Origin of the sequence: Thalassospira sp., assembly GCF_030690045.1 — a bacterium.
Lineage (GTDB): Bacteria > Pseudomonadota > Alphaproteobacteria > Rhodospirillales > Thalassospiraceae > Thalassospira.
Window position 1 is genome coordinate 172230 of record NZ_JAUYHK010000021.1, and the last position, 57671, is coordinate 229900.

A 57671-nucleotide genomic window follows, 5' to 3' on the forward strand; every position below is an offset into this window, starting at 1 on the left:
TTGTCGTCATCAAAAGGATTGGTGGTCAGCATTGAGTGGGTTCCGCTCTCTCGCCCGGTGGCGTTCGGAGACCCGCAACCTTTGCGGAACCCGCACGCCTCACTCGTTGATGGTGGTCGCCTCGATCAGGCGATCCATGTCGTCGCGCGAGGGCGTTGTATACCCCTTTAGGGTCTCCGGTCCAGTCCCTTTTGGTGTCGGGCCCAGAAGTTGACGATATGTTTGTTCGCGGGCATCTGCTTCTTGCTGGGTGCGGCTGATTTCTTCGGCGGTTGTGTCAAACAGGCTGTCGGGCATTGCCTGCTTTAACAAAAACGCGCCTTCTTCCAAAACCGGGGTGGTCCGGGCATCGCGGACCCATGCGGGTTGCTGCGGTGTTGGCAAAAACCATGACAGGGCCAAAAAGGCGATGGAAACCAGAACCCCGCCGCGCACCAGACCGAAAACAAAGCCCAGCGTGCTGTCGAGGCTATCCAGGCCAGAACCTTGTACTGCCTTGGCAATGCGGCCACTGATAAAGGAAAACACCAGATAGGCGATCAAAAACAGGCCAACAGCCGTCGCCAGATCGGCAATCAGTTGCGACGGGATCAGGTCGCGGATATAGGGCCGCACCACCGGATACCCATAAAGGGCGGTCATGCCCGCGCCGACCCAGCCCAGCATCGATAGGGTTTCATGAACAAAACCCCGGAAAAAGGCAAACAGACCCGACAGCAGGACAATTCCCACAATCACCAGATCAAAAACATCCCTCGCGCCCAGATCAGGCATGCCGGAGAAATCCTTCGTTTGAAAAACAGGTTAATACATGCCCTCGCGCGGGCGCACTTTATCGCGGATATCATCGCCAAATAGATTTACCAAATCCTGAAGATGGCCGATTTCAACCTGTGCCACGCCTTTGATGCTGATTTTCTTTTTGCCAGACGATCCGCTGCGCGGGATATAGGCATTGGTAAAGCCCAGCTTGGCGGCTTCTTTCAGGCGGGCCTCGGTCTGGCCAACCGGGCGGACTTCGCCAGACAGGCCGATTTCGCCCAGAATAACCGTTTCAGCCGGAACGGCGGCATCGGCCACCGCCGAAATCAGGGCCGAGGCAACGGCAAGATCGGCGGCAGGTTCACCTACCCGCAAGCCGCCCGCAACATTCAAATAAACATCAAATTGCGATAACGGTAATCCGCATCGGGCATCCAGAACGGCAAGGATCATATTCATGCGCGCCGAATCCCAACCGACCACCGCACGGCGCGGCGTGGCAAGGGCCGATTGCGCGACCAGCGCCTGAATCTCCACCAGCATCGGTCGCGTGCCTTCCAGCCCGGCAAAGACGGCGGTGCCGCTGACCGGCTGGTCGCGATCCGCCAGAAAAAGGGCGGACGGGTTGGGGACTTCCAGCAACCCGGCATCGCCCATTTCAAAAACGCCGATTTCATCGGTCGCGCCAAAACGGTTTTTAACCGCGCGCAGGATGCGGAACTGATGGCCGCGTTCGCCTTCAAAATACAGGACGGTATCGACCATATGTTCCAGAACGCGGGGGCCTGCAATTTGGCCTTCCTTGGTGACATGGCCGACCAGAATAACCGCAAAGCCCCGCCGTTTGGCCAGCCGGATCAGTTCCAGTGCACAGGCGCGCACCTGCGATACCGTGCCGGGCGCACTGTCAAGGGTATCTGCGTGCATGGTCTGGATCGAATCGATGACCACGACTTCGTGTGCACTTTGTTCCAGCGTGGTGATGATGTCGCGCAGGCTGGTGGCGGCGGCAAAATCAACATTGCATTTGGCAAGCCCCAGACGGGCGGCGCGCATACGCACCTGATCAATTGCTTCTTCTCCGGAAATATAGGCGCATTTGGTCCGCGCAGACAACGCACCCACCGCCTGAAGCAGGATGGTGGATTTGCCAATGCCGGGGTCGCCACCAACCAGAAGGGCCGATCCGGGCACCAGTCCGCCGCCACAGGCACGATCCAGTTCGGCAATGCCGGTGATGATGCGCGGGGCCTGTGCACTTTTTCCTTGCAGGCCGACGAAATCAAGTTTTTTGCCCTTGGCCCCGGTGGCAATGCCGCTGGTCGCCTTGGGGCCGGCTTCGATGCGTTCTTCGCCAAGGCTGTTCCATTCGCCACAGGCATCGCAACGACCGGTCCATTTCGGATGTTCGGCCCCGCAATTCTGACAGATAAAACGGGTCTGGGTTTTGGCCACGGGCGGCTCCGGTCAACAGGGATGGGGTATCGGTATCAGGGCGTGATCAAAGATGTTTGAGGTCCAGATCCAGCGGACCTTCGATATCGCCCGCGACAAATTGCCGCAAAAACGGATTATCGGCGCTATCGATTTCCGACACTGCCCCGTTCCAGATAATCCTGCCCTGATAGATCATGGCGATGCGATCCGCAATCTTGCGTGCACTCGCCATATCGTGGGTGATGGTGATCGCACTGGCCCCCAGATCGCGGGTGCATTTGACAATCAGGTCATTGATGATATCGCCCATGATCGGATCAAGGCCGGTGGTCGGTTCATCAAAAAACAGGATTTCGGGTTTGGTGGCAATCGCACGGGCCAGACCTACCCGTTTTTGCATCCCGCCCGACAAGGTGGCGGGGGAAAGCATGGCGATTTCGGGACCCAGTCCCACATCGGCCAGGCGCTCCATCGCAATGTCGCGGGCGGCGCGGCGCGAGATATTTTTGCCTTCGATCAGGCCAAAGGCGATATTTTCCCAGACATTCATCGAATCAAACAGGGCAGCACTTTGAAACAGCATGCCGGTTTTCGACAGTACGGTTTCGCGCAAGGAGCGGCTGGCACCAACCATTTGTTCGCCATTGACCAGAATGGACCCCTGATCGGCGTCAAGCAGGCCCAGAATACATTTGAGCGTCACTGATTTTCCCGTGCCTGACCCGCCGATGATGGCAACGGATTCCCCCGGTGCAACGTCAAGATCAATCCCCTGCAAAACTTTTTTCGGACCAAAGGATTTGTGAACATCGCGCAACGAGATTTTCGGGTTGTCGGTCATCGAATATTCCTCAACGGGTAAAGAACAGTTCGGTGACGACATAGTTGGAAATCAGAATCAGGATCGAACTGGAAACCACGGCATTTGTAGTCGCCTGTCCAACACCATGCGCCCCGCCTTTGGAATGATATCCGTGATAACAGCCCATCAATGTGATGATGAACCCAAAAACCGATGCCTTGACCAGACCCGATACGACATCCAGTACTTCAAGATATTCAAAGGTGTTTTTGATATAGGAGCCGGAATTGAAATCCAGTTTATGGACGCCGACAATATAACCGCCCAGAACCCCGATGATATCGCCGATAAACACCAGCAGCGGCAGGGTCAGCAACCCGGCCAGAACACGCGGCACCACCAGATATTTAAACGGGTTGGTGGACAGGGTAACCAGCGCATCAATCTGTTCGGTGACGCGCATGGTGCCGATTTCAGCGGCAATCGCCGCCCCGACGCGCCCCGCGACCATCAAACCGGCCAGAACCGGGCCCAGTTCGCGGGTCATCGAAATTACAACGACGGTGGCAACCGCGCTTTCAGCGGAAAACCGCGAAAAGCCCGAATAACTTTGCAGGGCCAACACCATCCCGGCAAACAGGGTGGTCATGGCGACAACCGGCAACGAGAAATAACCGATCTCGCACATCTGTTTGAAAATCAGGCGGAAATAAAAGCGCGGTGTGACACAATGCCCGACGGTTTTCACCGCGAAAACCGTGACACGGCCAACAACGGCAAAAAAGGCAAGAAACATCCGGCCAACAGGGGCGAAGATCGGCATTAAGACTGACAATCCTATGGTGACTGGCCGGATGGCCAAATCAGTTTTCTGTATAGACCCGCTGGTAACGTTGACCCAGCGAGGTCAGAATTTCATACCCGATTGACCCGGCCATTACACCGATATCATCAATCGTTGTGTCCTTGCCGATCAGGCTGATCATATCGCCCGGCGACAATTTGCCTTCGGGGATGTCGGTGACATCAATGCCAAAGGCATCCATTGACACACGACCGACCATCGGGGTTGTTACCCCGCTGATGCGCAGTTTCCCGGCATTGGACAGGGACCGTAACCAGCCATCGGCATAACCCGCAGCAATGGTTGCAATGCGTGACGGCCTTCCGGCATGCCACGAGGCACCGTAGCCAACCGACTCCCCTGTGTCAATCTGACGCAGTTGCAGAATGCGGGCTTTCAGCGTGACGACAGCGCGCATCGGGTTTTCTTTTTCCGGCGTCGGATTGCCGCCCCACAGGGCATAACCGGGGCGGCAGAATTCAAGATGATATTCCGGATTTCGGAAAATGGCTGATGAATTGCAAAATCCGCGCGGTGCCGGGGGCAGGCGGCGATAGGACTTCATGAACAGATCGAACTGGGTGCGGGTAAACGGATCATCGGGGATATCCGCACTGGCCGGGTGGGTCATGTAACCGGCTTTTTCAAATCCATACAGCAATGAACTGTTGCGATCGACCAGTTCTTCCATGTCGCGAGGCGACAGGCCAAGGCGGTTCATGCCGGTATCCAGATGGATAAAGGCCGGGGCCGGGCGTTCATATTTGCGGCACAGATTGGACCAGCGTTCGATCTGTCCCAGATCATTGAGAACCGGGATCACATCGTTTTCGATGAAAAATTCCTCATCCCCGGGCATCAGGCCATTGAGTACCGCAATCCGCCCGCCGCCGCGCAATAGCGGGAATAAATCGGCGGCTTCATTGGCCTGTGCGACGAAAAACAAACGGCAACCCTGTTTTTTCAGGACCGGAACAATCGCCTGCGCCCCAAGGCCATAGGCATCGGCCTTGACCACGGCGGCACATGTCCGGCCCTGATAATGGCGTTTGATGCGCTGATAATTTTCGGCAATCGCCTTGAGATTGATTTCAAGCTGTGCGCAATCGGCAGCACGGCCAGAGGCGGGCAGGACGCTCATTCGCAAAACCCCGTCATATTCAGTGGTCGGTTATTCGTGTTCTTCATCGATAGTCTGGTCAAGATCGCCAAACTTGGTGTAGTTGCCGTCAAAAAACAGCCTGACACTGCCCACCGGGCCATGACGCTGTTTGGCGATGATCACTTCGGCGGTGTTATAGACCAAATTCAGGCGGTCCTGCCATTGCGCGTAACGTTCGCCGAATTTATCGGTCGATTCTTCGGGCTTTTGGGCCGGTTCGCCCCGTTCGAGATAATATTGTTCGCGGTAAATGAACATCACCACGTCGGCGTCTTGCTCGATCGAGCCGGATTCACGCAAATCTGAAAGCTGTGGCCGTTTGTCATCGCGTTGTTCAACCGCACGCGACAACTGAGACAGGGCCAGAACCGGCACTTCCAGTTCCTTGGCAATTGCCTTGAGTGACCGGGTGATTTCCGAAATTTCCTGAACGCGGCCATCCCCCCGGAAATTGGTCGGCGGTGACAAAAGCTGCAAATAGTCAACGACAATCATCGCCAGCCCCTGTTGCCGTTTCAGGCGGCGGCAACGGGTGCGCAGGGTTGAAACCGGCAGGGCAGGCGTATCGTCGATGTAAAGCGGAACGGCATTGAGTTCCTGGGTGGCAGTGACAAGGCGTTCAAAATCTTCTTCGGTCAGATCGCCGCGGCGCATATTGTCGCCCGATACCTCTGCCGCCTGCGATAACAGACGGGCGGCAAGCTGTTCAGCGGCCATTTCAAGCGAGAAAACGGCAATCGCGCCCAGTTTGCCTTCCTTGGTTTCGGTGCCGCCTGCGCGATTTTGCTGGGATGCAATCGCCGCATTAAACGCCAGATTCATCGCCAGCGCGGTTTTACCCATTGATGGGCGTCCGGCCAGAATCAAAAGGTCGGATGGATGAAGGCCGCCCAGTTTGCGGTCAATGTCGCGGAGGCCCGACGTAACGCCGACGACCTTTCCGGCATTGCGAAAGGCATTTTCGGCATTTTCGACCGCTTTGGTCAGGGACGCACCAAACGACACAAAACCCGATTCCGCCGATCCGGATGTCGCCAGCGAAAACAGGCGCTGTTCGGCCTGTTCGATCTGTTGCGGGGCTTCGATATCGATATCGTGGCGATAGGCCTCGTTAACCACGTCTTCGCCGATTTCAATCAGTTCACGCCGCAGATACAGATCATAGACCAGCTTGCCGTAATCCCCGGCATTGATCACCGACACCAGATTGTTCGACAATTCCGCCAGATAACCGGGGCCGCCAATTTCGGCCAGATGTTCATCCTGCCGGAAAAATGCCGACAGGGTGACCGGGTTGGCCAGTTGCCCGCGTTCGATCAGTTTGCCGCTGGCCTCGAAAATCCGGCCATGCCGGGCATCTGCGAAATGTTCCGGGCGCAGAATGTCCGACACGCGCTCATAAGCGGCGTTGTTGTTCAGAATCGCGCCCAAAAGGGCGGCCTCCGCCTCGAAATTGTGGGGCGGGGTGCGTTCAAGCTGCAACTGGTTTTCCGTGCCGCTGTCAGACGAAAGAGGCGCAAACAGGGCGTCAAGCTGGGGATCATTCATGGGGCGGGAGCGTAGCAGTCATGGGTGGGACCTGAAAGTGGAAATCGTTGTTGCCATAGCCGGTATGTTGCAGGCGCAGGGGAACCCGCACATCCGTCCCCTGCGGATTAGCAGAATTTGGAAACAGTTCCAAAAGAAAACGGCGCATCCCGAAGGACGCGCCGTTTCGATATCGCAGACAAAGCAATACCCTGCTTACGCAGTGTATTCTTCGCCTTCGTCACCTTCTTCACCGGCAGCTTCAAAAGCTTCGTCTTCCGAAACTTCTTCGTCGGCCTGTTCGTCTTCTTCTTCAAACTCGTCAAAGCCGCCCAGAACGGTCACACCCTTGCGAAGCTGCTCGGCAGCATCGTCTTCGGTACGACCGACATTGGCAGTGATCGTAACCGAGACTTCCGGGTGCAGCGCGATGATGACATCATGCAGACCAAGGGTCTTGATCGGGGTCGACAGGCGAACCTGGGTGCGGGCAACGGTAAAGCCTGCTTCGGTAACAACAGCCGCGATGTCGCGGGCCGTGACCGAACCATAAAGCTGACCGACGTCCGATGCCTGACGCACGATGGTGACCGCAAGGTCAGCCATCTTGGCCGCAACGGCTTCGGCTTCTTTACGACGTTCAAGATTGTCAGCTTCGAGCTGCACTTTCTGTGCTTCAAAAGCTGCCAGATTTGCCTTGTTTGCACGAAGGGCCATGCCCTTGGGCAGCAAACGGTTACGGGCGTGGCCCGGCTTGACGGTGACAACATCACCCATCTGGCCGAGTTTTTCCACCCGTTCGAGCAGAATAACTTCCATCACCGATCCTCCTCATTGCCACGGGTCATCGGTTGGTTCCCCCGCAGCCTGATTAAATGTTCGACAATTCCAAGACCAGTGACCGCAACAAACGACCAACTGGACAGAACCGCGACGATATAGAATACCGTCAGTACCATATTCTTTTGCGGCCATCGGGCTGCCTGCCCATGCACCAGCGCCAGTCCCTGCAACAGGAAAGGCGCTGCCAGAACCACCGCGACGTTACGTGCCATATATGCCAGATTGCCGTCGGTAAACGCGATCGACGCCCCGGCAAGGGCAAACGCAAACATTGACCATCCGGGCAAGGCCATCGACGCCAGTTCTGGCGTCGGACGCAGGTTTTTGCCTGCGCGGACCAAAATTGCCTGGGCGATTATGGCATTGACCAGCAACATCAGAAGCCAGGACAAAGCCGCAACCGCCGGGAAGTACAACTGGAACGTGGCGATAACATTTTCGACATCAGAGGTCATCGGGACCCCCATTTCCGAATACATCGCGCCCAGGAATTGTTTGATGAATTCCTGTATGTCCAGACCTTCCGCCGATGCCCCGCCCAAAATGATCACCATCATCAGGGCAACAACAACAGCCATGGTGCCAACCACGATTCCCGGCTGAACATAATCCGGTTGCCCGGCTGCATTCATTCGGGTGACCAGCACCATGCGGGTCAATAACATCGCCGGTCCGGCAAACACGATCAGATAGACCGTGAACGGCAGCAATCCCCCAAGTAGCATCAGGGCACTGCATGCGGCGGTTGCCGCAACCAGCAGGCTTTTGGGACCGCGCCACAACCCCAGAAGGAGAAGTGGCAAGTGCCCGAAATACGAGAGCAGCAACGCCAGCGGATGGCCGGTCAATACAAGGAAAAACAGCAGCGCACTGCCCAGTCCGGCCCCGATTGACGTTAGGATATCACGTGACATGCACTACTCCAGGCCCGAGACCGCAACGGGTCTCTTGCCGACTGCCTCAGATCTGATCAGAGTAAGGCAGCAGCGCCAGAAAGCGGGCGCGTTTAATCGCTTTTGCGAGTTCACGCTGCTTTTTGGCCGAAACCGCAGTGATACGGCTCGGAACAATTTTACCGCGTTCGGAAACAAACCGCAGAAGCAGTTTGACATCTTTATAGTCGATTTTCGGCGCATCGCTGCCATCAAACGGGCAGCTTTTACGGCGACGGAAAAACAGACGACGTCCAGCCATAATATAGTCTCCTCTTTACCGGATCAATTCGGACGCGGACCGCGCGGGCCACGGGGGCCACGGCTGCCACGTTCATCGCGGTTGCGCAGAATGGCGGACTGCTCTTCTTCGAACGCGTCAACCTTGACGGTCATTTCGCGCAGAACGTCTTCGTTCAGGCGCATCTGACGCTCATATTCCGCAATCGCATCCTTGTCGGCGTCGATCTGGAAGAGAGTATAATGACCCTTGCGGTTTTTGTTGACCCGGTAAGCCAGTGCGCGCAAACCCCAATATTCGGTTTTGGCAACAGTGGCACCCAGTTCGGTAATAACCTGGACCATCTTTTCGTTCAGGGCTTCGACCTGTGCGGTCGAGAAGTCCTGACGTGCGATATACACGCTTTCGTACTTGCTCATAATTCTCCTAATCACTCCTTGTGGCTTATCTCTTCCGGCATGACCTCATGTCATGCAAGCATAGCCGGGCAACCCCGGCAAGGAGCCATGAGGCGGGCAATATACACTTTTCCCCACCCTGCGCAACCGCAAATGCCGCGACTTTCAGGCGGGTTTTCCGGAATGCTGCATGGCACGGGTAAAACATCCTGTTTGACCGTGGCGCGATGTTTGTTAGGGTCGATCCCCCCGATGATGCCGTCCGGTCTTGACACAGAACGGGCGGGCGCTATCAAGGGGACCTTAAAAAAGGATCGCGCCCGGCAACCGGGTGATGACTATCATGCAGACAAGGGTATTACATATATAATGTCACGCGCATTCGTTTTCCCCGGACAGGGGTCGCAAGCGGTTGGGATGGGCAAGGAACTGGCGGATGCCTTTCCAGTGGCCCGCGCCGTTTTTCAGGAAGTTGACGAAGCCCTTTCGCAGAATTTAAGTCAGTTGATGTTTGACGGACCGGAAAGCGAACTGACGCTGACGGCCAATGCCCAGCCCGCCCTGATGGCCGTCAGTCTGGCCGTCACCCGCGTTCTGGAATCCGAGGGGGGCTTTGCCCTGACCGATAAATGCGATCTGGTGGCGGGGCATTCGCTGGGCGAATATTCGGCACTGGCCGCGGCCGGAACTTTTGGCATTGCCGATGCCGCCCGCCTGTTGAAAACTCGCGGACAGGCAATGCAGGCTGCCGTGCCAGTGGGCATTGGCGCGATGGCCGCCCTTTTGGGGCTGAGCTTTGACGAAACGGTTGCGGTGGCAGAAGCTGCCGCCCAGGGTGATGTCTGTGCGGCGGCCAATGACAATGCCGACGGGCAGGTTGTGGTCTCCGGGCACAAGGCTGCGGTGGAACGCGCGATGGAACTGGCAAAGGAAAAGGGGGCAAAGCGTGCCATCCTGTTGCCGGTATCCGCCCCGTTCCATTGTTCTTTGATGCAGCCCGCCGCCGATGCGATGGCGGTGGCCTTGTCGCAAGTGACGATGCGTAATCCGAACAAGCCGCTGGTCGCCAATGTGACGGCCCAAAAAGTTGCCGATGCCGAAGAAATTCGCGATTTGCTGATCCAGCAGGTGTGCGGCACCGTGCGCTGGCGCGAGTCTGTCCTTTATATGAAGACGCAGGGCGTCACCGATTTGGTCGAAATCGGGGCCGGTAAGGTTCTGAGCGGCATGGTGCGCCGGATTGACAAGGATATGACCGGTAGTGCCATCAATGGTCCGGCAGATATCGAAGCCTTTCTGGCCGCGCTATAAGCGGACGACAGGGTTGATGCGAACAAGGAAAGAATGAATATGTTTGATCTTGCAGGAAAAACCGCTCTGGTCACCGGTGCTACCGGAGGCATCGGCGGCGAAATCGCCAAAATGTTAGCGCAGGCCGGTGCGCGTGTCGCCCTTTCGGGTACCCGTCAGGAACGGCTTGAAGCGATGGCGGTCGAAATTGGCGGCGATGTTGTTATTGTGCCGGGCAATCTGTCTGACCCGGCATCGGTTGATGGTCTGATCAAACAGGCCGAAGAAGCATTGGGCGGGCAGCTTGATATCCTTGTCAACAATGCCGGGATTACCCGCGACCAGTTGGCGATGCGAATGAAAGACGAAGACTGGCAGGCGGTTCTGGATGTCAATCTGACGGCGGCATTCAAACTGGCGCGCAATTGCCTGCGCGGCATGATGAAGCGTCGTCATGGCCGTATTATCAACATTACCTCGATTGTCGGTGTGACCGGGAATCCGGGGCAGGCGAATTATGCAGCGGCCAAGGCCGGGATGATTGGCTGGTCAAAATCGCTGGCGCAGGAAGTGGCGTCGCGGGGGATTACGGTTAATTGTGTTGCCCCGGGATTCATCACAACGGCGATGACCGACGAGTTGGACGAAACGCAAAAAGAGAAGCTTTTGGGCGCTATTCCGGCAGGCCGGATGGGCGAAAGTGCCGAGATCGCAGCAGCGGTTCTGTATCTTGCCAGTGACGAGGCTGCCTATGTCACCGGTCAGACCTTGCATGTGAATGGCGGAATGGCGATGATTTAACCCGTTGCGGGTTTCATGCTTTTCTGTTTAAAAGGTGCCGCAATACAGAATCATGAAACGGGCGATTGACATTGCCGGTTTCCGGTTCCCGCGGGTCCCTGTCAATAGGGGGTTCTTGAGGGCACCAGATAACGTAAAAACTGACAGAAAACCTATTGAAGGATTTTGAGCTATGAGTGATGTCGCAGATCGCGTGAAGAAGATCGTTGTCGAACACCTCGGTGTTGAGGAAGACAAGGTCACCGAAAACGCCAGCTTCATCGACGATCTGGGCGCCGATAGCCTGGACACGGTCGAACTGGTTATGGCGTTTGAAGAAGAATTCGGATGCGAAATTCCTGATGATGCTGCCGAAAAGATTCTGACCGTCAAAGACGCGATTGACTTCATCGAGAAGAACAACGGCTGATTTGTCGTTTGAATCGGGCGCCAGAGGCATCCTCGGGCGCCCGTTTCGTCTTTGCAGTAAATAACAGGATAAAGGCGTGAACGGGATGAGACGCGTAGTTGTTACCGGTCTTGGTGCCGTTACACCGCTGGCAAGCGGTGCACAGGCGACTTGGAAAAAGCTGCTGGCAAGCCAATCCGGCATCAAAAACATTGATCATTTCGATGTGTCCGATATTCCGGCTAAAATTGCGGGCATGGTTCCCGCCGGGACGGGCGAAGGGCAATTTAACGCCGAAGACTATATTTCGATCAAAGACATGAAAAAAATGGACGATTTTATCGTCTATGGTGTTGCTGCTGCGGATCAGGCGCTGGCGGATTCCGGATGGAAACCCGAAAGCGACGAAGATCAGGAAGCAACCGGTGTTATGATCGGGTCGGGGATTGGCGGTTTGCCGCGTATTTCCGAGGCAAGCGAACTGGTCAATAATGGCAATACGCGCCGGGTCAGCCCGTTTTTCATTCCGTCTTGCCTGATTAATCTGGTTTCAGGCCAGGTTTCGATCAAACATGGCCTTAAGGGTCCGAACCATGCGGTTGTCACCGCCTGTTCGACCGGTGCGCACGCCATTGGCGATGCGTCGCGCATGATCATGCTGGGCGATGCCGATGTCATGGTTGCCGGTGGGGCCGAAGCCGCTGTTTGCCGGATTGGCATGGCCGGTTTTGCTGCTGCACGGGCATTGTCGACCGGATATAACGACTCCCCGACCGAGGCATCCCGCCCGTGGGACAAGGGCCGTGACGGCTTTGTCATGGGTGAAGGAGCCGGTTGTGTGGTTCTTGAAGAATATGAACATGCCAAGGCACGGGGGGCGCGTATTTACGCCGAAGTCGTTGGTTATGGCATGTCAGGTGATGCCTATCACATTACGGCACCGACGCCCGATGGCAATGGCGGTTTCCGCGCCATGCGCAACGCATTGCGCAATGCCGGCCTGAACCCCGAAGATGTCGATTACGTCAATGCCCATGGCACATCTACGCCGTTGGGCGATGAAATCGAACTGGGTGCAGTGAAACGTCTGTTTGGCGATGCGGCCAGCAAATTGTCCATGTCGTCGACCAAATCATCGACCGGCCATCTTTTGGGGGCCGCCGGTGCGATTGAGGCGGTGTTCTCGATCATGGCGATTTATGACAATGTTGCGCCGCCGACCCTGAATTTGCGGGACCCGTCGGATGCCTGTCTTGGTATGGATTTGGTGCCGCTCGAAGCCAAACAACGTAAAATCAATGTTGCCCTGTCGAATTCGTTCGGATTTGGCGGCACCAATGCTTCGCTGGTTTTCAAAGCCGTTTGACGATGTAACCGCGGGGTAACGCCGTGAAGCGTTTTCTCCTTGTTATCGGATTTTTATGCCTCGCCGCCCTTCTCACCCTTGGTGGGGGGGCGGTGTATGTGCATTCGTCCTATACATCGCCCAGCCAGTTGGACAAAGACGTCAATCTGGTGGTGCCGCAAGGCACCGGGGTGCGCGGTATTGCCGATCTTTTTTTCCGGCAGAACATTGTTGAAGACCCGTTGATTTTTCTGATCGGGGTGCGGGTCACCGGTCTTGATCGTGCCTTGCGCGCCGGGGAATACCACTTTCCCGCCGGGGTCAGCCCGCGCGAGGCCGCCGAAATTCTGGCGACCGGCCAGACCGTCAAACGGTTTGTCACCATTCCCGAAGGCTTGCGGTCCGGCGAAATTATCGAACGACTGTCACAGATTGACGGGCTGGTCGGCGATGTTGAAATACTTCCGACCGATGGTAGTCTGTTGCCGGAAACCTATCAATTTTCGCTGGGCGATTCGCGACAATCGATTGTGGATCGCATGATTGCCGCCCACGACGCCGCAATTACGGATTTGTGGCCGCGGCGCGAAGCCGGATTGCCGTTCGACACACCCGAAGAAGCGATTATTCTGGCATCGATTGTCGAACGCGAAACCGGGGTTGCCGCCGAGAGGCCACGTGTGGCCGGGGTATTTGTCAATCGCCTGCGCATCAAAATGCGATTGCAATCCGACCCGACGGTGGCCTATGCCGTCAGCCCGGACAAACGTCTGGACCGACCCTTGTCCCGTGCTGATCTCAAATTTGACAGCCCCTATAACACCTATGTTTATGCCGGGTTACCGCCATCGCCGATCACCAATCCGGGGCGCGATGCCATTGCCGCCGTGCTGAACCCGGCCAAAACAGATGAATTTTACTTCGTCGCTGATGGTACGGGCGGTCATGCATTTGCCCGCACACTGGACGAACATAACCGCAATGTAGCGCGCTGGCGCAAATTGAACAGCGGCGACTGACGGATCATTCCGGCAGAACCCGTGGTGCGCTTGCAGCCTTGCGCGGAATGCGTTTTGCCGCCCGGTCCAGAATGCTCTGCGGCAGCAATTTCAGAAATGTCGATGCTATATTCATCTGCCACGGAAAGGCGATGATGCCCTTGTTGCGGGTCAGGCCGCGATCAATGATTTTGGCGGCTTTGTCTGCCTTCATGAAAAACGGCATCGGGAAATCATTGGCATCGGTGATGCGGCTTTGGACAAAACCGGGGCAGATGACATTGACCTTGACCCCGAACGGGGCCAGCGCACCGCGCAATCCTTCGCCATAGACGCGCACGGCGGCCTTGCTGGCGCAATAGGCCGGGGCCGATGGCAGGCCGCGATAGGATGCCTGTGACGCCATGATGGCGATTTGCCCGCGCCTGCGCAGGGTCATGCAGGCAACAGCCGGATCGATGGTATTCAGAACGCCCGCAACATTGGTGGCAAGGATATCGCGCACCTGTTCGGGGCTTTCGCCATCCTGTCCGGTTCCGGCAGAAATCCCGGCATTGGCGATGACAAGGCTGAGCGGCATGATACCGTCGCACTGGATCACGTAATCATGCAGGGTTTCGCGCTCTGTCACATCCAGTACATCGGAAAACACATTGGCACCCTTGGCCCGGCAATCATTTTCCACCTGTTTGAGGCGCGCCAGATTGCGCCCGCTCAGAAACAGGGTGGTTCCGGCGCAGGCATAATGCCGGGCCAAAGCCGCCCCGATGCCTGAACTGGCCCCGGTGATCAGAATGGCGCTATATTGCATGGACATTGGTGTGCGGGTCCCCTTGTTGGTCACATGGTATATCGTGGCCGGGAAAATGAAACATGAATAGGGCATCAATGTGAAAGCGCTGTGTTTTTTTGCGATGATGATGGCGGGCGCATTTTGTTGGCGGGCGGCGGTCAACCCGCTATAAACACCCGGCATTTAAAAAAGGACTGGATAATATCATGACCGTTTCAAGTATGACCGGCTTTGCCCGGGCCGATGGTGCCAGAGATGGCTTTGCCTGGACCTGGGAAGTCCGCAGTGTCAATGGCAAGGGACTCGATATCCGGGCCAAGCTGTATGGCGGTTATGAACGGCTGGAACCCGTGGTGCGTGATGCAGTGTCGCAGCGATTTAAACGCGGCAATATCGGGTTGGCGCTGAATGTCGTGCGGCCCGGCGAAGGTATGCGCTATCGTATTAACCGCGATTTGCTGAATGAACTGGTCTCCCTTAGCGAAACACTGGATGCCAACAGCAAGATGGATGCGGGCACCATTGCCGATTTGCTGAATGTGCGCGGGGTGCTCGAAGCCGTCGAGGAACAGGAAGATGATGACGCCCGCGAGGCACGCGAAGCCGACATTCTGGCGACCCTGTCGGTCGCCCTTGATCAGATGATTGAAAGTCGCGCACAGGAAGGCGGAAAACTTGACGTGCTGTTGACCGGCCATATTGACCAGATCGCCCAAACTGTCGCCCGTGCTGAACAGACAGAATCCGCCCGGCCCGATGCCATCCGGGCGCGGCTGCAACGTCAGGTCAGTGAATTGCTGGAAAACGGGCAATTTGATATCGAACGCCTGCATCAGGAAGCCGCCCTGTTGGCGACAAAAACCGATGTTCGCGAAGAAATCGACCGTCTGAAAGCCCATATTTCAGCGGCGCGCAGCATGATCAAACAGGGGGGGGCGATTGGCCGCAAACTCGATTTCCTGTGTCAGGAATTCAACCGCGAAGCCAATACCCTGTGTTCCAAGGCCAATGATATTGAACTGACCAATTGCGGCATGGAATTAAAGGTCAGCATCGATCAGTTGCGCGAACAGGTGCAAAATGTTGAATAACGCCGCCGAAGGAAATGTAATGATCGACGAAACCGCAAAGCGTCGCGGGGTGATGCTGGTTTTTTGTGCGCCGTCCGGGGCCGGTAAAACCACAATTACCCGGCAGTTGCTGGAAAAAGACAATCAGATTTCGCTGTCGGTTTCGGCAACGACGCGCCCGGCCCGCCCGGGCGAAGATGAAGGCGTTCATTATTTCTTCAAATCGGTTGAGGGCTTCAAGCACATGATCGCCGATGATGAATTGCTGGAATGGGCCGAGGTCTATGGCAATTATTACGGCACACCGCGCCAGCCTGTCGAAGATGCCCTGTCATCGGGGCATGATGTGCTGTTTGATATTGACTGGCAAGGGGCGCGGCAATTGCGCGAAAAGGCCGGGGATGACGTGGTGTCGATATTTGTCTTGCCACCATCATCTGCGGAACTGGAACGCCGCCTGCGGGATCGTGGACAGGACGAAGATGACGTGATCATGAAACGGATGGCCAAGGCCGGAGCGGAAATCAGCCATTGGGCGGAATTTGATTATGTCCTGATCAATGATGATCTGGACCGCTGTCTGGCATCGGTCGAACATATCATCGGGGCGGAACGCCTCAAGCGTGATCGTCAGCAACAGCTTCCGACCTTTGTCAAAAAACTGCTGACGGAATAAGCCTGTTTTGCGGTCAGGCGGATTTCAGCTGATCATATATGCGGGTCAGGGCGACGAAATCGTCAATCGATAATTCTTCGGCCCGTGCCGTTTCGACAATGCCGGTTTGCGTCAGAAGGGCGGAAACATCCACACCAAGGCTTTTCAGGCTGGCGCGCAGCATTTTGCGGCGCTGACCAAAGGCGGCCTGTGTCACCTTGCCAAGGCTTTGAAGATCGACCCCGACGGGGCGATCTGCCCGCGGGCGCAATTGCACCACGGCCGATGTCACCTTGGGCGGCGGGGTGAAGGCGCTACGATGGACTTCAAACAGGATCTGACAATCACACAGATACTGGCACAGTACCGACAGACGGCCATATGCTTTGCTTTTGGGGCGGGCAACCACCCGTTCGGCGACTTCTTTCTGGAACATCAATGTCAGGCTGCTGAAATTATCAATGTCATGCAGCCAGTTCAGCAATAATTGCGTACCGACATTATAGGGCAGATTGGCAACGATCTTGCGCGGGGCGGGGCCCAGTTTGACAACATCCACTTCCAGCGCATCGCCATCAATCACATGCAGGCAACCGGGATAATGCGCATTGATTTGCGCCAGAACCGGTTGGCAGCGTGGATCGCGTTCGATCACCGTCAGGTTTTTTGCCCCGTGATATAACAGGGCGCGGGTCAATCCACCCGGCCCCGGCCCGATTTCAATCACCGTGGCATCGTCCAGCGGGGCGGCGGCACGGGCAATACGCCCTGTCAGATTCAAGTCAAACAGGAAATTCTGGCCAAATTGCTTTTTGGCCGACAATTCATGCGTTGCGATCACATCGCGCAAGGGCGGCAGACCATCATGGGCCAAAACAGTGTCGGTTCCGGGGGAATTATCGGTCAATTGTCGGCTCTCCGGCCTGCTGGCGGTTACGGGCCATGCTGGCGGCCATGCGGATGGCCGCGATCAGGCTGTCTGGCCGGGCGATGCCCTTGCCCGCAATATTCAGGGCGGTCCCGTGATCCGGCGATGTCCGGATAAAGGGCAGGCCAAGGGTGACATTGACCCCGCCATGAAAATCAAGAGTTTTGACAGGGATCAGGGCCTGATCATGATAGGGGCACAATGCGACATCATAATGTGCCCGTGCCTCGGCATGGAACATGGTGTCGGCGGACATCGGGCCCACAACGTTCAAGCCATCCTGTTGCAACTGGCGGATCGCCGGAATCATGACGGTTTGTTCTTCATCGCCCATTGCGCCATCTTCACCGGCATGCGGGTTTAACCCGGCAATGGCGAGACGGGGGTACGATATGCCGAAATCCTGCGTCAGGGCGCGGGACGTGATATGCGCCAGCCGGATGATCAGATCAATCGTCAAGGCGTCAGGCACCCTTGAAAGGGCGATATGGATGGTCATCGGAACGACGCGCAACTGGCTGTTGGCGAGCATCATCACGGGAATCGTTCCGGGGCCTGCCAGTTCGGCCAGAAATTCGGTATGGCCGGGATGGGCGAACCCGGCCTGATAGAGCGCACTTTTCTGGATCGGATTGGTGACAACGGCGCTGGTCGCCCCCATGCGGGTCAATTCGACGGCTTTCATAATGCTGGCGATGACAATTGCCGCCGTATCAGGCGAAGCCGTTCCACAGTGAACAGAGGGGCAGGGCAGATCAAGAGGATAGATCGGTAGTGCCGTTTCAAAGACATCCGCAACATCCCCCGGATTGCTGATTTCGACAATGGGAACATCAAGTTGCAACAAATTTTCCTGATCCCGCAGGATAGCGGAGGGGGCAATAACGAAAAAAGCAGGGAGCGCTTCGGCCTTGCGTGTCAGCCACGCCTTTAAGGCCAGTTCAGGCCCAATGCCGCCCGGCTCGCCGATGGTCATCGCCAGTGGCTTGATATCGGCCATTGTTAAGCTCCTGCAAGCCGGATCAATCGGGGTCAGATACGCACATCAATAAAGGCGTTGCGGCGCAATTCCCGCAATTTACGGCGGGCCAGAATTTCAAGGCGTTCCATCATCAGGCGGTTTTCAATCAGTTCGCGCTGTGGTGCTGCTGTTTCAACCGTCCGGTTACAGATCATCACCACCAATGCACCACCTTCAACCTGTAAAACCTGCGAGATGCTACCGGCATCAAGATTGCCAACCGCATTGCGAATGACAGGTGCCAGTTCATCTGGCGAAATGCCTTTGGTCTCGCCACTCAGATCGGAACCAAGATCAACGGCGATGGCGGCCATCTGTTCGCAACTATTGACCGTCTGGCGGGCGTTTTGGAGGATACCGATTTTGGTTTGGTTTTCTTCCTGCTGCGCGTTGCCGTTCAGCGGCACAAACAACTGATAAAGATCCAGTTTGACGCTTTCAAGGGCATTAGCATCCCCCTGACGACGGTCAAGTAACTTCACGATATAATAACCGCGAATGGTGCGGATCGGGTCGCTGATCTGACCGGGTGCCATGTTATTGATGACATCTTCAAGTTCGGCGGCCATTTCACCTGATGATACCCATCCCAGTCCGCCGCCATTGGCCGCACTGGTGCTGGCGGAAAATTGACGGGCGAGACCCTCGAAACTGGCACCATTGCGCAAGGCCTGAATGACTTCGCGCGCATTATTGCGAATGCGGTCTTCTTCTTGCGGGTTATCGACAGGCAGAAGAATTTCCTGAATATTGTTACGTGGTTTGCCCTGATTGCGTTCGATCCGGGTCAGAACATCGTCAATTTCGGCATCGGAAATCTGAATTTCGCGGCGCATTGATCCCAACAGTTTCTGCCATGCGATTTGCGGTCGCATCTGGGCACGCATGGCGGCCATCGAGATATCGTTCTGCTGCAAATATTGCTCAAGCCCGCCGGACGGCAAATTGGAATTGCTTTCAACCATATCAAGGGCGCGTTGCATATCCGCATCGGTGACCTCAAAGCCACGCCGCTGTGCCTCCTGCATTTGCAATTGCTCGTCAATCAACTGACGCAACATCTGCGGGGCCATTTCCTGACTGAGCGACGGGGTCATCTTCATGTTGGACGTGGCGGCAACCAGTTTGATCCGTTCGACAAGGTCAACAATCGATATCGGTTCGTCATTGACCACGGCGGCAACACCAATTGCCCCTTGTGCCTTGACCTGTTGTGCCGAAGCCAGAAGCAGAATTGCGAGGGCCACAACGTGAAGAAACCAAAAGTTTTTGCAAAAATAACGCATTACGTCCTGCTACAGTCCGGCTGATGAGGCGACTTCGCCAAGAGTTTTGAAAACGAGACGGAACACAAATTCGTCAGATTCGCCAAGATCCTGATCCTGATAGAAGGTCCGGCGAATTCTGCCGTCAAATATGAAGCATTCATCTTCGTAAACAAAGCCAATGCCATATTCAAGGGGGTCGCCGCCTTCATCAAGATCAAAACGGCCATAACCCATACCGCTCCAATATTCCGTGAATTTGCGGCTGGCGCTGAAATAGATTTCTTCGCGGGAACCAAATTCTTCGGAACCGGCTTCTTCAGCCAGTTGAATATAGGACAGATTGAGGCGAAGAGTCTCCTGTTCTCCGACATTGGCGGAAACCTGGTTGCGAAGAGCGTTCATATCTTCATTATCAAGGCGAAACCGATAGGACAAATCCACTAATGAGCCCGGCGAAACCGTTACGCGGCCAACATAATCGGAAAGATGCTCATCAAGGCCTGATCCTTTGGCAAAGGTGTCATTTTTGGCCAGTCGGTAGCTTTGACCAAACAGGGCATTGGTATAACCGCCATTATCGCCATAAACACCCCATTCCAGACCATAGCTACCGCGCAGGCCGTCTTCGACCCGGTCAATCCCGCCATAGCGATCATGGGAAAACAGATTGATGTCGTCAAATTCAAACGACTGGGCGTCTTCATTCGGAATTTCTGCCGGGTTGCCACCATTCGGCGACCAGGCAATCATGGTTATCGGTTTGATGATGTGATGATAACTACCTTCATCGCGCACAAAGGGCATGTTCCAGTCAAACGCCACCAGGGGAACGGCACGGCCAGCATAACCGGAATAAGCATCCTGATTGTCGCGCGCCACGTCAGAGACAAGATAACTGTCGCCGCGTAGCGAAACGGTCAGTTTGGTCACATCGCCCATCGAACCAATATAAGGCAATTGCCACCCCGCCTTGGCCGAAAGGCGGTGCGAATCAGTGCCTTCGTCACGGGTCAAAGACAGGGCATCCATATCCAGCGAGGTATAGCCACCATATTTACCGGGTTCGGTCTGGCCGTGAAACTGGGCATGCGGCAGGATGATCGGCGTGGTATCGCGATCATCTCTTTCTTTGAGGCCTTGAAAATAATAACCATCAACCCGGCTGTAACTGGCCCCGCGGAAACCCTCGGTAAAAAGATTCGATGTCAGAACCGAGGGAGACCCAAATCCATAGCGCGACAGATAGGTTTTTTCAGATGCCTGTTCGGCATCAAAACCCCAGCGCCAGGTATCATCAATGTCAAACCGCCCCTTGGCATCAATATGCCCCTGCCATTCGTCATTATCGTCATTGGTGATGCTGTTAACGATATTAATTTCGCCACTATCAAGGCGTTGCCGGTATTCTGTTGCCAGAACAGGGCCTTGATCGACCGTATAAATGGGGGTCAGGGTCAGGTCTTTGCTGTTGTCTATCGCCCAGAAATAGGGCGTCTGAAAATACTGCCCGACATGGGATGTGCTGCCAAAGGATGGCGCTAAAAAGCCTGACTGGCGTTTGACCGTAGGGTCGGGATGGCTGAAATAGGGCGTGTACATCACGGGAATTCCGGCAAATTCCAGTCTTGCATCCTCATATTCGATGGTCTGCCCCTGCTGGTCATGCAGGACCCGGGCGGCGCGAATACGCCATAAGGGCGGTACTTCCGGGGCATCCTCGCACAATTTGCAGGGCGAATAAACGGCCTTGGCCAGTTCGGTGTAATTGCCACCACTGCGGCGCGCGCCGCTGCCTGCCAAACGGGTGTTTTCATCAAGCAGGATGTAAATGTCGGAAATCACGCCGTCCTTGAAATTACCACTTAATTCGACATGGTTGGCAAACATGACTTCGCCGGTGGGTTCCACCAGGCTGACATTGCCTGATGCCGTGACGACATCCTGCGCCATATTGTAGCTGACTGTATCGGCCAGCAAAATCTGGCCGTTTCGCACAATTTCGACATTGCCGCGGGCTGTAACGGTTTGCAAATCCTGATTATGCTCAACTTCATCGGCAGAAAACAGCAAGGGAACCTGATCGGGATCGGTTTCGGCGTTAACGGGTTGCGTCTGGGCATGGGAAACCCCCGGATGTCCCGTGATCAGGGCACAACCCAGAATCCCGCTTGCTGCGAGTATTTTCAGACTTCCCCCTGTCAAGTCCGCCATCCCGCTAGCCATCCTCCAGATGCAATAGGGTCGAAACACCCAGTAATGTCGATATACCCGCCGGTGCCCATGCCGACAAGGCCGGAGGCAGTCCGCCCGAAACGCCCAGCGCCGATGTGACATCGGTAAAAAAATACAGGATAAATCCGGTCGTGACACCGCCACCGATAACAAGAGAAACCCGGCGGCGTCGAGAAAATTTCAGACAAAAAGCAGCCGCGATCAAAACCATGGCACATAACAGCAGGGGGCGCGACAGCAAGCTGTGAAAATGTATGCGGTGACGTTTGGCATTAAAGCCCGCCCGTTCCAGCAGATCGATAAAAGGTTTCAGTTCCCAGAACGACATGGTTTCAGGTGAGGCAAAACTGTCCTGAATTTTGCGGGCAGTCAGGTTGGTGGGCAGGACCATCTCGGAATCGAACCTGCTTGTCTGACCCGGAACAAAGGTCCAGCTATTGTAAAAACGCCATGAACCCGGTTCAAGCACGGCCCGTTCTGCATCAATACGGCTGGTGAAATCATCAAGATTTTCAAACTGGAACACTGTGACATGGCGCAGATCAATGCGGTCACTTTGCTGGGATCGGACTTCACGGGCATAAATTACCGCCTGTCCATCCTGAGTGCCCTGTCGCAACCACAGGCCAGATGAGGATAAATTCATCACATTGATATTGCCCTGTAAATAGCGCGCCTCAAGTTTTTCAAACCGTTGCAACAGGATTGATGACAGGGGATTAAGAGCCCCGACTTGGGCGACACCCAGCAAAACAGCGCAGATCAGTGGCGGCAACATAAACTGCCACGCCGAAACCCCTGCTGCGCGTGTAACAACCAGTTCCTGATTGCCGGTCAGTTTCCAAAACGAAAACATGGATCCGAACAGAACCGCAAATGGCAGTACTTTTTCAATCATGAATGGAATGCGGGCGGTGGCCATTTGTATGACGACCGACATTGTGGCATCGGGTTTGTTGCTGGCGCGGCGTAACAACTCGACCACATCGCCAATCAAAATCAGTCCCGCCAGTAAGGCCAGAATACCAAGGATCGCAAAAAGGACATGCTTGCCGAAATACCATGTCAGGGTTGGCGAAATTCTCATGCCGTTTTCCCCGGAAGTTTGCCGATAAGGGCAGGCATATTTATTTTCGGGGCGCGCATGGTCCAATACAACCCGATCACGATCGGCAGGGTGACATTCAGATACATCATCAACACAAAATAAATGTTTTTGCTGGCAAGATTTTTGAATGAAATGCCGAGGCTTTGACTGATAATCATCAGGGCAACCGCAAACAGCAAACGTCCGGTTTGTCCGCGCCGCGAAAAACTGCCGGAAACCAGAACAGCAAGGGCGATAGAAGCAAAGCTCATAGCATAAAGCGGTGATATCAGGCGGTCATGGCCTTCGACCCGAAAGGCAGTGATATCTGATTCATAAATGTCGGGAGGCTGGCCGGTAAACAGATCAAAGACGCTACGTTCCCGCGCTTCCTGATAGCGCAGGGCCGGGTCTTCGATGCTTTGGTCGATATCTACGGCATATCGGTCAAAATACAGGATCGACATGGTGCCATCCGCAACGTTGACTTCCTGCCGGTTTCCGTCCTGCAAAACGATGCGCGGTCCCTCATCCGTGCGCAATAACGCACCATTTTTGGCCATCATGGTCACTTGCTGCGCCGGGTTGCGGCCATCATTGACCATGATGCCCAGCAATTCATTATCCTGGCCAACTTCGCGGACATAAATGGTCAGGCCATCAATGTCGGTAAAGCTGCCTTCCTGTAACAGGACAGATGAATAATCGTTTCGGATCGAAAATTGCAGTTCCTTGAATTTCTGATAACTGTAAGGCAGGTAATACAGCGTCAGAAAATATCCCGCTGCCATCGTTATTCCGGCCAGAATGATCGCGGGTTTGACCAGGGCCCACTGGCTGAGCCCGGCGGATCGCATCACAATCAGTTCGCGATCCTGAATCAGCTTGTTATAGGAAAAGACCAGCACAAAAAACAGGGCAATCGGCAGGATGATGGTCAGGAAACTGGGCAGCAACAGCGATGTCAGATTCAGGAATATGCCAATTGACAGGCCGCGATTGACGATCATTTCGACAAAACGCAGGCTTTGCGATAGCCAAATGACACTGAGAAGCCCCAGTGTCACAAAGACCATCATGATCAACTGCTGTTTCAGCATATATTTCGTCAAGCGATTCATCGGGCGGATTATAGAGAAGACGGTGAAAACAGAAACACTAAAATATGACGTTTTTTCACTGTTTTTTCTTGCCTTTCATCGCGATGACCTTGTGTTCCGCATCATGCACATGTCTGATCGCGAAACTGTGGCAAAAAAACGGCTGCACCTACGATTGCGTTTACCCAAATACCCGTTCGGGGGACGCAAAATCATCGGATGTGCTGTTGTAAATCTGCTGCGCAGCCGTTTCGGTTTCCGGCAGTATCTGACGTAAAAAAAATTTCGTACTGGCGGTTTTCTGATCGCGAAAGTTTGAGGGTTCTTCGCCGGTTGTCAGGGCATCAAGGCTACGGATCATTATCCATCCCCCCAGACAGGTTGCAAATAACCGCAAATAAGGCGATGCCACTGCCTGCATCAAAACCGGGTCTTGCGGACAGGTGTGCAGGATATGGGTCGTTGCCCCATCAAGCTGTTCCATGGCTTTTTGCACACAGGCGGCTTCATCGGGATAGGCAACGCCAAAGGCCGTGCAATCATCGGTAATTTTCAAGATCAGATGCCGGGCGGCCTTCCCACCATCGCGCAAGACTTTCCGCCCGATCAGGTCCAGCGCCTGAATGCCGTTGGTCCCCTCGTAAATCGGGGCAATGCGGGAATCGCGCAGATGCTGTGCCGCACCGGTTTCCTCTATAAAACCCATACCGCCATGAATTTGAATGCCAAGCGAGGCATTTTCAACGCCAAGGTCGGTTGACCATGACTTGACCATCGGGATCAGCAGGTCGGCCTCGGCCTGAGCTGCGTTTTGCATATCACCGTCCGGATGGTGATGGGCAAGGTCAAGCCGGGATGCGGCATAAAGGGCAAGGGCACGGGCCGCATCGGTTGAACTGCGCATCCGCATCAGCATGCGGTGAATGTCGGGATGATGCAGGATGGTGCATTCGGTCCTATTGCGCGGATCGCGGCCCTGTTTGCGGGTCTTGGCAAAATCCAGCGCCAGTTGAAAGGCGCGTTCGGAAATGGCAATGCCTTGTTGACCAACGGCAAGGCGGGCATTGTTCATCATGGTAAACATGCAGGCAAGTCCACTGCCTTCGGTTCCGACCAGATAGCCCGTCGCCCCATCCGTATCGCCAAACGATAAAACCGCCGTCGGGCTGCCATGAATGCCCAGTTTGTGTTCCAGCGAAACACAGCGCACATCATTGTGTTCACCCGGATTGCCATCCGCATTCAGCCGGAATTTGGGCACAATAAACAGTGAAATCCCGCGTGTGCCCGCCGGGGCATCAGGGGTACGGGCCAAAACCAGATGCACGATATTGTCGGTCAGGTCATGATCGCCATAGGTGATGAAAATTTTCTGCCCCCGAATGGCATAAGTACCATCTGCCTGCGGTTCGGCGCGGGTGCGGATATGTGACAGATCCGATCCGGCCTGCGGTTCGGTTAAATTCATCGTTCCGGTCCATTCACCACTGATCATGCGACGTAAAAACCGTTCTTTTTGATCGGCGCTGGCATGGCGGGCCAAAAGTTCGATGGCACCGGATGTCAACATCGGACACAGGGCAAAGGCCATATTGGCGGAATGCCACATTTCCGATACCGCCGCCCCCAATAACAAAGGCAACCCCATGCCCCCGTCATTCGGCGAGGCACAAATCCCTTGCCAGCCTCCTTCGACGAAATGTTGATAAGCGGTATGCCAGCCATCGGGGGTTTTGACGGTGCCGTCGGTTGCCAGTTTTGCCCCTTGCAGATCGCCAATGCGATTTAAAGGGGCCAGAATCTGTGACGAAAATTTTCCGGCCTCGTCCAGAATGGCGTCGGCCAGTTCGGCACTGGTTTCTCTATAAGGCGGCAATGCGGCAATGGCATCCAGCCCGATCACCTTATGGATCAGGAACCTGATATCATTGATAGGGGGTAAATAGCCGGTCATCAAAAGACGTCTCCCTGAATGGTGAGTCGCCCGCTCGGTTTGGTCCGGTTCATCCGGATCCGCGAATTATTTCATCAAGCATAATCAGGGATTAGACGAAATTCGAGTCTGTTTCTTGCGTACAGAGGCATATTTTGCATTAAGTAGAACAAAGTTGACCCATCATACTGGCGATGGCGCAGAGTGATGCCGATATGAAATCAGCCGTTTGTCCTGATCCGGGCGGCGCGTTACAGGATACCCCGTCAGGGATCAGAACGTAAAAACAAAGGAGCAAGCGGTGCTGCGGAAGGGAATATTGCCAATCATCCTCGGTGTTCTGATCGCCTTTGCCGGAACGCGGCTGGTGGCGTGCGCCGGTCCGGTATGGTCTGGCGATGACGAGCAACGCTTTATCGAGGCCTACCGCGATTATGTCGAGCCACCGGCCTCCGCCGAGCAACTGCGCCGCGCCGACAAGCTGTTTGTCGAGGTGGTTGGTATTCTGGGCGATACCTATGTCGATGATGTCGATACATCTGCTTTTGTCGATCTGGCAATTGCCCGTCTGCCGGAACTGGAATTTGAAGACAAAAGCCCGGTTGGTGTTGTTGGTGCCGCCCTTGACGACACATTGCATTCCCTTGATCCGCACAGTGCCTATATGTCGGAGGACATGTTCAAGCGGTTGCAGGAAAGCACCGAAGGCAGTTTTGCCGGGGTCGGGATTGTCATTGCCCATGATGACAGCAAACGGATTCGCATTGTTTCACCGATTGATAACACCCCGGCGGCCCGCGCCGGTTTGAAACCCGATGACCGGATCACCCATATCGACGGTTATGACATGACCGGCGAACCGATTGCCGAGGCGGTGCGGCGCATGCGCGGGCGGATCGGCGATCCGGTAACATTGACGATTGATCGCGAAAGCAACAGTTTCGATGTGACGGTCAAACGCGCCAAGATCGAAGTTCCTTCGGTGACGGCGGCGGTGATCGACAATGATCTGCCCTATATCCGGGTATCGCGGTTTGATGCCAATACGCTGGATCAAATGCGCCAGCAGCTTGACGAATTACAGGATAAAGTGGCCTCGCCGCGTGGATTGATTGTTGATTTGCGACGCAATCCGGGCGGTTTGCTGGATTCTGCGGCCGATCTTGCCGACCAGTTCCTGACGGGCGGGCTAATCGTTGCGACCGAAGGCCGGGGCGAACGCAAACTGCGCACCTATGACGCAGATCGCAGCAGTTATTTCGACGGCGTACCGATGGTGATTTTGCTGGATCGCGGATCGGCATCGGGGGCGGAATTGATGGCGGCGGCCCTGCGTGAAAACGGGCGCGGCATCATCATTGGCGAACGGTCATTTGGCAAAGGTTCGATGCAACGTATCCTGCCGCTATCAACCGGCGGTGGTGTGAAAATTACCACCGGATATTACACAACGCCGGGCAATCATATTGTTCAGGGCAATGGTGTTGTCCCCGACATCGAAATTCTGACCGAAGGGGCCGCCGAATTTGAACGCGAGGCCGAATTGCCCCATTCCCTGCCTTCCCGTCGCCGTGACCCGCGAACAACGGTGGCATCCCTTGCCGAAAGCGCCTGTCGGCAGGATATCGTGATCGAACGTCTGGACCCCTCAAGCGACCGTGCCGAACAGCTTGCCGAAGAACAGGCCGATGGTGAAGTCGCCGGGGACGGAATGCTGGAATGCGCGGTGGGATATTTCCGCGGTGGCGGACTTGCAACCTATCGCCCTCAGGTGGAACCCCTGTTGCGGGCTGGACTTTAAGGTTCTGACATGCAAAACGCGGCCCAAGTTTAGGGCCGCGTTTTGCGTTTAATCGAAAAGACAGACCAGACTCAGTCGCGGGCCAGCAGATCAATCAGGCTGGACGTATCCCAGCGATTGCCGCCCCGGCCCTGCACCTGCGCATAGAATTGATCAATCAGGGCGGTTACCGGCAGGCGGGCACCATTGCGATGCGCCTCTTCCAGACAAATGCCCAAATCCTTGCGCATCCAGTCAACGGCAAAGCCGAAATCAAACTTGCCATCGACCATGGTTTGGCCGCGATTTTCCATTTGCCAGCTTCCAGCGGCCCCCTTGGAAATCACATCCAGAACCTTGGTCATATCAAGCCCGGATTTCACGCCGAAATTCATGGCTTCGGCCAATCCTTGCACCAGTCCGGCAATGCAAATCTGGTTGACCATTTTGGTCAGTTGGCCGCTGCCGCTGGCCCCCATCAGTTTGCAGGATTTTGAAAAGGCATCGATGATCGGGGCGGCGGCCTCGAACGGGGCGGGATCGCCACCGCACATTACCGTCAATGCTCCATTTTCGGCCCCTGCCTGTCCGCCGGAAACCGGGGCATCGATGAAGGGAATGCCCTTATCGGCGGCCGCAGCATAAAGTTCACGGGCCACATCGGCTGATGCGGTGGTGTGATCGACAAGGATCGCACCCTTTGCCATCCCCGCGAGGGCACCGCTATCGCCCAGAACAACACTTCGCAAATCATCGTCATTGCCAACACAGATAAACACAAAATCGGCACCCTTGGCGGCCTCTGCCGGGGTCGGGGTGGCGGAACCGCCATGATCGGCGGCCCATTTTTGCGCCTTGGCCGCGGTGCGGTTATAAACCGTCACAGAATGTCCGGCCTTTTGCAGATGCCCGGCCATCGGATATCCCATGACGCCAAGACCGATAAATGCACATTTTGCCATTTTCTTGCTTCCCTGAACTGGTATGACCACTTGTGGATCAAGGTTAAGGCTGCGGGGTTGGCATTGTCAATCCATCCCCGCAGCTTTCCCGTCAGGTGGAAAAGACCCAAAGAATAATGACCCTATTCGTTGCTGCCCAGTTCCTGATCGACTGTATGAACCACACGTTTGTCCCAGACCAAAAGTTCATCGCGTTTGCCGGGATAGTCAAACTGAGCCAGGAAAAACCGCATGGCGTTGATTCGAGCCCGTTTCTTTTCATCAGATTTAATCACGATCCACGGGCTGTCGGCGGTGGAGGTATGAAAAAACATGTCCTGTTTGGCTTCGGTATATTCATCCCACAGATTTTGCGAGGCCAAATCAACCGGGCTGAGTTTCCATTGTTTCAGCGGGTCTTTCTGGCGCTGGTCAAACCGGCGGGCCTGTTCTTCCTTGCTGACGGAAAAATAGAATTTGGTCATGCGAATGTGCGACCGGATCAGCATGCGTTCAAATTCGGGAACGGATTGCAAAAATTCACTGACATCGAATTTGCTGCAAAATCCCATCACCCGTTCGACCATCGCCCGGTTATACCATGACCGGTCAAACAGCACGATTTCGCCCCCCGCAGGCAGATGTTCGACATAGCGCTGAAAATACCATTGGGTCAGTTCGCGGTCATTGGGTTTGCCAAGGGCAACAACTCGCGCCCCGCGAGGGTTGAGATGTTCGGTAAAGCGTTTGATGGTACCGCCCTTGCCGGCGGCATCTCGCCCCTCGAATATCGCCAGCGCCTTGATATTCTGATCCTTGACCCAATTTTGCAGTTTCAAAAGTTCAATATGCAACGGTGCAATCAATTCCAGATATTGCTGCGATTTCATTTTTTGCATCGGTTCATCGTCTGATGCCGGAAGATCGGGCGGCAATTTGGGCTTTCGCGATGATGGAACCTTTACCACAACCGGGGCGGTTTTGGCTTTGTTCTTGCGCGGAGGGCGGGGGGCTTTGGCCGGGATATCATCCATGCGATCCATCGTCAGATTTTCACTATCCAGCAACAGATGATCTCGTGTTTCACTGTCAAGTTTGCCATGCCCGGATTTGTCCGACGCACGGGTTCGGCTGCGGGCTGTTTTTTGGACCGCATGCCGCAAGGACGGGTCTTCGTTTTTCATGCCGTTTTTGGGGGTGGGGCTTTTTTGTTTCGATGCCATGCCGGTCTTTCCGTCTTGATGTTTCCAACAGGCGAACGGTGGCACAAAAGCAAAAGGGCCGGAAGGAAAAATCACGTAAAATTCACGTAAAAACCCTTATTCCGGCCCTTGGGGGCAAAAGAGCCTTAAAAACAGGCCGCAGCTTAGAACCATTTGAAAGATTTACGATATTCAGCTTCGGCGTCATAGCGGTTGATGCCGATATCGGCCAGTTGATGGGAGTTTAATCGCATCAGGGCGCGGCGTTGCGACCGCAGGGCAAGATAACGTGCAAACTCATTCGCCAGACTGTTGAGAACTGCAAGGATGCGGTGTACGACATCCGCACTGGAAACCGGCAGGATTGCCATGCCGTGCTGATCGGTCTGGCACGAGGTTGACGGGCATTGGGTCATAGCCATGATGATGCTCCTCTTAAGGCATTGATCCGTCCAGAGGACAGAAAAGTTTGATGCTGTTGGGGGCATTATCGGTCGGAATTAACAGCGTGACAAACCAGTACTTCTGAGGGTAGATATTAGTACAGCTAATGATGAGGCAAAGATGCGACTGCCCCCCTTGCAAGCCCTGCGTGCCTTTGAGGCCGCGGCGCGACATTTGAATTTTACCCGTGCTGCCGAAGAGCTGTTTGTGACCCAGGGCGCGGTCAGTCAGCAAATCCGCCAGCTTGAAGAATATCTGGGATTTCGGTTGTTTTACCGGTTACCGCGACGCCTGCAACTGACCGATGAGGGCGACCGTCTGGCGCGTGCCGCCAATGAGGGCTTTACCCGGATAGCGGGCGAAATTGAAAGCCTGCTGGCGGTCGAAGAGGCCGGGGTGGTGACGGTCAGCGTGCTGCAATCCTTTGCGGTGAAATGGCTGATCCCGCGTCTGGGTCATTTCCGCGATCAGCATCCCGATATTGATGTGCGTATTCACGCCGATGACCGGCTGGTCGATTTTCGCACCGAAGGCATTGATCTGGCGGTGCGGTTTGGCCGGGGGCGGTATCCCAATCTGTATGCCGAACTTTTGATGCGCGACGAGGTGTTTCCGGTGTGCAGTCCGGATTATCTGGCATCGGCCCCGCCCTTGCACACGCCAGAGGATATTCTTAACCATCAATTGTTGCATGATGCGACAGCGCAGGTTGAATTGCCGCGTGCGGCGGACTGGAATTTCTGGCTGGAGGGGGTCGGGGTCAATAACATTACCCTACGCCGTGGCTTGCGGTTTAATTCCGGCGATATGGTCATTCAGGCGGCCTTGATGGGGCAGGGGATCGGGATGGCGCGGACATCGTTGGCCGCACAGGACCTTAAGGCCGGATTGCTGGTGCGGCCCTTTCCGCAAAAGGTAGCGTCCAGCTATGCCTATTATATCGCCTGTCCGGAAGAAAATCTGAATCGGCCACGGGTGCAGGCCTTTGTCCGCTGGTTGAAAGAAGAAGTTACCGCAACGCTCAAGGATATCGAGGAAAACCAGCCGACATTGGCGGTGACGATTGATCCATCGAAAATCTAGGCGCGGGGTTTCTATCCACAACATTCAAGGCGATATTGGAGTTCTTCGGATATGCTGAAACTCGACCACATCACTGTTATCGCCCCAACGCTGATTGAGGGGGTGGCGCATGTTCAAAATTGCCTGAACCTCGATGTGCCTTTCGGGACACGCCACGATTACATGGGTACTCACAATCACCGGCTTCAGCTTGGAAACAACGTCTATCTTGAAATCGTGGCACTTGACCCGGATGGTATAAAGCCGGGACGGGCGCGCTGGTTTGGTTTCGATAACCCGGAAAAAATCAGATCGGACTGGAATGATGGTCGGCGCTTGCGGGGGTGGGTTGCCAGCACGGATGCTATCGATTCCGTTGTTTCAAACCGTCGTGCGATCTTTGGCGACAAGGTTTATCTTCCTGTCATCAACCCGACTTTTGATTTTGCCATTCCCAAGGATGGTTCGCTCCCCCTTGACGGTGCTGCCCCTTCTCTCATCGATCACCGGGGCGACCCGACATCTATGGCCTCAATTCCCGATCTGGGCGCGCGCCTGTGTTCGCTCACTCTCGAACATCCGGATCCTGCTGTTATCGGGAGACTGTATCGTGAACTCTCCATCGATCATCCGCCATCGATTATTCAGGGGGCTTGCGTTCGCTACAGGGCACAAATCGAAACGCCGACCGGATTGAAAGAACTGACCTGATTGTGTCCCCTAAATCAGCCCCAGTTCCCGCAATTGCACGGCCATATCATCGGGCAGGGCGTCTGTGGCGGTGCCGGTATGGGCATCGGGCGGGCATTTGTCCTGGGTCAGGTAACGCCAGCCCTGAAAGGCCCGGTGCGGGTATGTCGCCGTATCAATCACGTCACGATCCAGAATGATGCGGCAATATTTGATGCCTTCATCATCGATATAATCTTCAAGATCGGTGATCAGTTGCCGACAGCGGATCGCCCCCTTGATCACCCAGTAAATCGACCCGCCTGCCAATAATGCGTCGCGCTGTTTCGGCGTCTGACGGGTGGTGTGATAAATCCGCCCCCGGAGTCCCTCATAATGGGCCTGCCATTGGCGCAGGCTGTCCGGACTTTCGGAACCGACACTGAGTTTGAGAAGATGCAGGGGCATGGGTGCAATCAACCGGTTTAAGGATCAGGCCTTTGACCTAGCGAGGGAAGCTGTCACCGTCAAGTTTTGCATTAAAAACACAAATAAATTGTAATTATATGTATTTCACAAAAAAACTTGACCAATAGCATTCGATCCGCACATAAGAGTGCAGAAAATGCCCGAGACCAACAGGGCGTATGAGAGAGATGTGGAAGCTGAGAGAAGCGATGTCCCTGCAAATTGTCACTGCGAACCGGCTTGATGATGGATTGGTGGTGTTTATGACCGCCAATCATGGCTGGAGCGACGACATCCACCAGGCCGTATTGGCCGAAGATCAGGCGCATGCTGATGATTTGCTGGCCCGCGCCAGTACTCGTGATCAGGATATTGTCGTTGTCGGTCCCTATCTGATCGAGGTGGAAGCCAGCGAGGCAGGCATTGTGCCGACCAAATATCGTGAAGTCCTGCGCACCAAAGGCCCAAGTGTGCGACAGGATCTCGGCTATCAGGCCGGGCAGTAAGGAGGCGCCCCATGTATCGCTATGATGATTTTGACCGTCAACTGGTGCTGGAACGGACCGAACAGTTTCGTGGACAGGTGGCGCGCCGCCTGTCGGGAGAACTGACCGAAGACCAGTTCCGGCCCCTGCGCCTGATGAATGGTGTGTATCTGCAATTGCATGCCTATATGCTGCGGGTCGCGGTGCCTTATGGCACGCTGAGCGGGGCGCAATTGCGCCAGCTTGGCTATATCGCCCGCAAATATGACAAGGGGTATGGTCATTTCACCACCCGCCAGAATATCCAATATAACTGGCCGAAACTGGCAGAATTACCCGATGCGTTGCTGGACCTTGCCCGCGTTGAAATGCACGCCATTCAGACATCGGGCAATTGCATCCGCAATACCACCACCGATCAATATGCCGGTGCGGCGGCCGATGAAATCGAAGATCCGCGCCCCTATTGCGAACTGATCCGGCAATGGTCAACCTTTCATCCGGAATTCACCTATCTGCCGCGCAAATTTAAAATTGCCGTGACCGGGGCACCCAATGACCGGGCGGCGGTCAGGGTTCATGATATCGGCCTGCGCATGCATCAAAACGCGGAAGGGGAAACCGGGTTCGAGGTGATTGTCGGGGGCGGTCTGGGCCGCACGCCGTTTGTCGGCAAAACCATTCGCGATTTTATCGGCAAGAATGATCTGTTCAGTTATCTGGAGGCCACCCTGCGGGTGTATAACCGCTTTGGCCGTCGCGATAACAAATACAAGGCACGGATCAAAATCCTTGTCCATGAAATCGGGGCCGAAGAAATGGCCCGGCTGGTCGAGGAAGAATGGGCGCAGATCAAGGACGGGTCGCTGAAAGTCAGTGATGCGGAAATTGCACAATATATTGCGCAATTTGCCCCGCCGTCCTTTGAAACCTTGCCCGATGACGATGCCGAATTTGCCCGTCGCAAGGTGGAAAATCCCGGTTTTGCAGCCTGGGTGCGCTCCAATGTGGTGGCCCACAAACAGCCAGGTTATGCGATTGCCAATGTGTCGTTAAAGCCTATTGGTGGAATTCCGGGCGATGCAACCGCCGACCAGATGGAACGGGTTGCTGATCTGGCTGATCAGTACAGCTTTGGCGATGTGCGTGTCACGCACGAGCAAAATCTGGTGCTGCCGCATGTCAAAAAGGCCGATCTGTTTTCGCTGTGGGCCGAATTGTCCAATGCCGGTCTGGCGACGGCCAATCTGGGATATGTCACCGATATCATCGCCTGTCCGGGGCTGGATTATTGCGCGCTGGCAACGGCGCGGTCGATCCCGCTGTCGCAACGCATTTCCGAACGCTTTGGCGATCTGGATCGCCAGCATCACATTGGCGAACTGAAAATCAAGATTTCCGGTTGCATCAATGCCTGCGGCCATCATCATGTCGGGCATATCGGCATTCTGGGTCTGGATAAACGCGGCAAGGAATTTTACCAGATCACCCTTGGCGGCGATGCCAGCGAAAATGCCGCGATTGGCAAGATCGTCGGTGCCGGTTTTTCCGAGGCCGAGGTGGTCGATGCGATTGAAGCGATTGTAACCAGATATCTTGAAATCCGCGATGCGGGTGAACGTTTCATCGATACCTATCGCCGGGTTGGCACGGACCCGTTCAAGGAGGTGCTTTATGGCGATCGTTAAACATGACACCGTGATCGACAATGACTGGATCACGCTGGATGCCGAAGGCGATCTTCCGGCGGGGGATGTCAATATCATTGTGCCGCTGGACCGCTGGAAAGCAGAACAGGACAGCCTCAAGGGCCGCAATGGCGGGGTTGGCGTGTTGCTGGTGCCCGGCGATGCCCCCGAAGACATCGCAGCCGATCTTGACCGGCTGGCGCTGATTGCGATCCGTTTTCCGGCCTATACCGACGGGCGCGGTTATTCCTATGCCCGTGTGCTGCGCGAACGGTATGGCTTTGCTGGTGAAATCCGGGCGGTGGGTGATGTATTGCGCGATCAGATTCTGAATATGCATCGGTGCGGCTTTGACGCCTTTGACCTTAAAGACGATGCTGATACCGCCCTTGCCAAAGTGCGTGCGGCCATGGCGGAAATGACGGTTTATTATCAGCCCACGGGTGATGGCAGGGCAACGGCAGGATCGCTGCGCGAACGCCGCCGGGCCGGGCAGGTCGGCTAAAATACCATTTCCAATTGATTGGGTCGCGATTTCAGGGCGTTCCGTAAGGGACGCCCTTTTTGTTGCGCGTATTTCCAATGTCTGAAAACACGCCAAAATTTTCCTTTTTGGTCAATGCCCTTGAAAAGTGTTAAAATATAAATCGCTGAATCTTAGATTGTATCAGTGTGGGTCATATTATGATCACGATCCGGGCCCAGAATACAGACAGGGATCATCTGGCGGGATATCGGAAGACGGTGCATTCATGCAGGCAGGCAGCAATTGTGTTATCGATCAGGGTTTTGCGACCTATGATCGGCAATATCGCGATACAGCGCGCAAATATCGCAAGGCCTTGCGCAGCCTTGCCGGAAGCTTGCGCAAGCTGAGCACCTTTCGGAAAACCTCATTACTGGCCTCGCAGCAACTTTATATCTATGCCAAATGGCTGGCGCGTTATACTGCCTATTGGCCGGAACTGGATGGGATGGTCGCACGTCTTGAAGACAGTTTCGATCATCATGATCAAAGTTATGTCGGACGGCAATCGCCGGACGACGGGTCATGGGGCTGGCATTATCAGGAATTTCATCACAAATTCGATGCGACGATTGTGCGCTTGCATGAACTGGCCGCCGCACGCCGCGCGCCGCGCTATGCACTGGATTTTCTCGAACCGGTGTCTACGCCACAGAAAATGCGCGATTATCTGGAACATTTGCGGATTTCCGACATCGCCACCACCGGGCGCAACCAGCGCGATGAATATGGCGGGGTGCTGACCTGTCTGGCGCAATTGTGTTTCAAGCCGACCTTGCGCGCCTATGCTGAACGTCATGTGCGCGGCATCAAGCTGGATCAGGCCTATGTCGATTGCCTTGCTGATTTTCTCGATGAATCGCAAAACCCCGAAACAGGATATTGGGGGCCGTGGTATCAGGCCGACGGGCAGATACACCGCTATGACGATCTGAGTTATACCTTTCATATCGTGTCCTATCGCAAGGGCGATGTGAAACGCTGGCCCGAGATTATCCGCACCACCTTTGCCAATCGCACGGCGGAATATCCACTGGGCTGGCTGGCCAATGGCGAACAGAACAACCACAATAATTACGACGTCGCCAAGATTTTCCGGTTTGGCTGGCCGCATATGAGTTGTGAACAGCGGCAACAGGCCTCACAGGAAATTGCCTGTATGCTGGAATGGTGTTTGCGGTTTGCCATGGATGAAGAAGGGCGGTTTGTGTGCGAAGGCGGTTTTTATAATTCCCCGGCGGCCTGTTCTTATTTCGGGGTGTCGTTCCTTGACGAGGTTGGGTATTTCGATAAGGGCAAACGGTTCTGGACCCAAAGAACTTTTCCCGGTTCGGCAAGGGATGCCATGCGCATCGGTCATCATTTGGCAGAAATGGATCCGAAGGACCCCGGCGTGATGGCGGCAAAATGGAAATTGGGGCATGGGGCCGGAACCACAGAACCCTGTCCGCCGCAAACAGTTCTTCGGGTGCGCAATCATCATCAGAATGCGCGCCGGATTATTGCTTTATGAAACCGCGCCATTTTGTCGAAGGACCGGTCTTGCGCCATATTTTCGGCATGGCGCATACCAGTATGCTGGCGCTGATTGCGTTGGTCGCGGTGGATGCGCTGGATCTGTTTTTCCTCAGCCTGCTGGGTGATGTTGAAATTGTGGCCGCCCTTGGTTTTGCCTGGCCGGTGATTTTCTTTACCCTTGCAGTGTCGCTCGGCATTTCCATTGCCATGACGGCCCTGGTCGCCAAGGCCGAAGGCCACGGAGACCGGACACGCGCGCGTATTTACGCCACCCACATTATAATTGTCGGGCTGGCATTGTCGCTGGTGATGACGGCGGTGTTGTGGTTTGCCGTGCCGGGGTTGTTGTCCCTGTTCGGGGCGACGGGGCGGGTGCATGAATTGGGGCAATCCTATTTGCGCATTGTCGTGATGTGCCTGCCGATCCTGATTCTCAGCATGTCTTCGGGGGCTCTGTTGCGCGCCATTGGTGCAAAACAGCGGGCAATGAATGCCAAGCTGGTCGGGGCGGCGGTCAATGCCATATTGGACCCGATTTTTATTTTCGGATTTGACTGGGGGGTGGAAGGGGCGGCGTGGGCGACGGTCATTTCGCGCCTTGCCATCATGGCGGTGGCACTGGACGGGGCAACACGGGTCTACCGGATGCTGGGACGGTTTGATGCCCGTCTGTTCTGGCGTGACTGCGGCGAAATTGGCCGTATTACTGTGCCGGTCACAATCTCAAAGGCAGGGGCCCCGGCAGGCAGTGCCTTTGTCATGGCGACGATGGCGCAGTTTGGCGACCATGCGGTGGCGGCCGTTTCGATCATTGAACGGATTGCCCCCTTTGTCTTTGTCGGGCTGTATGCCTTGCCCCAAGCCATCGGGCCGATTATCGGGCAAAATTTCGCCGCCGGGGAAATGGCACGGGTGCGCACGGTCTGGCACGATGCATTAGGGTTGATTGCGGTTTATATGGCGGTGGTTTGGGCGGGGTTGTTCCTGTTTCAGGACGGGTTTGCCAACCTGTTTCGTGCCACCGATGAAACGGCATTCTATCTTGCCGTGTTTTGCAGCTTTATCGCACCCCTGTATCTGTTTCAGGGACTGCAATTCATCTCGCAAACTTTCTTTAACGTCACCGGGCGCTCCTGGGTGGCGATGCTGCTGGACCTTGCCAAGGAATTGCTGGGCGTTGTGCCGTTTGTCTGGTTGGGTAGCCAGTGGTTCGGCGCGGTCGGTGTTTTGGCCGGGCAGGGGTCGGGTATGGTGGTTTTTGGCACCTTGTCGGCATTGGTCGGATATGGCCTGATCCGGCGGAAACCGGACCGGAGAACGGTGGTAATGGCAAAGTGACGGCGTGTCATAAGGCCGCCGCCTGCATCAGAAAATGCAAGGATGCCGGGTCGGGTATATTACCCTTCTGGCGTTCTGCCGCCATCATGGCATAGGCAAGCACGATGATGCGGGCAACTTGGGTGCTGTCCCATGCCGGCTTGTGAGTTTGCCGGAAAGTTTCCAGTTCCTCAATAATGATGCGCAACAAATCCGGGTCCAGTGGTGTTGTTTCCGGTATATCCCCTTGGGATTGAATCATGCTGCCCTTGCCGGTCAGCAGCCAGTTTGCGTCGATCCCCCTCTCGACCAGCATGGACAGGGATGACGCTTTTGGTTCATTTATGTCCAGCTCATAACGCTCCCACGATTTCCGGGTCAGCCCGGCCATGCTGGCGGCTTCAGTCGCACTTAACCCGATATGTTTCCGCGCTTTTCTGATGCGCTCGCTAAAACTGCCCGTCATGCGGTTGCTTCCTGTACCGGGCTGGCATATCTGAAATAATACGCCCATTGATTGAAAATATATAAAAACAAAGATACTTTTTGGTTTAATGGTTCAAAAATATTCCATTTTTCTGATCCGATCTGGTTTTTATTCTTGAAAATGGGTATTAATTGATCCATTATTTAGTGGTTCCTGAAATTGAATATCTTCATATGCCAGCATAACTGGTCGGGGCGTTCCAAAAGCAAGTGACCGGTAAGGTACGGGTGGTGCCACGGCGGTGCAGGTTCTGTTTTGATCCGCACGCTTTTTCATCAGGGCATCAGTCTTGCCAATGTCTGACATCAAATGTCTTCATCTTTTGTCATCCGGTTTTTGCCGCAGGACAAATACGGTTGGTGACATCCGTTGCAAATTACCTTCCCGCTTCCCGAACCGGAAAGGGTCTCCCGTCTGAGTCGGCGATGATACTTCGTGTTTCATCCGGAGTCACGGGCAAGAGAAATCGTGGCAAAACAAGGGTTTGGTCTTGGAAAAGACGGTTTGTTTTGCAGGCTGCTTTTCCCATTCTGACAAATTCTGACAAGTAAATTTATAAATTTTTTAAAATTTCGAGGCATTCCGGCATCGTTTTGTAGAGCTCATCACGGGATAATTTGGGGGGACCAAATGTCATTTCTAAAAAATATCAACATCTCAAAAAAGGTGTTTGGAGGCTTTGGGGGCGTTCTGGCCCTGCTTGTCCTTATTGCGGCAATCGGGGTGATTTCACTGGAAAGCGCGAACAGTGACTTTGCCCGTTATCGTCAGATTGCCCTGCAATCGAACCAGGCTGCGCGGGTGCAGGTCAACTTGCTTGAAGCCCGTGTGGCGATCAGAAGCTATCAGGCGACTGCAACGGATGATTTGAAAAACCGGGCTCTGGAACGGTTACAGCAAACACTCAAGCTGAATGAAGAACTTGTCGGGATGGCAGATTCTCCAGAGAAACAGCAGGTCATTAATGCTGCGGATACGGATTTGAAAGCCTATGTGGCAGCCTTCAACGAGATGTTGGCTGCTTCTGGTGACGAGGTTTTGCGGACCCGGATCGTCGATGAAAAACTTAATGTGATCGGACCGCGTGTTACAGCTGATCTGGAGGCATTCAAGCTTGGCATTAAGGCCGAACAGGATGTTCTTGGTCCGCAAGCCACTGTCGATATCCAGAATGCGGTAACTACGGCAACCATTCTTGGCGTGGTAGCCGTTATTTTGGGGGTTGCTTCGGCATGGCTGATTGGTACCGGCATTTCGCGTCCGATCCGCTCCATCACCGATGCGATGAATGTTCTGGCCGGGGGCGACAAAACGATCCTGATTCCGGGGCAGGACCATAAGGACGAGATTGGTGATATGGCCAAGGCCGTTCTGGTGTTCAAGGAAAACATGATCAGGGCGGAACAGCTTGCCACACAGGAAGCTGTTGCGCAGAAACAGCGTGAAGAACGGGCAAAGCTGATCGAAAAACTGACCAACGATTTCGATGCCGATGTATCGATGGTTTTGAAAACCGTGGCATCTGCCGCAACCGAAATGCAGGCCACCGCAACCTCGATGACGGCAACCGCCGAAGAAACCAGCCGTCAGTCCACCGTGGTCGCCGCCGCCGCCGAACAGGCATCGAACAATGTGCAAACGGTCGCCAGCGCCTCTGAACAACTGACCGCCTCGATTGCCGAAATTTCACAGCAGGTGGCCCAATCGGCACAGGTCGCCAGCAAGGCGGTGGCCGAGGCGGACCGTACCAATACCCAGGTGCGCGGACTGGCCGAAGCCGCCCAGAAAATTGGCGATGTGGTGGGGCTGATCAGCGATATTGCTTCGCAGACCAATCTTTTGGCCCTGAATGCGACGATTGAAGCCGCCCGTGCCGGCGAGGCGGGCAAGGGCTTTGCCGTTGTGGCGGCAGAGGTTAAAAACCTTGCGAATGCGACGTCAAAGGCCACCGATGAAATCACCGCCCAGATTACCGGTATTCAGCAGGAAACCGGCAATGCGGTGGGGGCGATCCAGTCGATCAGTGCGACGATTGCCGAAATCAACGAGATTGCCGCAACCATCGCCAGCGCGGTCGAGGAACAGGGGGCAGCGACAGAGGAAATTACCCGCAATGTGCAGGAAGCCTCTTCCGGTACAAGCGAGGTGACGTCGAATATCCACGGGGTGAATGAAGCAGCGTCTTCGACCGGGGCCGCAGCAGAACAGGTTTTGGCCGCATCGGGCGAATTGTCCGAGCAGGCCGAAGATTTACGCCAGAAAGTCGAAACCTTCCTGTCGGCGGTCAAAGCCGCCTGATTACAAACGCATAAAAACACGAGCAAAAAAAGTCGTCCGCCGGGGAAACCTGGCGGGCGTTTTTTGTTTGTGGCGCCAACTGCGATTTACCACCGATCCTTTGGTATAGGAAAATCGCAAGGTCTGTGATCGAACCGTCAATTCCCGGCGTACAATTTGCAAAGGCACCACCTTTTTTAGAAAGATGTCGCGGCAATCTGGTTTTTCACCGACTTAATATATTGTTTTTATTTTGTTATTTTAGAGATGTGAACGATATCACTTTATGCAGGGTTTAACATTTGGCATAATATACTTATGTATATACAATACTGAACTTAATGGGTGCTTTTGGGTATTGGAGAATGGAATGTCATTTTTTAAGAAAATAAAGATATCGCAAAAAATATTTGGCGGATTTGGTGTGGTCCTCCTTTTGCTGGGAATATTGTCGATTCTCTCGGTTATGTCACTTTACCGGGCAGAAGATAATTTTGTGAAATATCGGGAACTGGCAGAAATATCGAACCAGTCTTCGTATGTACTGTCAAACCTTCAGGATGCACGTCTTGCCGCTCTTGCGTATCAGAATAATCCCTCAAATGAGGTAAAAGAACTGGCCGTTGGGAGATTGTCCGCAGCATCCGAGATGAACAAAAAACTTCTCGAGATGGTTGTTGATCCTCGTACGATTGAAATCGTGCGTCAGACGGAGGGGGACATAGCAAGCTTTTCCGATGCTTTTGGGAAACTGATCGCAAGCAATAACCCGTCCGAAAGACAGGCGATTATTGACAATCAGCTTGACGTGGTTGGCCCGCGAATTGCGGAAGAGATCGAAGAAGTCAAGATTTCCAGCAAGAAAGAGCAAGATGTACTTGCTATGAAAACTGTTGAAGAAATTGAATTTGAGGTCGTTGTCGCCGAAATAATTGCCGTTGTCGCCGTTGTTCTTGGCATCGTCATTGCTTGGTTCATTGGGGTTGGAATTTCGCGCCCAATTGTTGCGATCACGTCGACGATGCGCATACTTGCCAATGGCGACAAATCGGTCGTCATCCCGGGACAGGATCACAGCGATGAGGTCGGCGAAATGGCCAAGGCTGTTCTGGTGTTCAAGGAAAACATGATCAAGGCCGAAGAGCTGGCCGCGCAAGAGGCCGAAAACCAGAAACGCCGCGAGGAACGTGCAAAGCTGATTGAGAAACTGACCAATGATTTTGATGGTGATGTTTCGATGGTTCTGAAAACCGTGGCCTCGGCCGCGACTGAAATGCAGGCAACTGCAACTTCGATGACGGCAACCGCCGAGGAAACCAGCCGTCAGTCGGCAGTTGTCGCCGCCGCTGCGGAACAGGCATCGACCAATGTTCAGACTGTTGCCAGCGCGTCGGAAGAACTGAGTGCCTCTATTTCTGAAATCAGCCAGCAGGTCAGTCAGTCGGCACAGGTTGCCAACAAGGCGGTAGCCGAGGCGGATCGTACCAATGCTCAGGTGCGCGGCCTTGCCGAAGCGGCTCAAAAAATTGGCGATGTGGTGGGGCTGATCAGCGACATTGCCGCCCAGACCAACCTTTTGGCCCTGAATGCAACGATTGAGGCGGCCCGAGCAGGCGAATCAGGCAAGGGATTTGCCGTGGTCGCGGCAGAGGTCAAAAACCTGGCCAATGCCACGTCAAAGGCCACAGATGAAATTACCGCCCAGATCAGCGCGATCCAGACTGAAACCGATGGGGCAGTTATCGCCATAGATTCCATCGGCAAAACCATTGCCGAAATCAGCGAAATTGCAGCAACCATCGCCAGTGCGGTAGAGCAGCAAGGGGCCGCAACCGAGGAAATCAACCGCAATGTTCAGGAGGCCTCCGCCGGGACAACAGAGGTGACATCGAATATTCACGGGGTGAATGAAGCAGCGTCTTCAACCGGGGCCGCCGCAGAACAGGTTTTGGCCGCATCGGGCGAATTGTCCGAACAGGCCGAAGATTTACGCCAGAAAGTCGAAACCTTCCTCTCGGCGGTCAAAGCCGCCTGAGATCAATATATAAAAACACGAGCAAACGGCAACAGGCCCGGAAAATTTTCCGGGCCTGTTGCCGTTTGCGATGCGGTGCTTCAGGATTGGGCCAATAGTGCAAGACCGGCCTTTGATCCCGGGTGTCTGCCCAGTTGTGTGCTGATCCAGATTCCGGTTTCGACAAGCCCGGATAAATCGACCCCGGTTTCAATGCCAAGACCGTTCAGCATATAAATCACATCCTCGGTCGCGACATTGCCGCTGGCCCCTTTGGCATAGGGGCAACCGCCAAGGCCCGCGACCGAACTGTCGATGATGGCGACCCCCATTTGCAATGCCGCCAGAAGATTCGCCAGCGCCTGCCCATAGGTATCGTGGAAATGGGCGGCAAGGTGACGGACCGGAACATGCCGGGTGACGGCATCTATCATCGCCTGTGCTGTGCCCGGTGTGCCGGTGCCAATCGTATCGCCCAGACTGATTTCATAACATCCCATGTCAAACAGGGCCTTGGCGATGTCGGCGACTTTTGCCGGGGCAATTTCGCCTTCATAGGGGCAGCCCAGAACACAGGAAACATAACCGCGCACGGCAATATTCCGGGTGTGGGCGGCGGTGATGACCGGGCGGAAACGATCCAGACTTTCGGTAATCGAACAATTGATGTTTTTCTGTGAAAAACTTTCAGATGCCGCCCCAAACACGGCGATTTCGGTCGCCCCCGCCGCAATGGCGGATTCCAGCCCGTGGATATTGGGGGCAAGGACCGGGTAGGTAACACCGGGCTTGCGGGTGATGCGGGCCATCACATCGGTGGCATCGGCCATTTGCGGCACCCATTTCGGGCTGACAAAGGCGGTGGCCTCGATCACCGGCAGGCCGCAGGCCGCAAGTCGGTTGATCAGCTCAACCTTGATGTCGGTTGCGACCATCGTTTTTTCATTTTGCAACCCGTCGCGCGGGCCGACCTCGACGATTTTGACAGATTTGGGCAAATCACCCGATTGCAGGCGCATCAGGATGCCTCCGTAATCGCAATCAGTTCGGCACCATCATCGACCTGATCGCCGACCTGATAGAAAATTTCGGCAATTATGCCCGATACCGGGGCTGAAATGGTGTGCTCCATTTTCATGGCCTCCATCACCACCAGTTTGTCACCCGCCTTGACGGTTTGCCCGGCGGTGGTCAGAACCGCAATGATCTTACCGGGCATTGGCGCGGTCAGGCCGCTGCCTGTGCCTTCGGCTCCCCCCGCAGCGGCGACCGGATCAAAAATTTCCAGAATGTCGGTTTTTCCGCCCCGGAAAATCGTCAGGCGGTTGCCATCGCGCAGGATGTTGGCCTGTTTGCGGACACCGTCAAGGGTGGCGGCAAGTTTGCCATCTGTGGTGATGTGCGCCTGTACCGTGATCGACATGCCATCGGGCATGTCTAGAATATAGCCATCGGGGCGATAATGCACCCGCACCGAAATTTCCGCGCCGCCATGACGCAGGATCAGAGTGTGGTGATTATCATCATTTAACCGCCAGCCACTGGTGAAATGCCAGGGCGACCACGGGTCGCTGCTTTGGGTGGCATGGGCAAGGGCCTCGGCATCGCGGTGCAGAAGGATATCCAGCGCGGCAAAGGCCAGGGCTTCGTTATCGGGCGGTGTGATGGCCGGGATCAGATCAGAAAGCCAGGTTGGGATAAAACCGGTTTCGACCTCGCCGCGCATAAAGGCCGGATGGCGGGCGATATTGGTCAGAAAACCGGTATTGGTTGTCACCCCGACAATCCGGACATCCTCCAGTGCGGATGACAAACGGCGCAGGGCACTGTTGCGATCCTGATCATGGACAATCAGTTTGGCGATCATCGGGTCATAATGGATGGAAACTTCGCCTCCTTCATAAACGCCGGTATCAACCCGGATATGGGCCGTTTCGGCGGGCATGTGCATATGCGTCAGTTTGCCGGTGGCGGGCAGGAAATCATGATGTGGATCTTCGGCATAGATCCGGACTTCAAAGGCATGACCGTTGATCGTCAGTTGATCCTGGGTTTTTGGCAGGGCTTCGCCATCGGCAACGCGCAATTGCCATTCCACCAGATCCTCGCCGGTGATCATTTCGGTCACCGGATGTTCGACCTGAAGGCGCGTATTCATTTCCATGAAATAAAATGCGCCGCTGGCATCGAGCAGAAATTCAACCGTGCCCGCCCCCTGATAGCCAATCGCTTTTGCCGCATCGACGGCGGCCTTGCCCATGCGGGCCCGCAAATCAGCCGATATATGCGGGGCGGGGGCTTCTTCAATCACTTTTTGATGGCGGCGTTGTAATGAACAATCACGTTCAAACAGATAAACCGCATTACCGTGACTGTCGGCAAAAACCTGAATTTCAACATGGCGGGGATGGGTGATCAGTTTTTCAATCAGGCAATGATCATCGCCAAAACTCGATGCCGCCTCGCGCTGGCAACTGGTCAGGGCATCGGAGAAATCGGCAGGATTCTCAACGGCTCGCATACCCTTGCCACCACCACCACTTGATGCCTTGATCAAAACCGGATACCCGATTTGATCGGCCTGACGCGCCAGAAAATCCGGGTCCTGATCGCGCCCGTGATATCCGGGTACCAGCGGCACACCGGCCTTTTCCATGATTTTCTTGGCTTCGGATTTTGACCCCATCGCCAGAATGGCGGCGGTGGGCGGGCCGACAAACACCGCACCTGCTTTGGTCACGGCCTCGGCAAAACCGGCATTTTCGGATAAAAATCCATAACCGGGATGTACGGCATCGGCCCCGGATTGTGCAATCACTTCCAAAAGCCGATCCTGCCGCAAATAGCTGTCACGCGGGGCGGGGCCGCCAATATGCCATGCCTCGTCTGCCATGCGAACATGCAGGGCATGGGCGTCGGCATCGGAATAAACCGCAACGGTGGCAATGCCCATGCGCCGGGCGGTTTTGATCACGCGACAGGCGATTTCGCCACGATTGGCAATCAGAAGTTTGCGCGGCATCGTCTATTCCTTTACCCACTGGGCGGCACGTTTTTCAAGAAAGGCGCGGATACCTTCCCTGCCTTCGGCAGAAGCGCGCAGTTTTGCAATGCGGTTGGCGGTATCATCAATCATCGCATCGTCAATCGGGCGGTTTGCCACGGCATAAATCAAATCTTTTGCCGCCTGCATGGCGTGCGGGCCGTTTTGCACCAACAGGGCCGCCGTCTCGTCCCCCCGTGCCAACAGGCGATCCTCGGGAACAATGTCATGGATCAGGCCGATGCGCTGTGCCGTGGCGGCATCAAACCGTTCGGCGCTGAGAAAATAACGCCGTGCCTGCGCCGTGCCGATTGCCTCAATGACATAGGGCGAAATTACCGCCGGGATCAGGCCCAGTTTGACCTCAGACAGACAAAAAACGGCGCGGTTTGATGCAATGGCGATATCGCAACAGGCCGCAAGACCGACCCCGCCGCCAAATGCCGCGCCATTGATCAGGGCGATGGTCGGTTTGGGCAGGAAATTCAGGGTTTTCATCAAACGGGCGAGGGCTTTGGAATCTGCCAGATTTTCGGCATGTGAATAATCCGCCATCCGTTTCATCCAGTTCAAATCCGCCCCGGCGGAAAAGCTTTTACCCGCCCCGGTCAATTGCACAACCCGCACCATTGGATCGGTGGCAAGACTGCCCAGCATCGCGGTCAGTCCGGCAATCAGAACATCGTCAAAGGCATTGTGGATATCAGGGCGGTTCAGCGTAATGCGTGCCACGCCATCCGGGCGGATATCGCATAAAAGCGCAGTGTCAGGGGCGTTAACATCTTTCATAACCATCCCCTTACATCCGGAAAACGCCAAATCGCGTGTTGGCAATGGGCTGATTGAGGGCGGCAGAAATGCCCAACCCCAAAACCATGCGGGTATCGGCGGGGTCAATCACCCCGTCATCCCACAGCCGGGCCGAGGCATAATAGGGATGCCCCTGTTTTTCATACTGATCGCGGATTGGCCCCTTAAAGGATTCCTGTTCGGCTTCGGGCCATGTTTCACCGCGTTTTTCAAGGGCATCGGCCTTGATTTGCGTCAGGACATTGGCCGCCTGTTCGCCGCCCATCACCGAAATGCGGGCATTGGGCCACATCCACAGGAAACGCGGGCCATAGGCGCGACCACACATGCCATAATTTCCCGCCCCGAATGATCCGCCGATCAAAACGGTGAATTTTGGCACGCTGGCGGTGGCGACCGCTGTGACCAGTTTGGCACCATCCTTGGCGATGCCACCTGATTCATATTTGCGGCCAATCATAAAACCGGTGATGTTTTGCAAAAACACCAATGGAATACCGCGTTGACAGCACAGTTCGATGAAATGTGCACCCTTAAGCGCACTTTCGGAAAACAGGATGCCGTTATTGGCGATAATGCCAACCGGATAGCCAAAAATGCGGGCAAAACCGGTGACAAGGGTTGTGCCATATTGCGCCTTGAATTCATCAAAGACCGACCCGTCCACAATACGGGCGATGATTTCGCGCACGTCATAGGGTTTTTTGGCATCCGACGGGATCACGCCATATATTTCCTGCGGATCATAGGCCGGATCTTGCGCTGGAAGCAGGGTCACACCGGGCTTTTTTACCCAATTCAGGTTTTTGACAATGTTACGTGCAATCGACAGGGCATGGGCATCGTCCTGGGCATAATGGTCGGTGACCCCCGATGTCTTGCAATGCACATCCGCCCCGCCAAGATCTTCGGCCGATACAATTTCGCCGGTGGCGGCCCTGACCAGAGGGGGGCCGCCCAGGAAAATCGTTCCCTGTTTGCGAACAATGATGCTTTCATCGGACATCGCCGGGACATAAGCCCCGCCCGCAGTGCAGGACCCCATGACAACGGCGATTTGCGGAATACCCTGCGCCGACATATTGGCCTGATTGAAAAAAATACGGCCAAAATGATCGCGGTCGGGAAAAACATCATCCTGACGCGGCAAATTCGCCCCGCCACTATCGACCAGATAAACACAGGGCAGGCGGTTTTCGAGGGCGATTTCCTGGGCGCGCAGATGCTTTTTGACGGTCATCGGGTAATAGGACCCGCCCTTGACCGTGGCATCATTGGCAACCACCACACATTCAACGCCGGAAATTCGGCCAATGCCGGTGATAATGCCTGCCGCCGGAACGTCTTCATCGTCATACATGCCAAAGGCGGCCAGTTGCGACAGTTCCAGAAACGGCGATCCGACATCCAGCAACCGGCGAATGCGTTCACGCGGCAGCAATTTTCCGCGTCCGGTGTGGCGGGTGCGGGCAGTTTCTCCGCCGCCCAACTTGATGCGGGTCAGTTGACCGCGCAAATCCGCCACCAGTTGCGCCATTTGGGCGGCATTGCGGCGGAATTCTTCGGACCGGATGTTGATCTGGGATTTCAGTACCGTCATGGCGGTCGATACCGTGTGTTGCGGGGTTGCAGGGCAGACCCACGGGGTTGATGATCTGAGCCCCGTTATGGCGGAAGTTTACGTAAACGGCAAGATAAAATTGGTATTCCGGTACCGAATTTACGTATATCAGGTTTTCCGCCTAAATCCGTGCCACGATCCAGTGTTCAAGCTGGTCGATGCGGTCATTGCCAAAAAACGGTTCGCCGTCAAAAAAGAAAAAAGGCGATCCAAAAGCTCCCAGCCCGATGGCTTCTTCTGTCATGTCGCGGACATGCTGTTTCCATTTGGGGGCGGCAATGGCATCGCGCATGTCGCTGGCATTGATTTCGTGGCGGCTGGCGGTGGCGATCACGACTTCGGGGTCGGACATATCAAGGCCATCGGCAAAATATCCGCGATAAATATCATGGGCAAAGCGCACGGCAGCATCGCGATCATAGCTGGCAATCCAGTAAAATCCCCGTGTCGGGGCAAGGGCAGAATAGGGGAATTTTTCCGGGATCATAAAGGGGATGTTTTGAAGCCGGGCGCAACGTTCCATATCCCGGCGGAAATAGGGGCCGCGAATCGGGTGTTGCAAAAGGGGTTCCTGCCCGGTCTGTTTGAAGGCTGCGCCGATCATAAAGGGCCGCCAGTCGATTTTAACGCCCGTGCGAGCGGCAACATCACCGATGCGTTCGCTGGCAAGATAGCCATAAGGCGATGAAAAATCGAAATAGAATGTAATTTCAGACATGGAATATTTCATCCTGCTGTGAACATGCATTCGGCAAAGCCAAAACATGCTAACATCATATACTTTGTCTGGGTCAAAAAAGTGTAAACTTGACTGGCTTCACAATCAGGGGATGGTGATGCCGGGCCGGACCTTGACTTCTTCCATCACGACATAGGTATGGGTCTGGCTGACGCCGGGAACCGATGACAGCCGTTCCAGAAATTCGCGATAGGCATACATATCAGCAACGCGCAATTTCATCAGATAGTCAAAACCGCCTGCGACCATATGACATTCTTCTATTTCCGGCAATTTGCGCACGGCGGCGGCAAAAATATCAAAGACATCCGGCGTGGTGCGATCCAGCGTGATTTCGACAAACACCACCAAAGACTGTTCAAGTTTGCGCGGATCAAGACGGGCCATATAGCCCATGATGAAGCCCTGTTGTTCAAGGCGGCGCACCCGTTCCAGACAAGGCGTCGGGCTCAGATTGACCCGGCGCGACAGTTCAACATTTGACATGCGGCCATCGCGCTGCAATTCGCGCAGAATCTGTTTGTCGATTTTATCCAGACTTTTGTGGTTCTTCTGCATTATCAAACATTAACCAGTGTTTTAAACTATGATATTGGGGTTTGGCTGGATGATATATCGTATTTTTTGCCAAAATGGCAGCACATTTTTTGAAAACAAAATTAAGGTTGGCCCAATTCAACAGAAATTTGCGCCCTGTCTGCGATGGCATGGCGCACATCCTTGATCAGGGAGACATTCGCGCCATGTTCCGCCGTTCCTTGCCCGCCAGTGACATCATACGTGCAAAAATCCGCAATACCTATCGCAGTGACGAGGAAGAAGTCGTCAACCGCCTGATTGCGGCGGCCACCCTGCCTGCGGAAGACAAAACACGGGTACAGGAACGCGCCCGCCAACTGGTACAGCGCGTACGCGAGGCCAGCACCGGTCAGGGTGGTATTGATGCCCTGCTGCATGAATATGAATTGTCCAGCAAGGAAGGCGTCATTCTGATGTGTCTGGCCGAGGCGCTGTTGCGCGTGCCCGATGCGGTGACGGCGGACAAGCTTATTCAGGACAAGCTGTTTGATGCCGACTGGCACAGCCATCTGGGGCATAGCGAAAGCTTTTTCGTCAATGCCTCGACCTGGGGGTTGATGTTGACCGGCAAGATGATCCGTTTTGGCAAGGAAGAACGCGACAATCCGTCGGCCCTGGTCAAACGCATGATCGCCCGGTCGGGCGAACCGGTAATTCGCAAGGCCTTTAATCAGGCGATGCGGATCATGGGCAAGCAGTTTGTCATGGGCCGCACCATTGCCGAAGCCGAAACACGGGCCAAAGCCAATGAGGAAAAGGGATATCGTTATTCCTATGATATGCTGGGCGAGGCGGCCCGCACGATGGAAGACGCGGATCGTTATTTCCGGTCTTACGAGGATGCGATTGCCGAAATTGGCAAGGTTGCCAATGGGCGCGGCCCCATCAATTCACCGGGAATTTCGGTCAAATTGTCGGCGATCCATCCGCGTTATGATTTTGCCAACCGCGAACGGGTGATGGATGAGCTGGTCCCGCGCCTGAAATCGCTGGCGCTTCTGGCCAAAAAACTTGATATCGGTTTTACCGTCGATGCCGAAGAAGCCAACCGGCTGGATTTGTCGCTTGATGTGATCGAGGCGGTCTTTGCCGATCCCGATCTGGATGGCTGGGAAGGCTTTGGCCTTGCGGTGCAGGCCTATCAGAAACGGGCGTATCACGTTCTGGAATGGCTGGCCGATTTGTCGGGCCGGGTCGGGCGCAAGATGATGGTGCGTCTGGTCAAGGGGGCCTATTGGGATACCGAGGTTAAAAACAGTCAGGAAAACGGTTTTGAAGGATATCCGGTCTTTACCCGCAAGGCGGCGACCGATGTGTCCTATCTGGCCTGTGCGCGGTTCATGTTATCGCGGCGCGATGCCTTTTATTGCCAGTTCGCCAGCCATAACGCGCATTCGGTGGCCTCGATCATCCAGATGGCAGGCAATGATCGTAACTTTGAATTTCAACGCCTGCATGGCATGGGCGAAGCCCTGTATGAACAGATTGTCGGCAAAAAGGGCGAAGACATTCCGTGCCGCATTTATGCACCGGTCGGCACCCACGAAGATCTTCTCGCCTATCTGGTGCGGCGTTTGCTGGAAAACGGGGCGAATACCAGCTTTGTAAACCGTATTCAGGACGAAAAACTACCGGTCGAAGAAATGATCGCCGATCCGGTGGAAAAAATGGCTGCGTTGCCGCGCAAGGCACATCCGAAAATTCCGGCCCCGGTCGATCTGTATGGGGCCGGGCGGGTCAATTCGCGCGGGTTTGATCTGACCGATGTTACTAAATTATTGCCGTTGTCGGAAAAACTGTCGGCGATGGCAGGCAAAATCTGGAAAGCTGCGCCGCTGATTGACGGTAAATGGCGGCAAGGTGCGGTGCAAGATGTGTTCAATCCGTCGCGCCGGGCGGAAAAGGTTGGCGAAGTTTGTTTTGCAACTGCCGATGATGTCGAAGCCGCAATTGTTGCTGCAACCAAAGGCTATCCGGTGTGGAATGCGACCCCGGCTTCGGAACGGGCTGCCTGTTTGCGCCGTCTGGCGGATTTGCTCGAAGACAATACCGACGAATTCATTGCCTTGTGTCAGCGCGAAGCCGGCAAATTATATTCCGATGCGGTGGCAGAAGTGCGCGAAGCAGTGGATTTTTGCCGCTATTACGCCAACCGTGCCGAAGATTTGTTCCGCGACGGCAGTTCGCTTGAAGGACGCGGGATATTTGTCTGTATCAGCCCGTGGAACTTCCCGCTGGCGATTTTTCTGGGGCAGGTTTCTGCTGCCCTCGCCGCAGGCAATGCCGTAATCGCCAAACCGGCCGAACAAACATCCCTGATTGCCGCAAAGGCCGGTGAACTTGTTCTGGCGGCGGGTGTGCCTGCCGGGGCATTTCAATTGTTGCCTGGGTCGGGTCGGTTGATTGGCACGATCCTGACCCATGATCCGCGCATTGGCGGTGTGGCCTTTACCGGGTCAACCGAAACCGCACAAATCATCAATGCTGCCCTTGCCAAACGGCCCGGCGTACCCCTGCCGCTGATTGCGGAAACAGGTGGTCAGAATGCGATGATTGTCGATTCAACCGCCTTGCCTGAACAGGTGGTGCAGGATGTTGTGACATCGGGATTCCAGTCGGCAGGACAACGGTGTTCGGCCCTGCGTGTGCTGTTTGTGCAGGAAGACATTGCCGACAAGCTGATCCATATGTTGATCGGGGCGATGAAAGAAATCCGGGTCGGTGATCCGTTTTACCTCAACATTGATGTCGGGCCGGTGATTGATGATGTGGCACGCACCATGTTGCAAAAACATGCCGACCGCATGACCCGCGAGGCGAAATTGCTGTATGCCTGCGAAATGTTGCCCGAAAGCAAGGATGGCACGTTCTTTGCCCCGCATTGCTTTGAAATCCCGAACCTTGATGTTCTGGAACGCGAGGTGTTCGGCCCGATTGTCCATGTCGTGCGTTACAAGGCAAAAGACCTTGATGCGGTTCTGAACCAGATCAATGCGTCGGGTTATGGCCTGACACTGGGCATTCATTCGCGCATTGACGGCACGGCGCGGCACATCGCCAAAACATTGCGGGTCGGCAATTGTTATATCAATCGCAACATGATCGGCGCTGTGGTCGGCGTGCAGCCCTTTGGCGGGCAGGGAAAATCAGGTACGGGGCCCAAGGCAGGCGGTCCGCATTATGTCGAACGCTTTGCCAAGCCGGTGGCGCGTCCTGACTCCGTAAATGTGGCTCAGGCACCGGTCACGGCGGACCGTGAAACGCTGGTGATTACTGCACCGGTGCCGGTCGATGCCCTGACGGCATTGGCCGCCGCACAAAACCGCTGGCAAGCGACAGAGGGATTAAGCCGGATCAAGATGCTGGAAAGTTTTGCTGACCGGCTGGAACAGTCCGGCGTGGCGGAACTGGCCGCAGGCCATCAACATATTGCTGATTTTGCGGCGATTTCCGAAAATGGCTTTGTCCGTCCAACCCGGATGCCCGGACCGACGGGGGAAACCAATGACCTGGAATTGTTGGGGCGCGGTGTTTACCTGATCCAGATCGACAAGGGGGCCGATGCGGCCCGTGTGTTGCGTCATCTGGGGGCGGCTTTGGCGGCGGGTAATGCGATGATGCTGGCCGGGGATCCCAAATGGCTGGCGAAATTGCCGGATCTGGCGCGGTCGGCAGGTTTGCCCGATCATCTGATCTGTACGGTCTCGGCCAAAGCCGGGCTTGCGGTGATGAATGATGGTGCGGTTGCCGGGGTGTCGTGTATTGCGCCGCTTGATCGTGTTACGGTGTTCAAACAGGTTCTGGCCGGGCGCGATGGCGCGATCCTGTCACTGATTTCCGATAGCGGCGCCGAAGATGACGGGGCCTTGCCCGCCGAAATCTTTCTGCATCGCTTTGCGACCGAAAAAACCGTTTCGATCAACACGACGGCGGCGGGTGGCAATGCGTCGCTGATGTCGATGGATGAAGACTAACGTGGTTTGAGACGCCAAAGCCCGCAGCATTCGATGCTGCGGGCTTTTTTTTGTCATAATCACAAGGCACAAACAGCAATCATGACGTGGCATAATCTGGTAACCTTGCCCGGCATAAAACAAATATGGGCATGTCGGGCATGTGCCGGACTGCAAAGGCAAAAGGAGCAACCTGGATGACGAATGCATCGCGCGGCTGGCGTCGCATATTACAAACCGTGGCACTGGGTATGATCTTTACCGTGCCGCTTGCGGCATGCGCCCCTGTGCAAATGATCGTCGAAGACCGCGAAGGCAGCGATCAGTGGCTCGATACCCAGATCAAATCGGGAATCCTGGCCGAATTTGCCAAGGTCGATCACACCTATCTGATTGATGTCACCGTTGAAATCTGGAAACAGAATGTGATGGTGACCGGTATGGTTGATTCAAAGGGCAAATATCACGATGTCCTGTCGATCATCCGGCGCGACAACCGGGTCAAGCAGGTTTATGACCATTTGCAGGTTGCCGATTCGGAGGTGATTGCCGCCTATCATGCTGCCGAAGACCAGTATGGCAAAAACGCCGTCCCGACCGATTCAGCGACCCAGACAGTTTCCGATAACTGGATCGAAGGGCAAATCAAGGCGCTGCTGGTGGTGGAAAAGGGTGTGCGATCAGTCAATTATCGTTGGCAGTCGGTTGGCAACATTGTCTATATGATGGGTGATGCCCAGACGCAGAAAGAACTCGATACGGTTCTGGGGATCGTGCGCCGGATCAAGGGTGTCAAACAGGTGGTCAGCCACATGACGATCGCTCCATCCGTCTGATCCTAAATAATATTTTCAAAATCCCTCGTTGCCGATGCCGGTGGCGGGGGATTTTTTATGGGAAAAAGACAGAAATTTGATCGAAAGCATTTGAAAGGCAGTCGCAATTGCATTAGATGGGTGGGTGTAACTGATAACTGATTGCATTCAAGCCAATGTATATTTGTGTTTGTAACGCCCTGAATGACCGTGATGTCAAACGCGCTGCCGCCGATGGCGGTGCTGCGCGTCCGGCCGATGTGTTCCGGTTTCACGGATGTGCGCCACAATGCGGTAAATGCGCCTGTCACATGCGCACCGAACTTGCGCGTCATCATCACAATGGCGGCTGTTGCGGCGGACAGGCAGTGGCAGCAGATCAGGCGATTGCCGCAGAATAACGGCGACGGCGTTCCAAAAACAAAGGGCGAAGCACAATGGGGCTTCGCCCTTTGTCATTTTCAGGGCCGATTCCATGACTTAACGGGGGGCGAAACGTTCCTCGGCAATACGATCCGCGACAAAGCCGGTCGGCAGGTTTTCGGCTGCTGCGCGTTTAAAAATTTCGCGGGTGGTGTCGGCAATGCCTTCTATATGTTTGTTGGTGTCGCTGACCGGTTTGCCTTCACGGCCATAATAAACCTCGACCACGCCCCCGGCATTGATCACGTAATCGGGGGCATACAAAATACCCCGTTCCAGCAACATCTGACCGTGCCGGTCGGATTCAAGCTGGTTATTGGCGGCCCCGGCGATGATGCGGGCACGCAGGGTTTTGATGCTGCGATCATTGATCACACCGCCCAGCGCACAGGGGGCGAGAATATCGGCATCGACCGACAGAATCTCATCGACTGAAACGGCGGAGGCCCCCAATTCGCGCACAGCGCGATCAACAATGTTGGCATTCAGATCGGCGACCACCAGCCGTGCCCCGGCATCATGCAACAACCGGCACAAATGATATCCGACATTGCCCAGCCCCTGTACGGCAACGCGCAAACCGCCCAGATCATCATGGCCGTTTTTAAACCGCACCGCTTCTTTCAGGCCGATAAAAACCCCATAGGCCGTAAAAGGTGAAGGATCGCCGGTGCGTGTCGGGTCGCTGCCGTCATTGATGCCGCCGACATGGGATGTCTGGCGGGCGATATTGTGCATGTCATCGGGGCTGGTGCCGACATCTTCGGCGACGATGTATCGCCCGCCGATCTGTTCAACCGCCCGGCCCATGGCGCGAAACAGTTCGGGGGTTTTCTGGCTGCGCGGGTCGCCCAGAATCACCGATTTCCCCCCGCCCAGCGGCAGGCGGGCCATCGCCGATTTATAGGTCATGCCGCGTGACAGGCGCAAAACATCGTGAATGGCGTCGGCTTCGCTGGCATAGGGCCACATGCGGCACCCGCCCAGTGATGGTCCCAGCCGGGTATTGTGAACGGCGATGATCGCCTTCAGGCCGGTGCGGGCATCATGGGCAAAGACAACCTGTTCGTGATTGTCAAACGCGGGATCGGAAAAGACATTCATGGTGGGGCCTCCCGGGTGGTGTTGTTCTTGTGGCGGGTCTTCCTGTTATGTTTGACGTGTTGGCCGCCGGATCAAATGGAAAATCGCGTTGCGGTTAAAAAAGACGGTTTCGACAAAAACCTCAGGAAAACACAGAACTTTATGTCCTGTGGGGGACGCCTTTGTAATTTTATTTCGTGCGTTTTGTTCAGGCCTCTTATGCAAAAGCGGCAGGAAGTATTCCGGTGAGATTCAATTAAAATGCGATTCACGCCGGATGATTCACGGCTCGTTAAACCACTTGTTTCAAACTTGCGGGGTGCATTTCTATTTTCGGGGTGCATATCAGGACAATAAAGGCGTCCGGGCGGACGTCGATATAAGTAAGGAGACCGGCGATGTCTGCTTTCACAGGACACGGCCACACTGTTTATCGCGTCGGGTTGCACAATCAGGCTGTACGCGAATGCGTCAAGGAAAACCGTTCCCACGCGATTTTCGATGACCGCTGGGCTGATACCCAAACACATGAAGTTGCCGCCAAAAACAAAACCAGGGCACTTGCCATGATCGAAAACACCTATCCCTCGGCCGAGGGATTCGTGGTCGATCACGTCAAACGCCGGGGGTAAGGCAACACATAGGGCAAGTTTTCAAACCGTCAGAACCGGACGCCCCGTTCTGACGGTTTTTTCATGGCGGGATGATTATTTCTGCATCAGGGCGCGGTCAACAAAATCAAGGCGATCCTGCCCCCAGAACATTTCGCCATTGGCAAAATAGGTCGGCACGCCAAAGATATTGTCGGCCTTTGCTGCCTCTGTATTGGCGGTATAGACCGCATCAATGTCATCGTTGCTGGCCTGGTCCAGATATCCGGTATCCAGATGTGATGCGCTCAGGGCCTCGCGGATAATGGCGGGATCGGCAATATTGCGTTCCCGCGCCCAGATATCGCCCATCAGGGTTTCAATCAACAGATCGGCATTTCCACCATCCTGCAAAACGGCAATGATGGTTTTGGCTGCCAGCGTTTCATCAACCGGAAAACTGGCGGGCTGAAGGTTCAGTGGCAAGCCCAGCAAATCGCGCCAGCGCGCCAGTTCCAGCAAACGGTATTCCTGACGCGGTTTGGGGCGTTGCGCCAAAGGGACACCGCCGCCATGTTTCCAGATTTCGGCGGCACGCACCGGTTTATGCAGGATCTTAACCCCGTGCCGGGCGGCGATATCGACCGCACGGCGAAATCCGAAATAGGACCAGGGCGACTGGACGAAAAAATAATGGATGATCGGATTGGTCATTGGACGCTCCTGATTTTTGGGTGGCTCAGTAATCAAGCCACCATCGATATTCCTCAAGCCCCGACAGAACGACACCATCAAAACCAAGTTGCATCAATCCTCCCAGATAGCTTTCAGGGGTGCCGAAAATCACATTCTGCCATGCCGGAGCCCAGTAATGGACATGATGTTCCTGCCCCCATCGGGCGGTGCTGTTGGGTTCGCTGATAAATTCCGGTGCACCGGGCACCCAGTTTGCCTGCCAGTAATAACGATATGTTTCAGCCGTTCCGATATTCATCCAGGCCAGCAAGGTGCGCGGCGTACCCAGTTTTTTATAACGCAGACGCTTGATGTCATCAAAGGTTAGGGGCGTCATACCGCGATGAAAGGCATCAAAAATCAGGATGTCATAATTACTGTCGGCAAGGGCGGCGACATAGTCTTCCTTGCTGCCAAACGGTGAACTGTCGACAATCACCGCATAATTGCGGGCATCGCGAATATTATCAATAGCATGCGGATTTTCACCCATCGGTTTGACCGGGGTACGGGTCAGGGATGAAAGCTGTTTGTCGGGGGGCGGG

54 protein-coding genes (2 of these 54 cut by a window edge) are annotated in these 57671 nt (G+C 55.0%); 21 read left to right on the forward strand and 33 right to left on the reverse strand.

Annotation, left to right across the window (positions count from 1 at the left end; translation table 11 throughout):
* From purF to rpsF, 11 genes are all read right to left on the reverse strand, one after another.
* Window positions 1–32, reverse strand: partial view of an amidophosphoribosyltransferase gene (purF, locus tag Q8O73_RS18120; RefSeq protein ID WP_305559605.1) — the start only. Its footprint begins 1432 nt before the window's first position; 32 of the gene's 1464 nt are visible here — the first part of the coding sequence; the start codon lies at window positions 30–32; the stop codon falls past the left edge of the window.
* Between the two features lie 67 nt (window positions 33–99).
* A complete protein-coding gene (locus Q8O73_RS18125) occupies window positions 100–774 on the reverse strand; it encodes a CvpA family protein (protein WP_305559606.1) in 675 nt (224 codons plus the stop codon).
* 30 nt (window positions 775–804) lie between these two features.
* Window positions 805–2217, reverse strand: coding sequence for a DNA repair protein RadA (radA, locus tag Q8O73_RS18130; protein WP_305559607.1), 1413 nt, complete (start codon window positions 2215–2217; stop codon window positions 805–807).
* Window positions 2218–2263: 46 nt separating this feature from the next.
* Window positions 2264–3040 carry an ABC transporter ATP-binding protein gene (locus Q8O73_RS18135; protein ID WP_305559608.1) on the reverse strand — a complete coding sequence of 259 codons (777 nt, stop codon included), beginning with the start codon at window positions 3038–3040 and terminating at the stop codon, window positions 2264–2266.
* 10 nt (window positions 3041–3050) lie between these two features.
* Entirely contained in the window at window positions 3051–3824 is a 774-nt protein-coding gene (locus Q8O73_RS18140; protein WP_305559609.1) for an ABC transporter permease, read from the reverse strand.
* 40 nt (window positions 3825–3864) lie between these two features.
* Window positions 3865–4986, reverse strand: a complete 1122-nt coding sequence (alr, locus tag Q8O73_RS18145; RefSeq protein ID WP_305559610.1) for an alanine racemase — start codon at window positions 4984–4986, stop codon at window positions 3865–3867.
* 30 nt (window positions 4987–5016) lie between these two features.
* Window positions 5017–6555 carry a replicative DNA helicase gene (locus Q8O73_RS18150; RefSeq protein ID WP_305559611.1) on the reverse strand — a complete coding sequence of 513 codons (1539 nt, stop codon included), beginning with the start codon at window positions 6553–6555 and terminating at the stop codon, window positions 5017–5019.
* A gap of 195 nt (window positions 6556–6750) precedes the next feature.
* Complete coding sequence (rplI, locus tag Q8O73_RS18155) at window positions 6751–7353, reverse strand: 50S ribosomal protein L9 (protein ID WP_305559612.1); 603 nt, start codon at window positions 7351–7353, stop codon at window positions 6751–6753.
* Complete coding sequence (locus Q8O73_RS18160; RefSeq protein ID WP_305559613.1) at window positions 7353–8291, reverse strand: DUF2232 domain-containing protein; 939 nt, start codon at window positions 8289–8291, stop codon at window positions 7353–7355. The genes rplI and Q8O73_RS18160 overlap by 1 nt, the downstream gene beginning before the upstream one ends.
* 46 nt (window positions 8292–8337) lie before the next feature.
* Entirely contained in the window at window positions 8338–8571 is a 234-nt protein-coding gene (gene rpsR / locus Q8O73_RS18165; protein WP_305559614.1) for a 30S ribosomal protein S18, read from the reverse strand.
* Window positions 8572–8594: 23 nt separating this feature from the next.
* On the reverse strand, window positions 8595–8969 hold the full coding sequence (gene rpsF, locus Q8O73_RS18170; RefSeq protein ID WP_305559615.1) for a 30S ribosomal protein S6: 375 nt from the start codon (window positions 8967–8969) through the stop codon (window positions 8595–8597).
* Window positions 8970–9317: 348 nt separating this feature from the next.
* Between rpsF and fabD the strand changes: the two genes are divergently transcribed.
* The 5 genes from fabD to mltG all read left to right on the forward strand — a co-directional run bounded on the left by fabD (window position 9318) and on the right by mltG (window position 13791).
* Window positions 9318–10259, forward strand: a complete 942-nt coding sequence (fabD, locus tag Q8O73_RS18175; protein ID WP_305559616.1) for an ACP S-malonyltransferase — start codon at window positions 9318–9320, stop codon at window positions 10257–10259.
* A gap of 39 nt (window positions 10260–10298) precedes the next feature.
* Entirely contained in the window at window positions 10299–11039 is a 741-nt protein-coding gene (fabG, locus tag Q8O73_RS18180; protein ID WP_305559617.1) for a 3-oxoacyl-[acyl-carrier-protein] reductase, read from the forward strand.
* Between the two features lie 172 nt (window positions 11040–11211).
* The gene (locus tag Q8O73_RS18185; RefSeq protein WP_305559618.1) at window positions 11212–11448 is read left to right on the forward strand and encodes an acyl carrier protein; all 237 of its coding nucleotides are present in this window, start codon (window positions 11212–11214) and stop codon (window positions 11446–11448) included.
* An 85-nt stretch (window positions 11449–11533) separates the two neighbouring features.
* Entirely contained in the window at window positions 11534–12793 is a 1260-nt protein-coding gene (gene fabF / locus Q8O73_RS18190) for a beta-ketoacyl-ACP synthase II (RefSeq protein WP_305559619.1), read from the forward strand.
* Window positions 12794–12816: 23 nt separating this feature from the next.
* Complete coding sequence (gene mltG, locus Q8O73_RS18195) at window positions 12817–13791, forward strand: endolytic transglycosylase MltG (RefSeq protein WP_305559620.1); 975 nt, start codon at window positions 12817–12819, stop codon at window positions 13789–13791.
* 4 nt (window positions 13792–13795) lie between these two features.
* On the opposite strand, the gene Q8O73_RS18200 is transcribed toward mltG, so the two are convergent.
* Window positions 13796–14587 (reverse strand): SDR family oxidoreductase, encoded by a 792-nt coding sequence (locus Q8O73_RS18200; RefSeq protein ID WP_305559621.1) that lies wholly within the window; start codon window positions 14585–14587, stop codon window positions 13796–13798.
* Window positions 14588–14769: 182 nt separating this feature from the next.
* Here Q8O73_RS18200 and Q8O73_RS18205 point away from each other — a divergent pair, with 182 nt between their 5' ends.
* Together Q8O73_RS18205 and gmk are read left to right on the forward strand one after the other, a co-directional pair.
* Window positions 14770–15654, forward strand: coding sequence for a YicC/YloC family endoribonuclease (locus Q8O73_RS18205; RefSeq protein ID WP_305559622.1), 885 nt, complete (start codon window positions 14770–14772; stop codon window positions 15652–15654).
* Between the two features lie 19 nt (window positions 15655–15673).
* A complete protein-coding gene (gene gmk / locus Q8O73_RS18210) occupies window positions 15674–16309 on the forward strand; it encodes a guanylate kinase (protein ID WP_305559623.1) in 636 nt (211 codons plus the stop codon).
* 13 nt (window positions 16310–16322) lie between these two features.
* On the opposite strand, the gene rsmA is transcribed toward gmk, so the two are convergent.
* The 7 genes from rsmA to Q8O73_RS18245 all read right to left on the reverse strand — a co-directional run bounded on the left by rsmA (window position 16323) and on the right by Q8O73_RS18245 (window position 25878).
* Window positions 16323–17195, reverse strand: a complete 873-nt coding sequence (rsmA, locus tag Q8O73_RS18215) for a 16S rRNA (adenine(1518)-N(6)/adenine(1519)-N(6))-dimethyltransferase RsmA (protein WP_305559624.1) — start codon at window positions 17193–17195, stop codon at window positions 16323–16325.
* Window positions 17185–18216, reverse strand: a complete 1032-nt coding sequence (gene pdxA, locus Q8O73_RS18220) for a 4-hydroxythreonine-4-phosphate dehydrogenase PdxA (RefSeq protein ID WP_305559625.1) — start codon at window positions 18214–18216, stop codon at window positions 17185–17187. The genes rsmA and pdxA overlap by 11 nt, the downstream gene beginning before the upstream one ends.
* 32 nt (window positions 18217–18248) lie before the next feature.
* Entirely contained in the window at window positions 18249–19523 is a 1275-nt protein-coding gene (locus Q8O73_RS18225) for a peptidylprolyl isomerase (protein WP_305559626.1), read from the reverse strand.
* Between the two features lie 9 nt (window positions 19524–19532).
* Window positions 19533–21716, reverse strand: a complete 2184-nt coding sequence (locus tag Q8O73_RS18230) for an LPS-assembly protein LptD (protein WP_305559627.1) — start codon at window positions 21714–21716, stop codon at window positions 19533–19535.
* A gap of 4 nt (window positions 21717–21720) precedes the next feature.
* A complete protein-coding gene (gene lptG / locus Q8O73_RS18235) occupies window positions 21721–22824 on the reverse strand; it encodes an LPS export ABC transporter permease LptG (protein ID WP_305559628.1) in 1104 nt (367 codons plus the stop codon).
* The gene (gene lptF / locus Q8O73_RS18240; RefSeq protein ID WP_305559629.1) at window positions 22821–23936 is read right to left on the reverse strand and encodes an LPS export ABC transporter permease LptF; all 1116 of its coding nucleotides are present in this window, start codon (window positions 23934–23936) and stop codon (window positions 22821–22823) included. Before lptF ends, lptG begins: the two co-directional genes overlap by 4 nt.
* 169 nt (window positions 23937–24105) lie before the next feature.
* Window positions 24106–25878, reverse strand: a complete 1773-nt coding sequence (locus Q8O73_RS18245) for an acyl-CoA dehydrogenase (RefSeq protein WP_305559630.1) — start codon at window positions 25876–25878, stop codon at window positions 24106–24108.
* Window positions 25879–26176: 298 nt separating this feature from the next.
* Here Q8O73_RS18245 and Q8O73_RS18250 point away from each other — a divergent pair, with 298 nt between their 5' ends.
* The gene (locus Q8O73_RS18250) at window positions 26177–27658 is read left to right on the forward strand and encodes a S41 family peptidase (protein ID WP_305559631.1); all 1482 of its coding nucleotides are present in this window, start codon (window positions 26177–26179) and stop codon (window positions 27656–27658) included.
* 71 nt (window positions 27659–27729) lie between these two features.
* Here the strand turns inward: Q8O73_RS18250 and Q8O73_RS18255 are convergent, their stop codons facing one another.
* The 3 genes from Q8O73_RS18255 to Q8O73_RS18265 form a co-directional block, all read right to left on the reverse strand.
* Entirely contained in the window at window positions 27730–28599 is an 870-nt protein-coding gene (locus Q8O73_RS18255) for an NAD(P)-dependent oxidoreductase (RefSeq protein WP_305559632.1), read from the reverse strand.
* 122 nt (window positions 28600–28721) lie between these two features.
* Entirely contained in the window at window positions 28722–29801 is a 1080-nt protein-coding gene (ppk2, locus tag Q8O73_RS18260) for a polyphosphate kinase 2 (protein ID WP_305559633.1), read from the reverse strand.
* A gap of 143 nt (window positions 29802–29944) precedes the next feature.
* The gene (locus Q8O73_RS18265; protein WP_305559634.1) at window positions 29945–30202 is read right to left on the reverse strand and encodes a DUF1127 domain-containing protein; all 258 of its coding nucleotides are present in this window, start codon (window positions 30200–30202) and stop codon (window positions 29945–29947) included.
* Window positions 30203–30344: 142 nt separating this feature from the next.
* Between Q8O73_RS18265 and Q8O73_RS18270 the strand changes: the two genes are divergently transcribed.
* Window positions 30345–31307 (forward strand): transcriptional regulator GcvA, encoded by a 963-nt coding sequence (locus Q8O73_RS18270; protein ID WP_305559635.1) that lies wholly within the window; start codon window positions 30345–30347, stop codon window positions 31305–31307.
* A gap of 51 nt (window positions 31308–31358) precedes the next feature.
* Window positions 31359–31997 (forward strand): VOC family protein, encoded by a 639-nt coding sequence (locus Q8O73_RS18275; protein ID WP_305559636.1) that lies wholly within the window; start codon window positions 31359–31361, stop codon window positions 31995–31997.
* Between the two features lie 9 nt (window positions 31998–32006).
* Here the strand turns inward: Q8O73_RS18275 and Q8O73_RS18280 are convergent, their stop codons facing one another.
* On the reverse strand, window positions 32007–32423 hold the full coding sequence (locus tag Q8O73_RS18280) for a DUF1489 family protein (protein ID WP_305559637.1): 417 nt from the start codon (window positions 32421–32423) through the stop codon (window positions 32007–32009).
* 209 nt (window positions 32424–32632) lie between these two features.
* On the opposite strand from Q8O73_RS18280, the gene Q8O73_RS18285 reads away from it, so the two are divergent.
* The 5 genes from Q8O73_RS18285 to Q8O73_RS18305 all read left to right on the forward strand — a co-directional run bounded on the left by Q8O73_RS18285 (window position 32633) and on the right by Q8O73_RS18305 (window position 37978).
* The gene (locus Q8O73_RS18285) at window positions 32633–32929 is read left to right on the forward strand and encodes a DUF2849 domain-containing protein (RefSeq protein ID WP_305559638.1); all 297 of its coding nucleotides are present in this window, start codon (window positions 32633–32635) and stop codon (window positions 32927–32929) included.
* Between the two features lie 11 nt (window positions 32930–32940).
* Window positions 32941–34596 carry a nitrite/sulfite reductase gene (locus Q8O73_RS18290; protein WP_305559639.1) on the forward strand — a complete coding sequence of 552 codons (1656 nt, stop codon included), beginning with the start codon at window positions 32941–32943 and terminating at the stop codon, window positions 34594–34596.
* Window positions 34583–35101, forward strand: coding sequence for a DUF934 domain-containing protein (locus tag Q8O73_RS18295; protein ID WP_305559640.1), 519 nt, complete (start codon window positions 34583–34585; stop codon window positions 35099–35101). Before Q8O73_RS18290 ends, Q8O73_RS18295 begins: the two co-directional genes overlap by 14 nt.
* A gap of 247 nt (window positions 35102–35348) precedes the next feature.
* Complete coding sequence (locus Q8O73_RS18300; protein ID WP_305559641.1) at window positions 35349–36635, forward strand: hypothetical protein; 1287 nt, start codon at window positions 35349–35351, stop codon at window positions 36633–36635.
* Window positions 36632–37978: an MATE family efflux transporter gene (locus Q8O73_RS18305; protein WP_305559642.1), complete on the forward strand. Its 1347-nt coding sequence runs from the start codon at window positions 36632–36634 to the stop codon at window positions 37976–37978. Before Q8O73_RS18300 ends, Q8O73_RS18305 begins: the two co-directional genes overlap by 4 nt.
* Window positions 37979–37985: 7 nt before the next feature.
* On the opposite strand, the gene Q8O73_RS18310 is transcribed toward Q8O73_RS18305, so the two are convergent.
* Window positions 37986–38471 carry a helix-turn-helix transcriptional regulator gene (locus Q8O73_RS18310; RefSeq protein ID WP_371135105.1) on the reverse strand — a complete coding sequence of 162 codons (486 nt, stop codon included), beginning with the start codon at window positions 38469–38471 and terminating at the stop codon, window positions 37986–37988.
* A gap of 603 nt (window positions 38472–39074) precedes the next feature.
* Here Q8O73_RS18310 and Q8O73_RS18315 point away from each other — a divergent pair.
* A complete protein-coding gene (locus Q8O73_RS18315; protein ID WP_305559644.1) occupies window positions 39075–40742 on the forward strand; it encodes a methyl-accepting chemotaxis protein in 1668 nt (555 codons plus the stop codon).
* Window positions 40743–41370: 628 nt separating this feature from the next.
* Window positions 41371–42756 (forward strand): methyl-accepting chemotaxis protein, encoded by a 1386-nt coding sequence (locus tag Q8O73_RS18320; protein ID WP_305559645.1) that lies wholly within the window; start codon window positions 41371–41373, stop codon window positions 42754–42756.
* A gap of 80 nt (window positions 42757–42836) precedes the next feature.
* Here Q8O73_RS18320 and Q8O73_RS18325 read toward each other — a convergent pair whose 3' ends face one another.
* From Q8O73_RS18325 to Q8O73_RS18350, 6 genes are all read right to left on the reverse strand, one after another.
* Complete coding sequence (locus Q8O73_RS18325) at window positions 42837–43754, reverse strand: hydroxymethylglutaryl-CoA lyase (RefSeq protein WP_305559646.1); 918 nt, start codon at window positions 43752–43754, stop codon at window positions 42837–42839.
* A complete protein-coding gene (locus Q8O73_RS18330; RefSeq protein WP_305559647.1) occupies window positions 43754–45757 on the reverse strand; it encodes an acetyl/propionyl/methylcrotonyl-CoA carboxylase subunit alpha in 2004 nt (667 codons plus the stop codon). Before Q8O73_RS18330 ends, Q8O73_RS18325 begins: the two co-directional genes overlap by 1 nt.
* Window positions 45758–45760: 3 nt before the next feature.
* Window positions 45761–46567, reverse strand: a complete 807-nt coding sequence (locus Q8O73_RS18335) for an enoyl-CoA hydratase/isomerase family protein (protein ID WP_305559648.1) — start codon at window positions 46565–46567, stop codon at window positions 45761–45763.
* Window positions 46568–46577: 10 nt separating this feature from the next.
* Window positions 46578–48188, reverse strand: coding sequence for a carboxyl transferase domain-containing protein (locus tag Q8O73_RS18340; protein ID WP_305559649.1), 1611 nt, complete (start codon window positions 48186–48188; stop codon window positions 46578–46580).
* A gap of 142 nt (window positions 48189–48330) precedes the next feature.
* Entirely contained in the window at window positions 48331–48927 is a 597-nt protein-coding gene (locus tag Q8O73_RS18345; protein WP_305559650.1) for a 2-hydroxychromene-2-carboxylate isomerase, read from the reverse strand.
* Window positions 48928–49032: 105 nt separating this feature from the next.
* Entirely contained in the window at window positions 49033–49506 is a 474-nt protein-coding gene (locus Q8O73_RS18350) for an Lrp/AsnC ligand binding domain-containing protein (RefSeq protein ID WP_305559651.1), read from the reverse strand.
* 149 nt (window positions 49507–49655) lie between these two features.
* Here Q8O73_RS18350 and putA point away from each other — a divergent pair, with 149 nt between their 5' ends.
* From putA to Q8O73_RS18365, 3 genes are all read left to right on the forward strand, one after another.
* Window positions 49656–53501 (forward strand): bifunctional proline dehydrogenase/L-glutamate gamma-semialdehyde dehydrogenase PutA, encoded by a 3846-nt coding sequence (putA, locus tag Q8O73_RS18355; protein WP_305559652.1) that lies wholly within the window; start codon window positions 49656–49658, stop codon window positions 53499–53501.
* Between the two features lie 176 nt (window positions 53502–53677).
* Window positions 53678–54316 (forward strand): BON domain-containing protein, encoded by a 639-nt coding sequence (locus Q8O73_RS18360; protein ID WP_305559653.1) that lies wholly within the window; start codon window positions 53678–53680, stop codon window positions 54314–54316.
* A 155-nt stretch (window positions 54317–54471) separates the two neighbouring features.
* Window positions 54472–54696, forward strand: a complete 225-nt coding sequence (locus Q8O73_RS18365) for a bacterioferritin-associated ferredoxin (protein ID WP_305559654.1) — start codon at window positions 54472–54474, stop codon at window positions 54694–54696.
* Between the two features lie 79 nt (window positions 54697–54775).
* On the opposite strand, the gene Q8O73_RS18370 is transcribed toward Q8O73_RS18365, so the two are convergent.
* A complete protein-coding gene (locus Q8O73_RS18370) occupies window positions 54776–55822 on the reverse strand; it encodes a Glu/Leu/Phe/Val dehydrogenase dimerization domain-containing protein (RefSeq protein WP_305559655.1) in 1047 nt (348 codons plus the stop codon).
* A 377-nt stretch (window positions 55823–56199) separates the two neighbouring features.
* Between Q8O73_RS18370 and Q8O73_RS18375 the strand changes: the two genes are divergently transcribed.
* Window positions 56200–56433: a hypothetical protein gene (locus Q8O73_RS18375; protein ID WP_305559656.1), complete on the forward strand. Its 234-nt coding sequence runs from the start codon at window positions 56200–56202 to the stop codon at window positions 56431–56433.
* A gap of 75 nt (window positions 56434–56508) precedes the next feature.
* Here the strand turns inward: Q8O73_RS18375 and Q8O73_RS18380 are convergent, their stop codons facing one another.
* Together Q8O73_RS18380 and Q8O73_RS18385 are read right to left on the reverse strand one after the other, a co-directional pair.
* Entirely contained in the window at window positions 56509–57105 is a 597-nt protein-coding gene (locus Q8O73_RS18380; RefSeq protein ID WP_305559657.1) for a 2-hydroxychromene-2-carboxylate isomerase, read from the reverse strand.
* 25 nt (window positions 57106–57130) lie between these two features.
* Window positions 57131–57671, reverse strand: partial view of a hypothetical protein gene (locus tag Q8O73_RS18385; protein ID WP_305559658.1) — the end only. Its footprint extends 575 nt past the window's final position; 541 of the gene's 1116 nt are visible here — the last part of the coding sequence; its start codon lies beyond the right edge, outside the window — the gene reads right to left on this strand; the stop codon is at window positions 57131–57133.

Bases quoted from the DNA above. Each gene is read 5' to 3' on its own strand.
- Q8O73_RS18125 (WP_305559606.1), bottom strand. From the start codon at position 774: ATGCCTGATCTGGGCGCGAGGGATGTTTTTGATCTGGTGATTGTGGGA.
- Q8O73_RS18135 (WP_305559608.1), bottom strand. From the start codon at position 3,040: ATGACCGACAACCCGAAAATCTCGTTGCGCGATGTTCACAAATCCTTT.
- Q8O73_RS18140 (WP_305559609.1), bottom strand. From the start codon at position 3,824: ATGCCGATCTTCGCCCCTGTTGGCCGGATGTTTCTTGCCTTTTTTGCC.
- alr (WP_305559610.1), bottom strand. From the start codon at position 4,986: ATGAGCGTCCTGCCCGCCTCTGGCCGTGCTGCCGATTGCGCACAGCTT.
- Q8O73_RS18150 (WP_305559611.1), bottom strand. From the start codon at position 6,555: ATGAATGATCCCCAGCTTGACGCCCTGTTTGCGCCTCTTTCGTCTGAC.
- rplI (WP_305559612.1), bottom strand. From the start codon at position 7,353: ATGGAAGTTATTCTGCTCGAACGGGTGGAAAAACTCGGCCAGATGGGT.
- Q8O73_RS18160 (WP_305559613.1), bottom strand. From the start codon at position 8,291: ATGTCACGTGATATCCTAACGTCAATCGGGGCCGGACTGGGCAGTGCG.
- rpsR (WP_305559614.1), bottom strand. From the start codon at position 8,571: ATGGCTGGACGTCGTCTGTTTTTCCGTCGCCGTAAAAGCTGCCCGTTT.
- rpsF (WP_305559615.1), bottom strand. From the start codon at position 8,969: ATGAGCAAGTACGAAAGCGTGTATATCGCACGTCAGGACTTCTCGACC.
- fabD (WP_305559616.1), top strand. From the start codon at position 9,318: ATGTCACGCGCATTCGTTTTCCCCGGACAGGGGTCGCAAGCGGTTGGG.
- fabG (WP_305559617.1), top strand. From the start codon at position 10,299: ATGTTTGATCTTGCAGGAAAAACCGCTCTGGTCACCGGTGCTACCGGA.
- Q8O73_RS18185 (WP_305559618.1), top strand. From the start codon at position 11,212: ATGAGTGATGTCGCAGATCGCGTGAAGAAGATCGTTGTCGAACACCTC.
- fabF (WP_305559619.1), top strand. From the start codon at position 11,534: ATGAGACGCGTAGTTGTTACCGGTCTTGGTGCCGTTACACCGCTGGCA.
- Q8O73_RS18200 (WP_305559621.1), bottom strand. From the start codon at position 14,587: ATGTCCATGCAATATAGCGCCATTCTGATCACCGGGGCCAGTTCAGGC.
- Q8O73_RS18205 (WP_305559622.1), top strand. From the start codon at position 14,770: ATGACCGTTTCAAGTATGACCGGCTTTGCCCGGGCCGATGGTGCCAGA.
- gmk (WP_305559623.1), top strand. From the start codon at position 15,674: ATGATCGACGAAACCGCAAAGCGTCGCGGGGTGATGCTGGTTTTTTGT.
- pdxA (WP_305559625.1), bottom strand. From the start codon at position 18,216: ATGGCCGATATCAAGCCACTGGCGATGACCATCGGCGAGCCGGGCGGC.
- Q8O73_RS18225 (WP_305559626.1), bottom strand. From the start codon at position 19,523: ATGCGTTATTTTTGCAAAAACTTTTGGTTTCTTCACGTTGTGGCCCTC.
- Q8O73_RS18230 (WP_305559627.1), bottom strand. From the start codon at position 21,716: ATGGCGGACTTGACAGGGGGAAGTCTGAAAATACTCGCAGCAAGCGGG.
- lptG (WP_305559628.1), bottom strand. From the start codon at position 22,824: ATGAGAATTTCGCCAACCCTGACATGGTATTTCGGCAAGCATGTCCTT.
- Q8O73_RS18245 (WP_305559630.1), bottom strand. From the start codon at position 25,878: ATGACCGGCTATTTACCCCCTATCAATGATATCAGGTTCCTGATCCAT.
- Q8O73_RS18255 (WP_305559632.1), bottom strand. From the start codon at position 28,599: ATGGCAAAATGTGCATTTATCGGTCTTGGCGTCATGGGATATCCGATG.
- ppk2 (WP_305559633.1), bottom strand. From the start codon at position 29,801: ATGGCATCGAAACAAAAAAGCCCCACCCCCAAAAACGGCATGAAAAAC.
- Q8O73_RS18265 (WP_305559634.1), bottom strand. From the start codon at position 30,202: ATGGCTATGACCCAATGCCCGTCAACCTCGTGCCAGACCGATCAGCAC.
- Q8O73_RS18270 (WP_305559635.1), top strand. From the start codon at position 30,345: ATGCGACTGCCCCCCTTGCAAGCCCTGCGTGCCTTTGAGGCCGCGGCG.
- Q8O73_RS18275 (WP_305559636.1), top strand. From the start codon at position 31,359: ATGCTGAAACTCGACCACATCACTGTTATCGCCCCAACGCTGATTGAG.
- Q8O73_RS18280 (WP_305559637.1), bottom strand. From the start codon at position 32,423: ATGCCCCTGCATCTTCTCAAACTCAGTGTCGGTTCCGAAAGTCCGGAC.
- Q8O73_RS18285 (WP_305559638.1), top strand. From the start codon at position 32,633: ATGTCCCTGCAAATTGTCACTGCGAACCGGCTTGATGATGGATTGGTG.
- Q8O73_RS18290 (WP_305559639.1), top strand. From the start codon at position 32,941: ATGTATCGCTATGATGATTTTGACCGTCAACTGGTGCTGGAACGGACC.
- Q8O73_RS18295 (WP_305559640.1), top strand. From the start codon at position 34,583: ATGGCGATCGTTAAACATGACACCGTGATCGACAATGACTGGATCACG.
- Q8O73_RS18300 (WP_305559641.1), top strand. From the start codon at position 35,349: ATGCAGGCAGGCAGCAATTGTGTTATCGATCAGGGTTTTGCGACCTAT.
- Q8O73_RS18305 (WP_305559642.1), top strand. From the start codon at position 36,632: ATGAAACCGCGCCATTTTGTCGAAGGACCGGTCTTGCGCCATATTTTC.
- Q8O73_RS18310 (WP_371135105.1), bottom strand. From the start codon at position 38,471: ATGGGCGTATTATTTCAGATATGCCAGCCCGGTACAGGAAGCAACCGC.
- Q8O73_RS18315 (WP_305559644.1), top strand. From the start codon at position 39,075: ATGTCATTTCTAAAAAATATCAACATCTCAAAAAAGGTGTTTGGAGGC.
- Q8O73_RS18320 (WP_305559645.1), top strand. From the start codon at position 41,371: ATGAACAAAAAACTTCTCGAGATGGTTGTTGATCCTCGTACGATTGAA.
- Q8O73_RS18325 (WP_305559646.1), bottom strand. From the start codon at position 43,754: ATGCGCCTGCAATCGGGTGATTTGCCCAAATCTGTCAAAATCGTCGAG.
- Q8O73_RS18330 (WP_305559647.1), bottom strand. From the start codon at position 45,757: ATGCCGCGCAAACTTCTGATTGCCAATCGTGGCGAAATCGCCTGTCGC.
- Q8O73_RS18335 (WP_305559648.1), bottom strand. From the start codon at position 46,567: ATGAAAGATGTTAACGCCCCTGACACTGCGCTTTTATGCGATATCCGC.
- Q8O73_RS18340 (WP_305559649.1), bottom strand. From the start codon at position 48,188: ATGACGGTACTGAAATCCCAGATCAACATCCGGTCCGAAGAATTCCGC.
- Q8O73_RS18345 (WP_305559650.1), bottom strand. From the start codon at position 48,927: ATGTCTGAAATTACATTCTATTTCGATTTTTCATCGCCTTATGGCTAT.
- Q8O73_RS18350 (WP_305559651.1), bottom strand. From the start codon at position 49,506: ATGCAGAAGAACCACAAAAGTCTGGATAAAATCGACAAACAGATTCTG.
- putA (WP_305559652.1), top strand. From the start codon at position 49,656: ATGGCGCACATCCTTGATCAGGGAGACATTCGCGCCATGTTCCGCCGT.
- Q8O73_RS18360 (WP_305559653.1), top strand. From the start codon at position 53,678: ATGACGAATGCATCGCGCGGCTGGCGTCGCATATTACAAACCGTGGCA.
- Q8O73_RS18365 (WP_305559654.1), top strand. From the start codon at position 54,472: ATGTATATTTGTGTTTGTAACGCCCTGAATGACCGTGATGTCAAACGC.
- Q8O73_RS18370 (WP_305559655.1), bottom strand. From the start codon at position 55,822: ATGAATGTCTTTTCCGATCCCGCGTTTGACAATCACGAACAGGTTGTC.
- Q8O73_RS18375 (WP_305559656.1), top strand. From the start codon at position 56,200: ATGTCTGCTTTCACAGGACACGGCCACACTGTTTATCGCGTCGGGTTG.
- Q8O73_RS18380 (WP_305559657.1), bottom strand. From the start codon at position 57,105: ATGACCAATCCGATCATCCATTATTTTTTCGTCCAGTCGCCCTGGTCC.